Consider the following 57,671-nt stretch of genomic DNA (forward strand, 5'->3'; position numbering starts at 1 on the left):
TATATTCAAAACTATATCTTCATCGCTTTCCCAACCGTAAAATCTTGTCAATGTCTTCGAGATCTATATTCCATATTGCACCAGAAAGAGTTCGTCAATATGAGGCTTTAGTCTCTTTAACTGAACTTTTGTTTTAACAGAAGTTTTGAATACAAAAATCATTTTTCTGAGAATCTACTTAACAATTTTTCCAGGTTTTCCAACGTTGCTGTAAATCCTAGTCTGAATCCATCCAACAATTTTTCCATACGATCAAACGATTCATTATAAATTACAATGGTCACTTTAGTAACTCCGTTTTGTTCACTGAAAGTATAATCCCATTCTGATCCCGGCAATTCCGGATTTTCATCTTTATCGGAAAAAGCATTATGCAATTTAAAATTAGTTTTAGGACTAATGGATGTGTATTCCTGAATGGCCCATCGTTCCTGACCATCCGGACTTACCATGGCATAAAATCTTTTTCCACCAACTTCAAAATTCATATACTTTCTTCGCGACAAACGGTGCAGGCGCCAACCACTGATCAAGAATTTTTTTTGTAAATGCATCCCAAACTAAAGAAAGTTCAGCTGCAAATTCTCTCGTAATAAATACCGTTTTTGCTGTCTTGTCAACGGTAAAATCAAATAACAAATCGTTTTCATTTTTTATTTTTTTTAATGGTTGATAATACTTTGTCGAGTTGAGTAAATTGTATTTCCCAGCTTTTCCTGAATTGTGATATCCAGTTGTCAAACTCCTGCATTTTTTTCGGATTAAAGTGATAATAAATTTCTCTCCCCGAGTGTTCAGGTTTGATCAACTCACATTCTTGTAACACTTTAATATGTGTTTCGAAACTGCTTGCCGGCTCATATCGAATTTTCAGCCATTGCATTTGGCGTTAATGCCTGAATAGCAATTAACGTTAAAATAGCTCTGCGCGTAGGATCGGCTATGGCTTGGAAAAGGTCTTGTTTCATTTCTATCAGTTAAATATGCAACTGTCAGGTTGCAAATATATATGCAACTTTTGAGTTGCGCAAATTTATTTTAACTAATTTTCCCTTGAAAACCGCAATTTCTACCGCCAAAAAACTAAAAATAGCATGTATTTTGTTTAATCCGGTTTACTGACCAAATATATTTGTACATCTCCTGCCCATTTTGTAATTTACTTTCACTAACCCTTAATACCCAACAGTTATGAAAAAAACAAATTACTTTTATTATCGGAGCATTGCTGATTTTCACATCGCAATTGTTTCACAGATCGATGTAAAACAATCGATATGGCTAAAGTCAATCGAGCAAAGGTTGATGGCAAACTTAACGGATCTGAAAGTATGTTAATTTTGATGCCCGGGAAAAGTCAAGCCAGGATTTCTCCAAATCTGACAATTCCAAATTCAGTGAACACTGCAAGCGGTTGCGCATGTTGGATCCCACGTGACTCAAGCTGGCAAGTTGCGCAGTTCGACGGATCAGGTGGTAGTGGGTGGTCCCGGCTTACCTCCCGATTATAGAAATGATGACTGGTCAACAACACAGATCACTGTTCCATTTCCATTTTGCTTTTACGGACAGCAGGTAAATTTTATGTACATCAACAATAACGGAAATGTATCGATCAATAATCCATACGCAACATTACGTGCGAATTCGTTTCCGATCCAACCTATACAATGATTGCACCTTTCTGGGCCGATGATACACGTGGTGCCTACAAGTGGAATTGTATATTATCAACCTTACTCTACGCATTTAATTGTTCAATGGGAAAATGTCGGTTATTTTAATTCACTGATGACCTTGGAAATACTTTTCAATTGATCATTACAGATGGTTTCGATCCATTATTACCTCCCGGATCAAACGTTTCATTTTGTTACCAGGACATGCAATGGACAACAGGTGATGCTTCACAAGGTGCAGGTGGATTTGGCGGAGTACCTGCAACTGTTGGTGTAAATAGTGGAAATGGAACTGACTATATTCAAATTGGTTTGTTTGACCAGGCAGGTTCTCAGTACGATGGACCATTTGCAAACAACGATGGTATAGATGCTCTCGATAATCAATCATTCATTTTTAATGTTTGTCAAAGCGGGAAGTAATGTTCCACCAATTTTGAATTCTTCACAGGCGTGTGATACTTTGACCGTTTGTGAAGGTGATACTTTATTAATTGAAGGTTCATTCTTATCTCCTGAGCAAGGACAAATTACAACAGTCACTACATCAACTACGATGAGTGGTGTTACCGTTACTTCATTGCCCGGAAATACTTCTACATTTACTGTTCAGGTAGTTGGTCAGGCTTCTAACATTGGATTGAATCAACTGATGATCATTGCTACTGATGATGGAACACCGGCACAAGCATCGCAATTGCCAGTTGTAGTTAATGTGACACCGGGGCTGTACCACAAATTGCTACTACAAACGTAAGTTGCAATGGCGGACACAATGGTTCTGTTCACATGAACGTTGGCGGTACAGGTCCTTTTGAAATAATGTGGATGCCGGGAGAACGAACAACTCCTAATCTTACCCATCTTACAGCAGGAACATATAGTGTGAATGTGATCAGTCCAACTGGTTGCTCATCTTACCAATACATAACTATTACAGAACCTCCTGCTTAGCTGGACAACAACATCAACAAATGCAGACTGTTCCGGACAACCGGGAAGTGCTGTTTTGTACTGTGCCGATTGGGAACCGCTCCATATACTTATAGCTGGAATACGACTCCTGTTCAAAATACAAGTTCAATCACCAATCTTACAGCAGGAACTTATGTTGTAACAGTAAGAGATGCTAATAATTGTAACGCCTCCAATTCAGTTGAAATTTCCAAGTACAGTCGGATTTACTACAGCATGAGCACAACAGCGCAACTTGTCAGGCGTCGGATGAGTACTGCAAGTGTACAGATCACAGGTGGAAGCGGAAACTTCTCATATGTATGGGTTCCTTCTGTGAGCACAGGTGCTAATGCTACGGATTAACTGCAGGTGTTTATTCAGTTACAGTAACAGACAATGTTGACGGATGCCAGCAAACACTTTCAGGAACTGTGCAATACAGCAGGAATCGTTGCGAAGTATAGTTTCATCAAGCAATGCAACTTGTCAGAATGGTGAAGATGGAAGTGCTACAGCAAGCGGTTCAGGTGGAACCCTACCGTATTCATACTTATGGATGCCGGGTGGTGCAACAACTGCAAGTGTAAACAACCTTTCACCGGGCACATACACAGTTGAAGTTTTGACTATGTCGGATGTCCTGATTATGAACAATCGTAATAGGTTTTGAATTCGGCTTCACCTGTAGTTGAGTTAGGCGCTGATACAACAATTTGCGCAGGATCTACTCTAACGCTCGATGCAGGTTCAGGGTATCAATATTCTGGTCAGATAACTCAACAAATCAAACACTAACCGTTTCTTACTGACGGAGTTTACTCTGTGTTGATTACAGACGGAAATTCACGCGAAGCATTTGATGCCATTGTTATTACTACAACACCATGTAATCCGAACAGAAATACATCACAGCCAATCCGGAATGTTGGTATATATCCAAATCCTAGTACTGGTATGATCGATATCAATTTCGGAAATGAAACTCCGGGAGTTGTTGAAATAAACATTATTGATGCATTTGGAAAAACGCATTTTGTATCACAGGAAAATCTAAAATCAAATGACACTCGCAAACTTAACCTGAAAGATCTTTCTTCAGGAATTTATTTTGTTAAAATATCATTTGGAAATGAAAGTCAGACGATTCGACTGATAAAAAAGTGTAATAATACTTTTTCTCTGTAAAGAAGAGAATTAAACAAACGGGCTATTGTTGATAAGATCAATTATAGCCCGTTTTATTTTCAATTAAGGGCACGATGTATTAAGTGATTTTTTTTAACATAAGTTCAGTAAAATTTATCGCAAGAACACATTATTATAATCGCCCGATTTTTGCACTTGTGCTGAAACCTTGGTGAACTCGAATGTCTGGTTTAAAATCTATCTCTTTTATTTCGAAAGATTTCATTTATTATAATTGGCTAAATTAAATATTTAGTCAGTCTGTAATAATTATTTTATTTGTTGCAATTATTTTATTGTCTTGTGTTAACTTAAAATATACAAACCACTTGAAAGTTCATTTCTACTAAATACGATATTTCTCCACTGATGTTTTCAATTTGGGCCACAGTTTGGCCGAAACAATTTTCTACGGTTAGTCTTGCATTATATAAATGCTGGTCAGATATCAGAACAGTCCGAACAGAAAACGGATTAGGTGAAAATGTAACATTTAAATTTCTGTTGTAAGAAGTTACATTAATATTCAAGTTACAAGTCGGACCTGACGTTGGATAAACTGCTGTATCATTTAAACTGTAACAAGTAAGTGAGTGTCCACACTCAAGTATAACTGAAATAGGTTCAACCAAGCCATTTGTACTGCCAATCCCTTCAATAAGAAATTGAGCTGTATTGTTTCCGGTCAGTGCATAACGTTTGAGATAGCCATGAGGAGTATTAATACTATCTATACCTGAAACATAAATATCACTTTGAGGGTTGTTATATGTGACAGGTAATGTATCACCTACTGAAAGATCAAAATCAAACAACAGATATTCATTTGCATCATTGAGTTGTCTCAGAAAAATCTGCTGTCCGCTTGATCGAATAAAAAGGCGGGTAATGTCAATGTACCAGAAGGAGCCTGAACAATCCGGAGGTGGCGCTGTCCACCAGTAATAATAGCCTTGCCCTTTCTTATATACTTGCTTGTAAGCATATGAATTAATAAGAGTATCTCCATTTAAGTAATAATTCTTCGACTCTTCCCGTATACAAGGTGCAGGCACTGCGCAGGAACTTAGAATTTGCCATACAGGATTATTTTGAAATATAGATTAGGCTGCGCCTTTGTATAAGTCAAAATGAGAAATAGTATAGTATTTATTAAAGCAAATTTCATCTAAACATTATCTAGGATTAAAACAAGCCTGCGAGCTGTAATTCGAAGATATAACTTTTATGGTTAACTCCAAGCGGTGTGTTGATTTCTCATTTTTACAATAATACCGCTTGTATTTCCCTTTCGATATTCCGGATTATCAGTCATTCCATTGTGACCTTGACCATCAAGTGTGATCAATTTATCTTCGGGCTTAAATTCCTTTTCCAGTTTTAACGATGATCCGTAATATATCACCTCATCCTGATTTCCATGAAATATAACAATTGGCATTTTGCAATCTTTTATAAACTCATTTGTTTTAAATTTATATTTTAAAATAAAGGTTGGAATAATTGGAAATGTATGCGACATCAAGTCTGTTAAGTTATAATAAGGTGCCTGAAGAATCAGTAATTTAGGTTTATTAGTAGATGCTAAATAAGCAGCAAGCCCCGATCCTATTGAATAACCCAAAACTACAATCTTGTCTTCGCTATACTTTTTCTTCATTGCATCGTAAACCAATTGCAGGTCTGCGAAAAGTTGCTTTTGACTATTAATTGAACCATCGCTCTTGCCATACCCTCTATAGTCTAATATGAAAACATCGTAATTCAGATCTGTATAGGTCTTAGCGACACTACCCCAATTACCTAATGAACCTGCATTGCCATGGAGATAAAAAATCAAACCTTTAGAACTATCAGACTTAAATAATAAACCATTAAGCAGGACATTATCATTCGTTTTGATATTAATTTCTTCAAATTCTGATCAAAACTAAACTGATATTCCTTGTTTAATTTTTTGAGGAAAGAAAATCAGCTTTTCCTGAAAGAAAATAAAATTCTACATACAACCAGATATAGAATTAAGAGAACATTAAGTGTTTTAAATAAAATTTTTTCATCGCAAAATTAAAATTCGCTCCAATAATTATTTTGTTTCGTTAACGCCATATTGTATTGCCTCTTTCAGAACTTCAATGTTAATATCCTTAAGCGTTTTGAATTTAATACAATACCCGGTAACACTTGCTCTTGCCAAGATCTTTCCATAAGTCTTAGACAAGTACGACTTATCCTCAAGGCCAAGTATGTAAACAGAGATCCCTGTTGTGTTTGCACTCAAACCAATTTGGTAAAACTTTGGTTTTTCCTCCGGCATATTTCATAGTTTGAAGCCCGTATCCAATATTGGGATTCGATACAATTTTATTCTCACTATTTTTCCCGTCCAGAAACCATAACTTACAAGCCGGCATCAATTTCAGAATGATTTGGGTGTAATTCCTGCATATCGTTTTTCTTCGCTTCGGGTTGACTTGAGATATAGTCCTTGATTTGTTCTTTATATTCATCTGATCACTTAATTAGCAATTTTTCTTGCACTAATTTTTGAAAACATACTTTTCGAAAATGTAAGATAAATGTAATTCAAACTTCCTTTCTTAGAATTAGTAGTACTTACAACTATATCGTAAAAGTATTTTTTACTCCTGCTTGCTGAATGATACTGTGAACTATCAGATATTTTAGCAATGGTACACCAAATTTCAATCAGATGATTCGGTTCGCAAAGCCCATTAACCTTTACCTCAATTCATAAAATATTCATCAGCCTGCTTTGAATATTTTATTGAATGTGAGACCTCAGGAGGTTGACAACCACCAGAACTTGTAACCACTCCTAATAAAGTAAACGCAGAAAAATCAATACCTGAACGTCCACCAATTATCTTTCGAAATTCTTTCTCTGAATTAATTACATAATGCCAATCGCCATAGAGTCTTCCATGTCTAAGTTCAACTTGGTTACATGTAACTTCATTTAACGTATCATTTCCACCTATTGAAAATGAAAATTCGGAAATCGCCAAACAAATTAATTAACAGGAGGAGTGTTTTCATTAAATTTCTTAAGTTAACTGGTTCTCCGCATCACTTTTGTTCCGGATCTTGAACTACTATTTTCGATCCATTTAAAAAAAATAATGTTTAAGTTTGAGCGGGCAAATTACAAAATATTATTTCAAGTTAGAGCTATAATTCGAAAGTTACTTGAATCCATGCCTTTTCTGCAAAGAAAAGTTCATTTCATTTAAAACGAAAATTAAGTAGATAAATCAGAGATTATGGCGTGTGATTTTTTGCATTATTAGATGATATTTCAGCATTGGTAAAAGTAAGCGCAGCCAGTCTGGATGATGTACCTACTCAGGCGCCAAGACCACAGGAAAAGTTTCAAGCATTGTCATTGACGATACAGCGGTTACTCCAAAGTATGTAGTGGGCCTTGATCCATCCCGCGAACTTTCTATCATTTATAAAATTGCCAAAAATCACTGATAAATAAATTACTTATTCTAAGCCCGGCAGCTTTGGTGCTTGGATACTTTGCAGCCTGGGCAATTACTCCTGTTCTAATGTTAGGCGGAGCATATTTATGTTTTGAAGGTAATGAAAAGGTACATTCTATGTTCAGTAGACATGATAATGCAAATGTTAATATTGAAGAGATAAAAGCTATTACACCAGAAGAGCTGGAGAAAGAACGAGTTACCAGTGCTGTTCGTACAGATATTATCTTGTCAGCGGAAATCATGGCAATTGCATATAGCCAGGTTGCGGGCAGCCCTATATTAAACCAGATAGTGGTGATGTTAGCAGTAGCTGTTTTTATTACAATTGCAGTCTATGGACTTGTTGGCTTTATTGTAAAACTGGATGATATAGGAGTACACTTAGCTCAGGAAAAATATCACAACTTTACCCGGAGATTCGGTCGAGGTATTGTAAAATCTATGCCGCATATTTTAAGTGTCTTAAGCGTTGTCGGTACTGCTGCCATGCTTTGGGTAGGTGCAGAGATCATCGCGCATGGCATTCCGTTTACAAATCATTTACTTCACGATCTTGAAACCAAATTATCTGCAATGCCTGTTGTAGCCTGGTTTGCTAAGGCAGTTGCTTGTGCTATTGCCGGATTGATCTTAGGTTTTGTTGTGGAGAAAATTGTTTTGCTTGTGAAGAAAGTTTTTAAAAGCAAAAGTAAAACCGAATATTGAGGACTATCCTTTTCACACTTATGTCCCATGATCAATTGATCTGTATCACTTTTTTTCTGTTATGCGCAGTTTCGTTGCATACGTGATGCTATTCCCAATCATTCCACCACTACCTTTCCTTGCTTAATTTCACCTTCTTTTGACATCACCCGAATAAAATAAACTCCTGATGAGTATTGACTCAAATCAATCTCGGTTGTACAACAACTTATCTGATGTGAATAAATTATTTGCCCAAGTGTATTGAATATCTCCAATGTTTTAATTTCTGCATCACCACTATTAATCGTAAATATTCCTTTATTTGGATTTGGGTAAATGGATAAATACAATTCCCTAATACAAATTTGAGTGCAAAATTTTGTTTCTGAAAATGTTTTCAGGCTTGATACTACTCCTGGATTTGTTGAAATCCCATAGGGAGTTGTTGTATAGGAGGGATTCGACAAATAATAAACACCTTCCTGGCTTATTGGAAACCATGAAGTATCCCTACAATTAGAATTTCCAATAGAATCAGTTTTCACAAAAAGTATATTTATGCTATCAGGTTGTACACCGTTTAAATAAGTATAACCAACAAGAGCATATCCCCCATCTTGTGACTGTATGACTGATGAAGATTTATCATTCCAAATATCACCGTATGTTTTAGCCCATTCAAAATTTCCTACTGAATCAGTTTTTAATAAGAATGCGTCATTTGCACCAAAGCCATAACTGTTTGTGCTTCCTGTAATAGCATACCCCTTGTCTGACGTTTGGATTACATCCTCACCTGCTTCTAAAAATGTATTACCGTAAGTTTTAAACCAAAGGGGATTTCCTGCACTGTCTGTTTTTAACAAAAAAATATCTTGATCAGCACCAATAGCATTTAGGTAAGTATGACCGGTAACAATAAATCCATTATCACTTGTATGCACCATTTTGTTGGCTATCATCGACATATTACCATCATTCGTAGAAAAATCTTTTGCCCAAATAAAATTTCCATATTGGTCTAACTTAATAAGTGAGAAAAATATGACTGTGATGCCGATCGTAATATAATTAATCCACTATCACTACATTGGTAAATTGATTTTATCAAGGTTTGAAAGTAGGCGGGAGAAATTAAATACGACCAGATAATATTTCCAGATGAATCTGTTCTGTAAATTGCAGGACCTGTAAATTGTCTGGCAGTTCCTCCCAAAATAAATCCATTACTTATTTTTTGTATACAATATAACTCATCATATTCAACGGCAGTTCCATAAGTAGTTGTTTGCTTAACATTACCTAAAGAATCAGTTGTTATAAATATTCCATCTGAATGACCTGTTCCAAAACTCCAGGTACTACCAACAAGAGAAAATCCGCCATCCTGATTTGAAATCATATCATAAGGTATATCGCTGTTTACACCAAAGAAATCTTTAACCCATTTGATGCTCCCATCGCTAGCCATGTTCATTAAAAAGATATTTCCCGGCACCAAAACCTTGAGGACACCGGTTATGAAAAAGTCGCCGTTATTATTTTGAATGATTTTAGAAGCATAATCCACATAATGAGTACCATAGTTTTTTTGAAATGTCAACTGCGCAGTCAATTCTTTTGCTACGAATACCAAGAAAAATAGTATTAAGCTGTGCCTTTTCTTCATAGAGTTAAAATTGCCATAATGTATTGCCACTAACCAAAGGTGGAATTTAGGAAAACGATTGATTGTAAAACCTCAATAATTTTTTCAAATTAATTGTCCTAAATACAAGTATATCAATTTTTACTGAATTCCTGAATAATTTGCCCTAATTTTATAATGCGATTCCGAAACCATGGTGCTTAATTTTTCTCCCGCAGATCTCGCAGATTCCGCAGATTCATCGCAGATTTTTGTTGTCTTTGAGTGTGCCTTTGTGAATTGTAAAAATCGGCGGGATCCTTGGGAAATAAACAGCGCTTAAAAATTTCCCACAGATTTTCGCAGATAAAGGCGCAGATAAGGCGCAGATCGGTGATGGGTTTACAAAGACTTTACGCATATGATAAGTATTATTAATTAAAATCAGATTTTGTGATTTGCTTAGCTGATAAAATTATTGGCGCGTTTAATTAAAACTCTTTAATTACTTTCCACAAGATCTGCGTTGGGGTTTCCGGAGACTGCGGAAATTTTTTTTGAAAAATTCCCGACTATATTAGGATGAAAATTGAAAAATGAGGAATCCGGAACTACTACGGCATTACAATGTTTCACTGGTGTTTTAAAATTGATTTCTTGATTTTTATTTATAAAAGATGAAAGGATATTACGTTATCATGTGCGACCTCTTCGAGGTCGGGTTCGTCTGGGCTTTTTCCTTTCTACAAATATGCGACCTCTTCGAGGTCGGCACTTGTGAAGAAGGTTGCCAATTTGATAGTGGTTACTCTTCAAAAATGTTTTTGAAAAAAAAATTAATTTGATTCGTTTAGAAGTAAAATAAAATCTGCGGCTATTCTGCGTTGTCTGTGTCTTCTGCGGGAAATAAATAATGCTTAAAATATTTCCCGCAGATTTTCGCAGAAGACGCAGAAAATCCGCAGAGATTCCTGCGGAATGGAATATCAATACTTCATTCAACAAAATTAATCTGCGGCTATTCTGCGGGATCTGCGGGATCTGCGGGAAATTATTTTTTTTGAAAAATTTCCCGCAGATCTCCGATAGCTATTGGGATGAAAATTGAAAAATGAGGAATCCGGAACTACTACGGCATTACAATGTTTCACTGGTGTTTTAAAATTGATTTCTTGATTTTATTTATAAAAGATGAAAGGATATTACGTTATCATGTGCGACCTCTTCGAGGTCGGGTTCGTCAGGGCTTTTCCCTTTCTACAAATATGCGACCTCTTCGAGGTCGGCACTTGTGAAGAAGGTTGCCAATTTGATAGTGGTTACTCTTCAAAAATGTTTTTGAAAAAAAAATTAATTTGATTCGTTTAGAAGTAAAATAAAATCTGCGGCTATTCTGCATTGTCTGTGTCTTCTGCAGGAAATAAATAATGCTTAAAATATTTCCCGCATTTTCGCAGAAGGCGCAGAAAATCCGCAGAGATTCCTGCGGAATGGAATATCAATACTCCATTCAACAAAATTAATCTGCGATGAATCTGCGGAATCTGCGGGATCTGCGGGAAAAAAAATGGCGCTTAATTTTCTCCCGCAGATCTCGCAGATTCCTGAATTCACGCGGTGTTGTCTTTGAGTGTGCCTTTGTGAATTGTAAAAATCGGCGGGATCCTTGGGAAATAAACACCGGTATTTATTTCCCGCAGAGTTTCGCAGAGTTATCGCAGATAGTTATTGGATGGTTCATTGTAAAAGTATCCGCTTTACTGCCACCATATCTTAAACCCTTAAAACAAATTCCCAAAACTACATCCCCTTCAACTCCACCTTCTCCATACTCTCTACCATGATACTGCAAAAACCAAACTCTTCGTCTACTCTACCTCTTACCAGATAACAACCTCTTCCGCGGAATGGATACTGATCGGTGACTTTCGGGAAATGGGTGGTGTCGAAAAAATATCCGTTGCGGTCGAGGAAAGTGCCGAACATCATCATCTCCCGCTTCACTGTAGTTGTGTACTTGATCGTAACCATATAACCGATGATCTCGAATCTCTTTCCGATAAATTTCGGGAGATCGGATGCGAGCGTATTTACTTTCATCTCTTCTTTCAAAAGTTCAAAAGGTGAACGTAATGCAAAACCCAGCAACTCAATTTCATCAAAGGCATCGTCAAGTGGTTTTTGATCCAGCGCCGGAAGAGTGTAGGTCTTCACTCCGGTCTCAAACAACTCTTGCCGTACTTCTGTTTTGCGCTCACGACCAAGGATCATGTGGATGTCCCACAACAATTGCTTCTTCGTACGACCGGTAAAACGAAACGCTCCGATGCGAATGAGAATTCGTAATTGTTCGATTTCAATCGAAACACGCTTTGTAAAATCTTCCAGACTTTTATAATCACCATGCTCGTTTCGTTCGCTCACAATTTTATTGCCGACAGTTTTTTCCAGTCCTGCGAGATGAATGAAGCCCAGATAAATATCATCGGCCACAATGGATGTAACATACTCACTACTGTTAATACACGGCGGATGAATCGTCGCGCCACACATTCGAGCTTCGTGAACATAAAATTCTGTTTTGTAAAATCCGCCGAAGTTGTTGATCACTCCTACCATGAACTCCTTCGGATAATATGCCTTCAGATACAAACTCTGAAAAACTTTCAACCGCATACGATGCTGAATGTCCTTTCGAAAAAGAATAACCTGCAAAACTTTCGATCTGCCGCCACACTTCTGATATGATTTCCTCCGGATATCCTTTCTTCCTGCAACTCTCGAAATAATTATTCTGAATCTTTGCAAACTCCGTACGCGAACGGAATTTCCCCGACATACCACGACGAAGTACATCAGCTTCAGAAAGCGAAAGTCCTGCGAAATGATGCGCGACCTTGATCACATCTTCCTGGTATACCATGATGCCATACGTTTCCTGCATCAACTCTTCCATCACCGGATGAATGTACACACGCTTCTCAGGATGATGCGTGCGCACTATATATTCGCGCATCATTCCCGACTTCGCAACACCGGGACGAATGATGGAACTTGCAGCAACTAACTGTATGTACGTATCTACTGCCAGTTTTTTCAGCAACATGCGCATAGCAGGTGATTCAACATAAAAACATCCCATGCATCTGCCTGTGCGAATGAGTTCTTTCACACGCTTGTCTTCTTTGAATTCTTTGATGGCGTGAATGTCTATCGTCAACCCATAATTTTTTTTGACAATGTCGACTGTATCTTTTATGTGACCAAGTCCGCGCTGACTGAGAATATCAAGTTTGTATAATCCGAGATCCTCCGCTTCGAGCATACTGAACTGCGTTGTCGGATAACCTTTCGGCGGCATGATGGTAGCTGTGTACCAACTCAACGGTTTTTCGGAGATCACAATTCCACATGCATGCACGGTGAGATGATTGGGCATGTCGTGCATCTGCATGGAGAAATAATTTATCGCTTTCGTGATCTTGTCGGGTGTATCGGGATGCCTTCTGTTCTCGACGATAGCATCGATCTCGCCTTTCGGCAAACCGAATACTTTTCCAAGTTCGCGCACAACAGCATTCGACTGATACGTTGAATACGCACCAAGCAAAGCAACATTTTCTTTTCCATGACGACGGAAAATATAATCGGTCACATCATCGCGATCGGTCCAGGAAAAATCGATATCGAAGTCGGGCGGATTAGCGCGGAATGGATTGATGAATCGTTCGAAGTACAGATCGAGTTCAACAGGATCTACATCGGTGATACGCAGACAATAAGCAACGATGCTATTCGCACCACTGCCTCGTCCGACGTACGCATAATTTTTATGCTGCGCATAACGAACAATGTCCCAGTTCAATAAAAAGTACGCCGCGAAACCAAGTTCAGAGATCATCTTCAGTTCTTTCTCTATTCGTTCGCGGATAAGATCACTTGGAATTCCATAACGATACTCTGCACCTTTGTACGCTTCACGCCGAAGGATCTGCAAGTCAAGCGGCCGGCTTCCGGAAAAAGTCCGTTTGTTTTTACTCTCATGAAAATCGAAAGCGATGGAACATACATCGAGGATGCGTAGTGCATTTTCTATCAGCGCAGGAAAATCTTCAAAGCGTTTCAGTAATTCGACAGGCGTGAACATGATCTCATCCTGTGCGGCAACATCATCGGCAGTGAGTTTAGAAAGTAAAGTGTTGTTTGCAACTGCACGCAAGAATGAATGCAACTGAAATCCGCCGCTGAGTTTATATGTAACAGGACTTAGTGCAACAAGTTTATGTTTCACATATTCCCATTCTGAAAATCTCAAACGATTGAGTTGCGATGCACGAATTCCGACAAAACAATTTGGTTCTTTACGAATGTATTCAGGCTTTACACTCATTGCAGAACTGAAAGGAATTATCCAGATGACATTTTGTAATGAAGGCGGTACAGGCGGAATGTCGGGAACTTCACTTGTACCTCTGCGCAAACAGTTTGTCAGAAATTCATTCAACTCCCGAAAGCCTTCGTTATTTTTTGCCAGTCCGACGTAAAGTTGCTTCGCTCCTATCCTGAAATCAATTCCCACTGCTACTTCAATTTCATGCTGCGGTGCGAGGCGGATGAAATCCATTACCCCGGACGTATTATTTATATCAGTAAGTGCAAGCTTCGTGATCCCGCATCGCTTTGCTTCATGGAAGAGCTGTTCGATACTGAGAGTGCCGAAGTTGAAGCTGAAGTGGGAGTGGGTGTTGAAATACACGGCAATGCAGTGAGGAATGTGTGCAGAATGCTAGGTAGCAATACAATCATTTTAGTTGATTATAATGTAATCATATTCGAAGAGGTATCCAAGAAAAAAAAAGTTCGAATATAGAACCGCTTGATTTTTTAGCGAATAGTTTTTTTGCAGATCTTAAATAATAAGTTGGGAGTAAAAAAATAAAACACTAAGATCACTAAATTTTTAGCACAAGAACACTTAAGTGACTTGTCCTGAAATTTTAGTGGTCTTAGTGTTAAAAAAAATACCATTTCATTTCTTCCGTACTAACAAATTCAAATTGAAAAAAAGGGAGACAGGTTTAAACCTATCTCCCTTCCATGAAAACAATGTTTTTTTTATTCTCCACCAAATGCATAATGCAATCCAACTGTGATCACAGCATTTTTAACATCTGCTTCGTCGCCGGCTGTGTCGTCGATAGAAGTTAATCCCATTGTGTAACGTACCCCTGCTCCAAAACCGCTGTCGAGTTTGAAACCGAGTCCTATGCCGGCACCAATATCTGTTGATTTATACAGATCATCGGTTGCGATGGAAAGACTGCCGGCTTCAACTGAAGAGGACATTAATATCCCAAGTTGAGGCCCGATTTCAGCATAGAATCCTGAAGCATTAAATTGAAGTAAAATGGGAATGTTAATGTAATCCAGTTTAGCAGTAATTTCGGTTCCCAAAACTGTGTATTTTGCACCCTGTCCAGAGTAAAGAACTTCCGGTTGCAAACTTAGCATTTCGGAAAAAGCAAAATTTGCAAACAAGCCGGCATTGACAGAAGTACGCATTTTAGCGTCTTCAACGTCACTTCCTTCAAAAGTTGCGAAATTGGCTCCGGCTTTAACGCCTATTTTTGTTTGTGCTTGTACAGTAAGAACTGTCATTACTGATAAAGCAATCATAAATAATTTTTTCATAATGGTTGTAATTTAATTTTTAGTTCATGGACCATGATCCGATTTAAGAAGATCTTATTAAAAGTCTGTGCCTGTTTTAATCTTCTGAAAAATGTGGCCGGCAGCTAATATTTGAAAGAAAATTCTTAAAAGAAAAATCCTAAATCGTTTCCAAATGAGTAAAAACACAGGAAAATACAACTAAATGAATGTTTCAATTATTGCCATTTAAGATAATTTGCAAAGTCAAATTATATTTTGAATATTGCTTTTGTATAAGTAAAGAGGAATTATTGCTAATTAATTTTATATTATAACAAACCACATCAATTAATATTATAATTATGAAAACAATTCAAAACAAAACAAGCACGAAAAACTTTTTCGGAGTTGCTATTCTTTTTTTTCTCATCACATTTTCTTCTATTGCTGAAGAAATTCTGACGAATCAAAACATTATTTCCCTTACAACTGCAAAAGTTTCTAAAGACATTATCATTCAGAAAGTAAAATCGAATCCAAATCAATTCGACATGAGTTCTACTGCATTGATCTCCTTAAAAACTTCCAGGGTATCAGATATGGTTGTTGAGGAAATGTTGCTTGCCGCAAACAATTTACCATTGGTAACAAATAAAGATGTAATTGACATGCATCAGGGAGGTGTATCCCGTGACATAATTATAAAAAGATACAATTTTCAAAATGCGATTTCAATACAAATACGGATGCAATGATCGAATTGAAAAATGCAAAAGTTCCAGAGACTGTACAGAAAGCAATGTTAACACCGGGCTCATCTGCATCAGTAAAAAGTCAGAATTTGATTTCCGGCGATCTTCCACCGCATCCTGTAGATCTTCCTGCTCCGGCACTTTCAAAATTTTCCGAGAACGGAATTTATTATGAAGAATATAATCCGGCTAGTAACTATACGCAACTTGAACCAACAACTACTAATCAGGCTAAGGGTGGCGGATTCGGTGAAACGATTTTGAATAATAGAACCGGTGGAATCACAGGTAAAAGTGAAAAAGTCGGATTGTCGAATACAAGCGCAAATATGATCATCAAAGATCCACGTCCTGTTTTCTATTTTATATTCAGCGGTGACAGAAAGAATATGAATACTGTTGCTGAAAGCATGTTCGAAGGTGTTGCAAGTCCGAATGATTTCGTTCTGGTTAAAGCGAGAGTTACAAATAAAGGTCGCGAGATTACTGTCGGCCGACACACTCGTTTTAAAAGCGAGTCGGGTTTCACTGAAGGTACTATTCAATTCCGCTTCAAAAAAATCAGTAACGAAATGTATAAAGTTTATTTCGATGCCGATGTTCCTGCCGGTGAGTATGGATTTTATTATAACAAAGGCAGTGAACAAAATTCTTCTTTGAAGATCTATGATTTTTCATTGCAGAATAGTTTGAAAGGAAAATAAATACAGTTTGAGTTTGAAGTGTGTTGTGTGGCATACCTACAAACTACACACTTCAAACTCAAACTGTATTTCATGTCGTCATCCCGTTGAAAGGATTAAACCGCCGGCGTTCGTACTCTGTACCTACTGCGCGCTGAATAGAACTATCGCCGTATCGCTTGCGCATTTTGTCCATGGCCTGGTAGAGTTTGATCATCTCTTCGCTGTCTTCAAAAAGATTGATCTGTTGTCCACCACCAACCAGATGACTGAAGCGAACTCCGATCAGACGAATGAGCATGCGGCGTTGGTAAAGTTTGTCGAATAATTCTTTTGCGCGATCGATGAGTGTCTGATCGTTGGAAGTATACGGTATGCGTGACTGCGTTGTGTGTGTGTCGAAATTGGAATAACGGATCTTTATCGTAACGCATGCGGTGAGTTTGTCTTCGGAACGTAATTGAAAGGCAAGTTTTTCTGTCATAGCAACGATGAGCGACTTCAGATAACTTATATCTATTGTATCCTGATCAAATGTCTCTTCTGTAGAAAGTGACTTGCGTTCATTATATGGTTCAACGGGCGTGGTGTCGATACCGTTTGCTTTCCGCCAGATAGCAATGCCGTTTTCTCCTAACACATTTTCCATCAGTTCCACAGGCATCTTCTGCACGGTCTCAATTTTTTCTACGCCCATGGTGCGCAATAAATTTGCAGTCTTCTCCCCTACCATTGGAATTTTCCGTACAGGCAAAGGCGCAAGAAATGTTTTTTCATTTCCGAAATCTATCTTCTGCTGACCGTTAGGTTTCGCTTCACCTGTTGCTACTTTGGAAACGGTTTTATTTCCCGACATACCAAAAGAAATCGGTAAGCCTGTTTCCTTCGTGATCCTATGCCGTAATTCCGTTGCCCATTTATAACATCCGAAAAAACGATCCATGCCACTTAAGTCTATATAGAATTCGTCGATCGACGATTTTTCGTAAACGGGAACATTCTCTTTTATTATATCTGTAACGACCTCGGACAACTGACTGTACCGTTCGTAATCGCCGCGGACGATAATTGCATCAGGACAAAGGCGGCGGGCAAGTTTCATGGGCATCGCTGAATGTACACCATAGGCGCGAGCTTCGTAACTGCAGGAAGCTACTACGCCACGATCACTCGTACCGCCAATCAAAACCGGTTTCCCTTTTAGTTTGGGATGGTCGAGGCAAGAAACGGAAACGAAAAACGAATCCAGATCCATATGTACTATTGAACGACGCATTTTTTGAGTGTGAGTGCGAGAGAGTGCGGAGAGTGAGTGAGCAGTGAGTGTGAGTGTGAGTGTGAGTGTGAGTGTATGGACAACACACGCTTTGGTAGCTCCGGTGTGGCTCAAGGAATTCGACAACCAAAACCACACCGGCTAAAGCATTTCTGCAAAGCAACCAAGTCATTAAACAAACCAGCAGATAGATTGCGAAACAATCATCTTGCATGATTCCAATATAATCTATATATTTGCAGTGTGCAAGAGGAAATATCTAAAACATGCGGAGTTTGCTCAGGTGCAATCAGATAAAATATTCACTACCGGGACAGAGCCCCGGTAGGCGCTCAGATAAAATATGTCAACCACTATGATATTTAACAACAACATCAAAATTCTGCGACAAAGAAAAAACCGGACACAGGATATTGTCGCAGGTGAATTAAATGTTAGCCGCTCGACGGTGAACAGCTATGAAAACGGCAGTATAAAAAATCCGACGCTGGATGCACTGATGATGTTTTCAAAGTATTATAAAGTGTCAATCGATACAATGGTAAAAGTCGACCTTACCAAACTTTCGGAATTCCAGTTGTCGGAACTCGAAAGAGGTAATGATGTATTCGTTACCGGTTCGCGACTACGTGTATTGGCAACAACTGTCGATAGTCATAATAGAGAAAATATCGAAGTAGTCCCGATCAAAGCGAAGGCCGGATATAAAAACGGTTTTGCTGATCCGGACTTTATCAAAAAACTTCCGACGTTTCAGTTACCAATTCTTTTCAATGACAGGAAATACAGAATGTTCCAGATCAGCGGTGATTCAATGTTGCCGATTCCGGATAAGTCGTATGTAATTGCTGAATATCTGGAAAACTGGTACGACATCAAAGACGATGAAGCTTACGTTCTATTGACACAGGAAGAAGGAATTGTTTTTAAGATCGTTCAAAATCATTTGCGCAAAAAAAGATCGCTGACATTAAAATCGCTGAACACCACTTACAATCCGTACGAGCTTAATGTTAGTGAGATCCGCGAAGTGTGGAAATTCTGCAATTACATGAGTACGGAAATTCCGGATAGTAATTTTGCGAAAGAAGATCTGATCGAGAAGCTTTCTAAATTGGAGATGGAGGTTAAGTCGATTAAGAACGTTATTCAGAATTAATAATTAATAATTTCAGTTTATAAACTGACCGAACGAAATTCAATTCAGAATATTGACTTCATCAAATAATTTATTCTAATTAATTTTTTCAGGAAATCCAATCAAATAAGAAACACTCAGACCAAAACGACTTTTTACATATCCGGAGCGCCATACATAGGAAGTGTAATTAGTTTCATTTGCAAAAACTAGTAATTCACTTGGTCTATATAGCCGGAGAATCGAAACAACACCATCCCACATCGTACAAAGTGGAATCAAAGGAATCAGATAAGTAAAAAGAATACGGGAGAAACGAAAAGGCCTGAAGAAGGGCGTAAAAATAAAAAACAAGATTGGATGAATGAATACTGCTCCAAGAATCATCCAGATGCTTTTGTTGCCGCCGTCAAAAATACAGATTCCGGATCGGGAATCTACTGCATTCTTTAAGACAGATTTTGCAAAGTCAGGATCGAAATGATGAAAACCTGAAAAGATCGTTCGCACACCTTTAAGTTCAGAAGGAACATCTGATGCATCAACGGATTTTTTGGAATATAAAATTCTGCCGCTGCTTTTTCTTTCGAGAAAACGATAGGCTTCAAGATTTGGGAATTTATCTGTAACAACTACTATGATATCGTTCGACTGCTCCCTGAGGTCATTATATACCTGCTCAATTGCACCACCACCACCTGAGCACAGATCGATCAGAGTAGTTGAATTCGTCTTCGACAATACTTCTAAGATGAGCGGCGAGACTGGCTTATAGAAATTTAATGCTGTCAGCAAATACCTCAAATAATCTGTCATCCCGGAACGAATCACATCCGGAAACCATTTCTGGTCTTCAAACTCAAAAAGTAATTTTCTTGCCGACAACTGCAGATCCTATTTAATTTCTTTCAACAATTCAATCTTAGCGGCTTTCATTTTATCCAATTCATCTTTGCTTACTTCCGGAAAAACCGGATTCATCTCACGTAATTTTTCAAGTATGATCTTCCCAATTAAACTTCGGGCAGATTCCTTTTCGTCAGCCGGAATAATATACCATGGCGATTTTTCTGAACTTGTTGAACTCAATGCGCTTTCATAAGCTTTCTGGTATTCATCCCAATGTCCGCGTTCAACAATATCACCTGAAGAATATTTCCAATGTCGTTCTCTGTCATCGATACGATCAATCAATCTCTGGGCTTGTTCCTTTTTTGAGATGTGCAAAAAGAATTTCAATATTCCGGTTCCATTTTGATTCAGATTCTTTTCGAAAGCACTGATCTGCTTGTATCGCTTCTCCCAGAATTTTTCGGTGATATCAGAGACTTTTTGAATACCTGGCAGCCGCTCAGCTAAAACTATTTCAGGGTGAACCTTTGCAATAAGTACATTCTCATAATGCGAACGATTAAAAATTGTGATCTGTCCATGCTCGGGTAACTTTAATACATGCCGCCATAAATAATCGTGTTCAAGTTCATGGGTCGTAGGATGCTTGAAACTATGAACAGCTACTCCCTGCGGATTTATACCGTTCATGATATGCTTGATCGCACCATCTTTTCCGGAAGCATCCATGCCCTGGAAAATGATCAACAATGACTGGCGATCTTCTGCAAATAGTTTGTACTGCAAATCAGAAATTGATTCTATGTCTTTGCTTAATTCTTCTTTTCCATCCTTCTTTTTCTTTTTATCAGAGTCCGTTGAAGTAGAAAATTTTGACAACTTGAGTTTACCTGAAGTTCCGACGCGATATTTTTTTAAATCCATGTTTAATTAATTTACCGGTTTATTTCCCGCTGATTTGCGCAGATAAATCGCAGAATTTAAAGGTACGGATTTTAAAATTGACATTAATGAAAGATCACGACAACATCAATGATGCTTCTCCAGCGAACGCACCGCAAAAAAAACAGAAAAAAGTGTCAGTACCGCTCCCATTAAAAACGGCGCACCGGGGAAGTATACGGGTGCATCAGCTGCCGTGAAATATGAAAATAAATTTGTCATCAATAGCGGTCCGACAATGGAGGTTACGCTTATCAGACTTGTTAATGCTCCCTGCAATTCGCCTTGTTGATTTGCCGGAACTTGTCCTGACATTACACCTTGCAATGCAGGCCCACAAATTCCGCCAAGTGAAAAAGGAATAACGAAAGCAAACATCATCCAGCTTTTTGTTGCAAAGGCAAAACAAACAAAGCCGATAACATAGAGCGTCAATCCAATGTAAATGGATTTCTTCTGTCCAAGTTTGGGAATTACAATCCGGATCAATCCGCCTTGAACAATTGCAATCATCAATCCTACAAAGCCTAATGAATAGCCAACCATTTTTTCATTCCACTTGAATTTTTCCATCGTGTAGAATGTCCAGGTACTTTGTGTAGCATGGCTTGCAATATATATGAAAACCAGACTTACAACTAAACTGAGAATTACCGGATAGTGAGATAATCGTTTCAAGGAACCTACAGGATTTGCGCGCTTCCATTCGAACTTTCTCCGATGCTCTTTATCCAGCGATTCAGGCAAAATAAAATATCCATAGAGTGTATTTAATAATGCAAGACCGGCTGCCGCGAAAAACGGAATACGCGCACCATAATGTCCAAGTAATCCGCCAAGCACCGGACCGATAATAAAACCAAGTCCGAATGCAGCTCCTATCAATCCGAAATTCTGAGAACGTTTCTCCGGTGTACTGATATCGGCAATGTATGCCGTTGCTGTAGTAAAACTTGCACCTGTAACTCCTGAAATCAGTCGGCCGATAAATAGCCAGATTATTGTTGGCGCAAATCCCATTAATAAATAATCAATCCCAAAACCAAATAACGAAATCAAAAGTACCGGACGTCTTCCATACTTATCGCTCAGTGCTCCGATAATTGGCGAAAACAAAAACTGCATTGTTGCATATGCAAACATCAACCACCCTGCATATGTTGAAGCCATACTCAAATCGCCACCAATCATTTCCTCGATCAACTTCGGTAATACAGGAATGATGATGCCGAGACCGATGACGTCGATCAGCATGGTGATGAAGATGAAAGGGAGAGCAGACTTGGGTTGTTTCAATTTATAGTATTTCTATAATGAAGTGGAATGAAGTGGACTGAAGTGGAATGAAGTGAAGTGAAGTGAAGTGGAATGAAGTGGAATGAAGTGGAATGAAGTGGAATGAAGTGAAGTTAAATGAAGTGGAATGAAGTGGAATGAAGTGAAGTTAAATGAAGTGGAATGAAGTGGAATGAAGTGGAATGAAGTGGAATGAAGTGAAGTTAAATGAAGTTAAATGAAGTGGAATGAAGTGGAATGAAGTGGAATGAAGGATAGTGCAGTGGAGTGAAATCAATCATTCTTTCATTCTATACTGTTTACAATCTTCACATTTCACTTCTTTCTACTTATTTTCACTTATTTTTACTTCATTATACTTCTCTTTACTTCATTTCATTTCATTTTATTTCATAGTTGGCATTCCGAATTTCGCCCAGTCCTCACGTGTAGGTCCATAAGGTCCAACTACAGGCAATCCAAGCATTCTCATAAGTACGATCATTTCTGCTCTGTGATGAGCTTCGTGTTTGATGAGAATTGTTAGTGTAGTACCACGTTTCCACATTTCACCATACATGTTGTCTTCCTTTTGCAGATCGTCAACTGTCCATTTCTTTTTTATTTCTTCGGCAAGTGAATTGGCGCCATTTTCATAAGCACTGCAAAGTTCTTTTACATTCTCCCCTGAATAATTTTCCTGGTCTTTGATGTCAACATTTAAACCGACTTTGGCCATCATCTCCTGCATTGTGTGAACAATGTGCCAGGCAAGAAATCCAAGTGTTCTTACATCGGGATGAACGACTTTTGTCAGACTGTCATCAGTAAGGTTTTTGAATAAACTGAGAGTCGACTGACTTTCATATTTCCAGTCGGTTAGGAAATCTTCTAATACTCTATACATAATTTTAAGATTTTAATTGTGTGGTTGTATTCACAAATAAACACAATTAATCCATGCTCAACAAAGAGTTTAGAAAAATGACATGAAATTAACAATGATTAAATCAATGCTTCAGTTTATTCAGGAAATTGATATCTACCGACCCTGTATTTCTGAAAATCATTGTCAGAATAGCCAGTCCGACAGCAACTTCAGCCGCTGCTACTGCCATGATAAAGAAAACGAACACTTGCCCTGCTGAATCACCAAAATATGTTGAGAAAGCAGCTAACAGTAAATTTACCGCATTCAGCATTAGCTCAATGCACATGAAAATGATAATTGCATTTCTTCTGAAAAGCACTCCAAGCACACCAATGCAGAACAACAGTGTACTTAAAATAACATAATGACTAAGGGGTATAGTTTGAAAGATCGTGTTCATTTCCTGATTAATTAATTTCTTTTTTACCTAACATTACTGTTCCCACCATTGCTGTCAATAATAAGATCGATGAGATCTCAAACGGAAGTGCATATTCACGGAACAAAACCAATCCAAGATTTTTTATCAATCCTACTTCTGAATTTTGAACCACTGCAACCGATGTAGATGCCTGACGGAATGCTCCAACCAATACAACCATTAATAATCCACCTGAAACAGTTGCGGCAAACTTCAGCCATCTATTTTTATGTGGCTCAACATTTGAATTCAGATTCAGCATCATGATAACATATAAGAACAAGACCATAATTGCCCCTGCATATACAATTATATGAACAGCAGCGAGAAACTGCGCATTCATCAGAATGTAATGTCCTGCAATAGCAAAGAAAGTAATGATCAGATACAAGACACTATGCACCGGATTTTTAGCAACAACAACCATCAATGCACTGAGTATTGCAAGGAAGGCCAGGAAATAAAATAACGAAAGATTCATTTTTAATGTTCTTAATTTCTTAGCGACTACAATTTATTATGCTGAAGATTCTTGTTCTGTTTAAATTCTTTTACCTCAGGAGTCTGACGATCACTTATATCAATTCTATCGTTCACACCTTCCACTAACTTATCTTTACCGTAGATCATTTCTGCACGGTTGAGAGAAACTGTCACCAATTTATCAGTAAGAAAAATTGCTTCTTTAGGACAGGCCTCTTCACATAATCCACAAAAAATACAACGCAACATATTGATCTCATAGGTAGCTGCATACTTTTCTTCCCTGTATAACTTCTCTTCGCCTTTCTGTCTTTCAGCTGCAACCATTGTAATAGCCTCCGCCGGACACGCCAGAGCACACAAACCACAAGCTGTACACCGTTCCGCACCATTTTCATCGCGCTTTAAAATATGCTGACCACGCCACACAGGTGCAACATCTTTCTTTTGTTCAGGATATGAAATAGTCACTTTCTTCTTAAAGAAATGCTTTAAGGTGATCTTCATTCCATTTAAGATAGCAGGCAAATAGATCTTTTCAGCGAAGGTTAATTCCTGTTTTACTACTTGTTTGCTTTTATTGGTGAGAGGTTGCATTTTTTGTTTGTATTAGGTCAAGGGTCAAAGGTCAAGGGTCAGGCATAACTTTGACCCTTGACCTTTGACCTAATCAACTATCCTAGTTTCCCCGTCCACCACATAATCATCCCTGTTACAAAGATGTTAGCGATTGAAAGAGGTAATAATATTTTCCATCCCAGATTCATAAGTTGATCATAACGGAAACGCGGAAGTGTCCAGCGGATCCACATGAAGAAGAATATGAAGAAGAATATTTTTCCGAATAAGAAGGCAGTTCCGATCATGCTTAACCAATTCGGATCGGTTACAAACCGTTCAATGAAAGGCATATTATAACCACCGAAGTAAAGCGTGCTGATCACTGCTGAAGAAATGAACATATTGATGTATTCAGCAAAAAGATAGAAGCCCAGTTTCATTGAACTGTATTCTGTGTGATATCCGCCAACTAATTCTGTTTCGCATTCAGGCAGATCAAATGGAGCGCGATTGGTTTCTGCAAATGCACAAATGATGAATATCAAACACCCAAGTGGCTGATAAAACGCATTCCATCTTCCACCCCATTGTTGTTCTGCAATTTCACGAACACTGAGTGTACCTGTCATCATTACCAGAGCGATAATTGCCAGACCCATTGCTATCTCATAGCTGATCATTTGGGATGATGCACGTAAGGCACCTAACAATGAGTATTTATTATTTGAAGCCCAGCCTCCGATCATAATTCCATATACTCCAATCGAAACGACACCGAATATGTAGAGAATACCAATGTTTACATCTGTTGCCTGCACAGGATAGAAATTTCCGCCGATAGACAATCCTTTTCCCCAGGGAATAACAGCACTTGTCATACAGGCAGTCAACATTGCCAGACTAGGACCAAGAATGAAAAGGAATTTACTCGAAACATTTGGAATGATCTCTTCTTTCATAAACATTTTCACACCGTCAGCTAATGGCTGCAGTATTCCGAATGGACCCGCGCGGTTTGGACCTAACCGATCCTGCATGAAAGCGGCAACCTTTCGCTCTGCATAAGTTGAATACATGGCCACCAGCAACGAAATCAAAAAGACTGATACGATGATGATGATTTTTATGAGAAGGTATGTTGACATTTTTTCTTTTCGTAATTCGTAATTTGTAATTCGTAATCAGAGATTAGAAAAACTGCCCGGTTCGGGCAACTTTTCACTATTCACGATTAGTTATCGTTATTAGTTATTCGTTTTCCACTGACAAGATTCTGAACAACTTTTACATCATTCAACAACGGTTTGTGAGCAGGCTCCGGAAGTGTATAATGATTTTGTGTGATCACTGAATGTCTGTCGAAGTTTGTTGGGCCATCGATCTGCCAATCGGAAGCTGCCTTTTTTTCGAAACGACAATCGTTACAGATCCAATCCTTCACTTCAGCATATTGATCCTTTCTTCCTGTAACACGATATACTTCCTCGCCTTTCATCCATAGTGTAACTTTTCCGGCGCACTTTGGACAATCGCGATGAGCATCAACTGGATTAGCAAACCACACACGCGATTTGAAACGGAACGTTCGATCTGTCAATGCACCAACGGGACAAACGTCGATCATGTTTCCGGAGAAATCATTATCGACTGCTTTCTGAATATATGTACTGATCTCAGAAACATCACCACGATTCATTACACCGTGTACACGTTTATCTGTGATCTGGTCAGCAACTTTCACACAACGGTAACATAGAATGCAACGCGTCATGTGTAATTTGATCTTTGAACCGATATCAATCTTATCAAATGTTCTCCGAGAAAATTCGTAACGTGTTTTTGCCAGACCATGTTCATAAGCAAGATCCTGCAAATGACATTCACCGGCCTGATCGCAGATCGGACAATCAAGCGGATGGTTGATCAATAAAAACTCAACCACTCCCGCACGTGCTTCCATCAAGTCAGGTGAAGTAATATTCTGCACTTCCATTCCATCCATAACAGTTGTTCTGCAAGAAGCAACAGGTTTTGGCATTGGACGAGGATCTTTTTCAGAACCTTTTGTGACTTTCACAATACAAGTACGGCAGTAACCGCCGCTTGTTTTCAGCGAAGAATAATAGCACATTGCGGGGGGAACAATTTCTCCTCCGATCATGCGAGCAGCGTTAAGTATTGTTGTACCGTCGGGTACCTCAATGCTCTTTCCATCAATTGTTACTTTTGCCATACTTTTTTCAGGTCAGAGGTCAAAGGTCAGAGGTCACACTTTTTGGTCTAATTGGAACTTGCAACTCTTAGATTATCCAATGGAATTCATACCAAATTCAGCGTTTTCTTCTTTTTACTTTCCTTTTCTATCTTATCTTTTAATTTTAATACAATTACACTAATGATCTTATTTATTTGAATTAATTCAGATCTTAAGTTTACAAATGCAGGCTCTTCACTGATCTTATATATTTCATCCAGGATTTCAAACCAATACTCAGTTTCATAACCAGAACGAAGCGCAATTTCATAGAACCTGCAAAATTCTTTGTCGCTACTACTTGCTTTTGCTTCATGCAAATTTGCTCCAATCGATGCTCCGCTTCTTGCTACCTGATCCCTGAGAAAATATTCTACTTTTTTATTCTTCAGATAATGACCAAGTTTCAATACTCTTATTGCAAACTTCCGTGATCGGGGAAGTATTTCTTCTTTTTTTTTATTATTGTCCATACTACAATGTATAGACAATAAATTTTATTTACATTTAATAAAAGCGACAAACTCTCTTATTAATACATCCTGCGTGACCTCTGACCTTTGACCTCTGACCTCAGTTAAACTGCTTGCTCCTTCAACCGATAGTAATGCTTCACATCCACAATCGATTTCGGATTTCGCACATAGTCTTCGAACTCTGCTCTGAAATGTCTGATCGCACTAGCAACGGGCCATGCCGCTGCATCTCCTAACGGACAAATAGTTTTTCCTTCTATTTTAGATTGTATATCCCACACCAGATCGATGTCGCTTAATGTTCCGTGGCCGTTTACGATTTTATGTAATACTTTTTCCATCCAGCCGGTTCCTTCACGACAAGGCGAACATTGTCCGCAGCTTTCGTGGTGATAGAAACGAGTGAAGTTCCAGAGATTTTTTACGATGCTTGTGCTTTCATCCATTACAATGAAGCCACCTGATCCTAACATTGTTCCGGTTGCAAATCCGCCGTCAGCAAGTGATTCGTACGACATTAATCGGGGTTCACCGTTTGCTGTCTTTAAAATTAATTCTGCAGGAAGAATTGGAACAGATGAACCTCCTGCAACTACTGCTTTCAGTTTTTTACCATTCTTAATTCCACCACACCATTCATCGCTGTAAATAAAATCTTCAACGGTAATTCCCATTTCAATTTCATAAACACCGGGCTTGTTGATGTGACCACTTGCTGAAATTAATTTCGTTCCTGTACTTTTTCCTATTCCGACTTTTGCATATTCGTCACCGCCATTATTCACGATGGGAACAACTGCTGCAATTGTTTCAACATTATTAACTACTGTCGGACAACCATACAAACCTGCAATTGCAGGAAATGGAGGTTTGATACGCGGATTTCCACGTTTGCCTTCCAGTGACTCAAGTAAAGCTGTTTCTTCTCCGCAGATATATGCACCTGCTCCAACCTGAACATACAGATCGAGTGAGTATCCGCTTCCTAATATATTCTTTCCAAGCCAACCATTTGCATACGCTTCGTCGATTGCTTGTTCTAAAATTCTTGCTACATAAAAATATTCTCCGCGGATGTAGATGTAAGAAGTATTTGCTCCAAGAGCAAAACTTGATGTGATCATTCCTTCTATAAGAAGATGCGGAATGCGTTCCATCAGATATCTGTCCTTGAAAGTTCCCGGTTCAGACTCATCTGCATTACATACAATATATCTTGCAACACCTTCCGGCTTCGCAAGGAAACTCCATTTCATTCCTGTGGGAAATCCTGCTCCACCTCTTCCACGCAATCCTGATTTTTTCACTTCTTCAACAATGGCTTCCGGAGTCATTGTTTTGATCGCTTTTTCTACGGAAGCATATCCGCCATTCTTACGATAAACATCATAAGTATTGATTCCCGGAATGTGGTCGTTATTTAAAAGTAATTTCTTTCCCATAATTAATTTCCGGCCTCCGCTTTATCTGTATAGGTTTTTCTTTTGCCTTCTGCACGGAATCTCTCAACGAGTGTATCTACTTTTTCAAGACTAAGATTTTCATAATAATCTGCACCCACTTGCATCATCGGCGCTGTGCCGCATGAACCAAGACATTCAACAGACTTCAGTGTAAACATTCCGTCAGATGTAGTTTGTCCGTTTTTTATATTCAATTTTTTTTCGAGATGAGAAATTACATCTTCAGCACCAAGTAACCAGCATGAACTTGTGCGACAAACTTCGATCACACATTTTCCGACAGGCTTCAGATTGAACATGGAATAAAATGAAGCAACTTCATATACTTCCACAGGTTCAATTCCAATTACAGAGGCAACGTAATCCATAGTTTCAGGACTAAGCCATCCATCAAACTCTGCTTGCGCAATATGCAGGATCGGAATCAATGCAGATTTATGTTTTCCTTCAGGATAACGTTGCATCATTCTCTTTGCGAGAGCAAGGGATTCGTCACTGAATTTAATTTCTTTACCGGTATTCATTTTAATGCGGTCAATTTTATTTTCTGATCAGGCGTCTAATTCACCTGCAATAACATTCATGGAACTCATTGTCAAAATTGCATCACTTAAGAAAGCTCCTTTGATCATTTCTCTGTACGCCTGATAATAGATGTAACAAGGACGACGGAAATGCAAACGAAACGGCTGACGACCTCCGTCGCTCATCAGATAAAATCCCAACTCACCATTTCCACCTTCAACACAATGATAAACTTCTCCCTTTCGGAACATCCGTTTCTCCCATTACAATTTTGAAATGGTAGATCAATGCTTCCATATTATTATACACGTCTTCTTTCGGAGGAAGATAGAATGATGGAATATCTGCATGGAAAGATGTCTTGTCCTGGAGTTTTTCAATTTTCTCCATTGCCTGACGAATGATAGACAAACTCTGATACATCTCTTCTTCACGAACCATGAAGCGATCGTATGTATCACCATTTTTCCCGATAGGAATTTCAAATTCAAATTCTTCGTATGAAGAATAAGGATTCATAGCACGAACGTCGTAATCAACTCCTGCTGCACGAAGATTCGGTCCACTGAAACTGTAATTCAATGCACGCTCTGCTGAAATCGGTCCGCAACCAATTGTGCGATCCATAAAAATTCTGTTACGAACTAAAAGTTTTTCGAATTCTTTTAATCCTGCAGGCAGATCGTTCACTAATTTCTTAATTTTTCTCCAGGCAGTTTCATTGAAGTCTCTTTCGAAGCCTCCTATGCGACCGATGTTAGTCGTAAGACGTGCACCACAGATCTCCTCGTAAATTTCATAAATATCTTCACGCCATTGGAACACATAAAGGAAACCTGTCATTGCTCCGGTATCAACACCAATTACACTATTGCAAACAAGATGATCTGAAATGCGTGCAAGTTCCATGATGATCACCCGCATGTATTCTACCCGTTTCGGAAGTTCAGCTTTGATCAGTTTTTCCACTGTCATATGCCAGCCCATATTATTGATCGGAGCAGAACAATAATTCATCCTGTCAGTAAGTGGAGTGATCTGATAAAACGGTTTATGCTCAGCAAGTTTTTCAAACGCACGATGGATATAACCAATCGTAGGTTCTGAATCAACGATGATCTCGCCATCCATCGTTAACACATTCTGGAAAATTCCATGTGTTGCCGGATGTGTTGGTCCAAGGTTAAGCGTTGTATACTGCTTATGATCGTCTGGTATCGTTGGCTTTAATTGCATTCCTAAGTTAATTTTTTGAAATTGGCTTTTTCACGACCAAACATTGTATCATCTTTATCGTAACGTGTACGATCTTCAACCGGATATTCTTTCCGCATCGGATGATAATCCATATCTTCTACATTCAGAATGCGAGTCATCTTTGGATGACCATTGAAACGAATGCCATAAAAATCGAATGCTTCTCTTTCCATCCAGTTCGCAGCTGAAAAGATTGGAATGAGTGTATCAAAATGCAGATCATTCAAAGTCGTATACGCTTTGATACGAATGCGAACATTGAAGACTAAACTATGCAATTGATACATCATTGCAAATGGTTTCGGTTCATCAGGAAGATGAATACCACATGCAGTTGTAAGATAACGAAACTGAAATCTTTCATCATCATACAAAAATTTACATAGAGAAACGAGGATACTTTTGTCGATCGTAAAAACAGTAAAATCGTATTTTTCTTCCCTGCTTAAAATTGCATTACCAAATTTTTCATTGATAGCTTCTGCGATCTGATCTATTGAAGGCTTATTCATATTCGATTATTCTATTCCGTAAGAAGCAAGAAGCTGTTTATACTCAGGAGAATTTCTGCGGCGTAATGATTCATTCTGGATAAGTGTCTGAATACTCATAACGCCTTCAAGAATTTGTTCAGGACGTGGTGGACAACCGGGAACATATACGTCGACAGGAATAATATGATCGATGCCTTGCAATACAGAATACGAATCGAAAATTCCACCGCTCGACGCACATGCACCAACTGAAAGAACCCAACGTGGTTCAGCCATTTGTTCGTACACCTGACGTAAAACAGGTCCCATCTTTTTTGCAATCGTTCCCATGACCATCAGAAGGTCGGCCTGACGCGGAGAAAAACTCAAACGTTCTGAACCGAATCTTGCAAGATCATAAGTTGAAGCCATTGTTGCCATGAATTCAATTCCGCAACAACTGGTTGCAAATGGAAGTGGCCAAATAGAATTTTTTCTCGCCAGTCCTACTACGTGATCCAACTTCGTTGCAAAGAATCCAGGACCTTCAAATCCGGCCGGAGCTTGTACAATATTTACGTTGGATGCTGATTGTATATCTTTCATTTCTTCCTTTCTTAAACTATTCCCACTTCAAAGCGCCTTTTCTGATGATGTAGAAAAATCCTGTTAGTAGTAAACCCATAAATAAAAACATCTCCAACAAACCCAACACACCAAGCTCTTTAAAGTTTACTGCCCAAGGATACATAAAGATCACTTCGACATCAAACAGAACGAATAGAATTGCGACCAGGAAATATTTGATTGAAAATGGAATTCTGGCATTGCCATGTGATTCGATTCCACACTCAAAAGTGTCAAGTTTTATCTTGGATTTCCGCTTTGGTCCCAGCAAATGAGTAGCGATCATTGTTGTAACAACAAAGCCTGCAGCTACCAAAAACTGGATCAGGATGGGAAGAAAGTCGGAAGTATGACTTGAAGGGTTCATTTTTAACGAAATTCAGGGCTTTTTGTCTGAATAACAGGCAAATTTATGGTTTTTATACTTGCCAATTTCGCATTTTACTGCATTTTTTTACGCTATTTATTTACCTTATATATATGTATCGAAAATACTAAAACAAGCTTTACTCAAACATTCGCATTTGACCATTCTCATATCACTTTTTAGCCAAAAAAAGCCGTTTTAGTCACGAGGTAATTTTAAAATGATATCGTTTCTTAAATAAATGCAAAAAATTTAAATTAAACGTTTGTTTAATTTAAACAATCGTTTAATTTTGCGCCCGAAATTTAAAATATGACAAAGAAAGAACACATACTTGCAATTTCTGAAGAGTTGTTTGCTGAATTCGGGTACGATGCCACATCGATCCGGATGATAGCCAAAAAAGCTGATATCAATATTGCAATGGTCTCTTACTATTTCGGTTCAAAAGAAATGTTGTTTACGGAAATGGTTGAACAAAGAGCATTGATCTTCAGGACAAAATTACAAGACATCCAGAAAGATATTGAAGATCCAATCGCCAGAATTGACAGTATGATCGAAAGCTATATTGATAAGGTGATGGACAATTACAGATTTCACAAAATTCTTCATCGGCAAATCTCATTACAGAATACAGATGAAATGAGTAATCAGATTCAATCGATACTTATGAAAAATATTACTGAAGTAAGAAACATCATAGAAGATGGAATCAGAAAAAAAGTTTTCCGTCAGGTCGATGTTGAATTACTGATCATAACTTTTTTCGGAACAGTAGCTCAGTTTTCCAATTCATCATGTCTTACTACACGCTTGTTTGATCTCGACAATAACAAACATATCAGTGAATATCCTGAAATGAAAGCGCGAATGAAAAAATATCTCACAGATCTTTTTAAAAAATATTTAATGATCTCAAATGAATAAAATTCCAGAACATATGATCAAAAAAATCAGGTCACTTTTCTTTGTACTTATTGCAGGACTCCCTCTTTCCGGGTTTGCTCAACAAAAATCAGAATTGCTTTCCGTCAATGAATTGATAAAAACAGGACTGGACAGCAGTAAATCACTGAAGATCTCACAGGCTAAATTACAAATGGCTCAGGCAAAATATGATCAGGCTATGGATGCAACATTGCCAACTGTAAAGCTGAATGCAAATTATACCAGACTGAGTGACATTGAAGCTCCTAAGTTTTTATTTCCGGGAGCAAGTGAACCGGTTTCGTTATTTCCTGTTTATCTGAATAATTACTCTGTCGGCATCAGCGCATCTGAAACAATTTTTTCAGGATTCAGACTGAAGTATGCAAAAGAATCTACCAATCTTTTAAATGATGCTGCGAAATTTGAATTCGTTAAAGACAGAGAAGATATTATTTTCAATCTGCTCAATGCATATTTTAATCTGAACAAATTAGAATCTTCAGAAAAAGTAATTCAGGAAAACTTAAAGCAAACCGCAGAACGTATCCGTGAGACTGAACTTGCAGAGAAAAACGGGCTTGTTACTCAGAATGATTTGTTACGCTGGAAATTACAACAGTCGAATCTTGAATTGACTTTACTGGACATCCAGAACAACCTTGAGGTAGCAAACTATAATCTCAATCTTCAGTTAGGACAAAATCCGGAAACGAAAATTGAAGTTGATTCGAACGCCATCACTACTTTTCACACTGTATTATCGCTTCAGGAATACATGGACATTGCAGCAAAAAACAGAAATGATCTTACTGCTGCTCAGATCCGTTCCAATGCTTCATTTAACAATTTGCAGATCGCTAAAAACAGTTATCTGCCAAGGATAACAATTCAAGGTGAAGCCCTGGATGCAAGACCTAATAGCAGATACATTCCACCGGTAGATAAATTCAATTCAACGTGGGCAGCAGGAATTACATTTAACTGGGACCTCATCAGTATCTACTCCAACAAGCACAATGTAGACGAATATCAATCTCTTTATGTTCAGTCAAAAGAAAGAGTGAATATTCTATCTGATGCAATTAAAGTCGACGTCAATCAAAATTATCTTAATTACAATGAAGCCATCAAAAGACTTCAGGTAATGGAAAGATCAGTTGTTCAATCGGAAGAGAATTTAAGACTCACTGATTCGAGATATAAAAACAGTCTTGTTATTCTTAGTGAATTACTGGAAGCAAACAATCTTGTTATCCAATCTAAAATAAATCTTGCCATTGCAAGAGCTGATCTGCAAGTAGCATATTATCGTCTTATAAAATCAGCAGGAAACCTACAAAAAGAATTTTAAAAATTATGGAAAATACAGCACCCAAAAAGAAAAATAAAGTCCTACCAATTATCCTTGTGTTGGTAGTTTGCACTGTTGGAATTTATGCATTCAATAAAATCTCCTATGCACGTCATCATGAAGATACAGACGATGCACAACTTGATAACGATATCAATCCTGTCCTGGCAAGAGTAGCAGGGTATGTTGATCAGATCCGTTTTGAAGATAATCAAATGGTAAATAAAGGCGACACTCTTGTTTTACTTGACGACCGCGATCTGGAGATAAAAGTTGAACAAGCTGCGGCCGCACTTGAAAATGCGAAGGCTTCCGTTTCTGTTGCAGAAGCAAATGTAAGTTCAGCAATTGCGAATTTTGAAACAGCAAAATCTACGGTTGAATCATCAAGAATAAGAGTATGGAAAAGTTCTCAGGATTTCACAAGATTTCAGAATCTGTTAAACGATAAAGCTGTCACTCAACAACAATATGATGCAGCAAAAGCCGAAAAGGAAACTGCAGATGCGCAACAATCAATTTCACAACGTCAGCAAAACGCTGCATCGGCAATGGTTGACGCTGCAAAGAAACAGATCACTGTTGCGAATGCGAACGTAAGTCAGAAGCAAGCTGATCTTGACTACGCTAAACTTCAGTTATCGTATGCAACGATCATCGCTCCTGCTACAGGAATTGCATCAAAGAAAAATATTCAGCAAGGACAGTTTGTTAATGCCGGCTCATCACTTTTTGCAATTGTTGCAGACAATAATGTATATGTATTGGCAAATTTCAAAGAAACCCAACTGGAAAAAATGCAAAAAGGAAATCCTGTTGAAGTGATCGTAGATGCATTTCCTGATACTAAACTGGAAGGAACTGTCTATAATTTTTCAGCTGCAACAGGAGCAAAATTTTCATTGTTACCACCTGATAATGCTACCGGAAATTTTGTAAAAGTCATTCAGCGGATACCGGTCAAGATCGCATTGAAAGGACTGGAAACTCTGAAAGATAAACTTCGTCCGGGAATGTCGGTGAAAGTTTCGGTGAAGATTGATTGAGTTTTATGTTGTGGAAAGAATGCAGTGAAATCCGTTTAAGGAGTTTAAGGGGCTTGAATTGTTCCACACATCATAAATAATTAAAACGCTACAATCAATAATTTTAAATTAAAGAAAGAAAAACAAAATGCCCGAACAAGGCTTTAATAAATGGATCATCACCTTCACGGTGATCATGGCATCACTGCTGGAGTTGATCGACACAACGGTAGTGAATGTTTCCATGCCACAGATCATGGGAAACCTCGGCGCAACCCTGGAAGATGTTGGCTGGGTCGTTACAGCATATGCTGTTGCCAATGTAATTATTCTTCCAATGTCAGGTTGGCTATCTGCAAAATTCGGCAGGAAAAATTATTTCATATTCTCAATTATTCTTTTCACTGTTGCTTCTTTCTTTTGCGGGAATGCAGACAACATCTGGGAGTTGGTTATTTTCCGATTCATACAAGGAATTGGTGGTGGTGCTTTGCTGGGAACATCACAGGCAATTCTCGTTGAAACATGGCCGAAAGAACAATTGGGAATGGCAACAGCGATGTTTGGTTTAGGAGTTGTTGTCGGCCCTACATTAGGTCCCACACTCGGAGGATATATCACAGATCATTTCTCCTGGCCGTGGATCTTTTACGTAAATATTCCACTTGGAGTGATCGCTGTATTATTGAGTTTGTCTTACATAAAAGAATCAAAGGTCATACAAAAGATCGGTTCAGTCGACTGGCTCGGGATCATTTTACTCATCATAGGAATAGGTTCATTACAGATTGTTTTAGAAAAAGGTGAAACAGAAGACTGGTTTGAAACGCCATACATTTCAGTATTAAGTATCCTGTCAATTTTAGGAATTATTCTATTCATCTGGCGTGAATTGACAACAGAACATCCAATCGTAGATCTCCGCATTCTTAAGAACAGAGAACTCTCGATCGGAATGTTTACCACATTCATACTTGGCTTCGGTTTGTTCGGTTCTGTATTTGTATTTCCGATCTTCTGTCAGAATATCCTTGGATTTACTGCACAGCAGACAGGCGAACTTCTTATCCCGGGAGGACTGGCTACGATCTTTATGATGCCAATGGTTGGAAAACTATTACAGAAAAAATTTCCACCTCAGATCATGGCCACATTTGGGTTTCTTTTTTTCTTCGCATTCACAGTGCTATTGTCAAGATCAAGTTTATCGTCAGGTGAAAGTGATTTTTATCTGCCGCTGATCATTCGTGGAATCGGATTGAGTTTCTTATTTGTTCCATTAACGACTCTTGCATTAGGTTCATTGAAACCTGAGAACATTGCTCAGGGAACAGGATTGAACAATATGATGCGACAACTTGGCGGTTCATTCGGAGTGGCTATTGTAACAACTTTCATCCACCTTCGTCAGGCACATCATCGTTCAGATCTGATCGTAAATGTCAATCCTTACAATCCGGCATTTACTGAAAGATTTCAGACTTATTACAATGGTTTCATAGCAAAAGGCTTTGATGCAGCACATGCACAAAGTCTGGCTTACAAAGCAATTGACGGAACAATTCTTAAACAAACATACCTTATGACATATATGGATGGCTTTTGGTTCATTGGAGTATTCTTTCTTGCGTGTATTCCCCTACTCTACTTACAAAGATTCAACAGGAATTCAAAAGTATCTGCTGCAGATGCGCATTAAAAAATAATAAAGCCGACTCAAATGAGCCGGCTTTTTTTGAACCTACTACTAACTTAATCCACAAAAAAATATTTACATCCGGAGTTTTGAGATCTCTCCACTTCCAATGATCTTAGAAGAAATTTTTCCAGGTTCTTCAACATAATAAACATTTCCACTTCCGGTAATTGTAACATTCAGATCATTTTTAACATCAACAGTACTCGTTCCACTTCCACTGATTGCAACGGCGCTTCTGAAACTATTCAACTCACGGGCATCAATATTTCCACTGCCGCTGATTCGGATATCTGTTTCGGAAGAACTTCCTTTCAGATCAAGATTTCCCGAACCCGATAAATTTGCTTTTAGCGATTTGCTATCAACCATTACTCTGATATCACCGGAACCTGATAATTTCAAATTCATAAATTCACATTGAAACTGGCTTCGTGTTACAATATTTCCGGAACCGGTTAATTCTACCAGACATAGATCTTTCACCGTTAAATATATTGTAACCGGTTTTGTAAACCTGATGTTGTCATCAGCATCTACAACAAGCGAATTGTTTTTGATCACTGTTGTGATTTTCCCGATCAGATTATCTTCTGCTTCGATACGTACTTCCTGCTTATCGCCTTGAGTAACATAAATATTTGCAGAACTTTTTAATTCAATCCCACTGAATGTTTCCAGTTCACGGGTTTCAGTTACTGTCTGTCCTGAACCTTCTATCCGGCAACCATAAGAAGTTGTATTGAGAAGCAGAGTTGTTGCGATAACTAAGATATTTGTTTTCATTTTAATTGAATTTAATTATGTGTTTTGTTAATGTGTGATTGAATATTATAAACCTACTAATGTTATTCCGACATTTACCGGATAAAGTACCGGGCCTTTTTTATCCTTAAATAATGTTGAAGCATAATAATCAGCAAAAACATTTAATCGTCCGTAACCCATTGCTACTCTGAAACCATAACGGAACGGGTTCAGGTTGAAGTCACCGAAGTCTTTTAACTTTTTTGTCTCTCCATCAATTTCAACTTTATTTTTGTGTGAGAACCAATAAGGAGACCAACCGTTCCACCTACACCCATATGGAATGCATTTTTATATTTTCTGCTTGTGAAAAACTCAAACATGATTGGTGCTGTAAGATAGCTTGCTACCAGTTTGCTTTTCTGATGGCTCACACCTGCTGTTGTATCGTGATATGCATTAGTGAAATTTCCATTTGATAATTTTATATCATCATCGAAACGGTAGTTATTCCAGGTAACACCTAAACCGGTGAAGAACCAAACATTGCTATGTCCGAGTTGAACATTCTTCTGAAGGAAATTCAGGGAGAAACTAACAGACTTATTTAATTTTAATTCAAAATTTTCTTTTCCATCAGCAAGATTGAAATCCCCTTTGTTATCAAGATATGAATTCACACCCAACTCAATTCCTGCCCAGATTGGTTTAGTTTTTCTCGTTTTAGATTTTGTCGAATCCGCTTTGCCTATCACCCATAATTGCGATTTACCCAGAGAAATTCTTGTTGTATCGCTGTTTGAATCATCCACCGAGTTTGAACTTTTAACGTGACCAATTCCGGAAACATCTTCATTCAATTTGGCCGGAAGAGTTTTGTAGGTAATCGTTCCACTTCCACTTATTGTAGAATTAAGTTCATCAGATGCATCAACACTGATCTTTCCAATTCCGGAAATAGAAGCATCTGCTCTACGGAGTTTAAGGCCGTCTGCATCTATCTTTCCTGAGCCCGGAACACTGAATTCTGCCACATCGCCTTTACCTGTAAGTTCGATCTTTCCTGCGCCAGGAACAGTTGCTTTGATATTGGTTACGTCAAGATCCATTTTGATCTTTCCTGCACCATCTATTTTTAAAGAGATATTGCTTCCCGTTATAGTCGACTCACTGTACACATCACCTTTTCCATCCAGTTCAACTTCTTCAAGAGATGGTACAGTAATAAAATAAGTATTGCCTGTTGAATTGTCGATGTAAAGTGTCTGATTCTTTACATTCACTTCGTCTGAGTTTACTATTGATCCGACAACTTTTACGGTTTGCACAGGATCAATGCGAACATAGACTGTGGCAATACTGGATAATTTAATTTTCGAGAACGGCTCAACCTGGAGGTTTGCAGTCTTTTGAGCGAATGATGTGGCAGCTATCAGTATAAGTGCCAACATTAATTTGATCGATTTCATATGGTATTTATTTTTTTGTTTTTCGTTGTATAATAATGGGACGCGCAGGGGTGGAAGGAGGTTACAGGCTTTTATAAATAAATTAAAAATAAAAATTGGGGGACTGGTTAATATAAAACACTAAGATCACTAAAAATCGTCACAAGAACACTTAATTGAAACTATCATTAAGTGTTCTTGTGATAAATTTTTAGTGACCTTAGTGTTTAGTTTTTAATCATCATCGTTTTGAAATACGAGCTAAGAAAACAAACTATCTCCTTCTGGTATGCGAAACCGAAAACTTCTCGCCAACATTTACTGCATATGTCGTAGCATCATCAATATAATTCTCTTTTTTAACAACGCCAATTTCTTTCGTATCGGAAAAACGTTTCAATTTGTCGGCAGCGACATTAAGAATTGATTCGGACTTTTTAGATTCCACTTTTACATTGTGAGCAAGACCTAACTCCGCTAATTCAGCTTGAGAAAAAATTTCGGAAAGATCTGTGACTTGTCCAACTTTCACTTCGGATTTTTCAGGTTGCGATACATTACTTGCAATTGGTTGTCGCTCAATTTCACCAATTACGTTTTCATTTTTTGACTGAACCGCAAGATTACTCTCAGGCAAATCCGATTGCTGGATGTTATTCTGAGAAGGACTTTCGTTTTTATTAATTTTTCCTTCCTGAGCGAGATTTGAAGATGGTGCAACATTTCTTTCTTTCAAGGGAAGGACTTTTCTTTGTTTCTCAACTTTGTCAACCGGATTATTTGCCATTGGTGCCGGAGCGATCGTTTTATTTTCTACCGGAGATTCAACGGGAAGAGTTTCCTTATTGTTTTTGTCAACCATCATTTTCTCCGCTTGCTGAGGACGGAAAATAAAATATGCAATTGCAATCAAAATGACAGATGCGGCTATCGAAAGATTTCTGTAGAATGAAGATGAGAATGAAATAACTTTTGCAGTTTTCTTTAAAGAAGACTTATCCGCAAACAATATTGTATAGTCAGGAAGCAATCTTGTTTTCTTTATGATCTCCAGCTCCTGAGCCATTGCAGGATTTGATTTCAGGTTTTGCTCTACATTTTTTCTTTCAACCGGATTCAGATCATTTTCAAAATAGGCGATCAGAAGTTCTGATTCTTTAGAGTCAGTTTTTTTCAAACTGTTCTTATCAGCAAAAACCATTGTTTCCGGTTCAAGTGTAGCATGTGATAAAAGTTCAAACTCCTCTTTCAAATCAGGATGTTGATCAAGAAAAGCACGCAACTCTTCCGTCTGAATTTTATTCAGCTTACCATCATAAAAATCGATGATATAGAGTTCGTAATTATTTCTTGTGATCATTTTCAAATTACTCTTTCGGGAGAACCGATATATTGTTTTAAGAACAAACGCGCGCGATAAATATAAACTTTCACTTGCGACTCATTCAGGTCAGTGATCTTTCCTATTTCTTCATAGCTGTAACCCTCATAATCGCGCAATGTTATTACAGCTTTCTGAATTTCCGGAAGCAGATTCAAAGCATTATTCAAAACTTTTTTGATGTCTGAATACTGTTCTGAGTGAAAAAGACTTTCTTCATTTACTTCTGTATAATCCGACACATGTTTTTTCTTTCTGATCCTGTCGATCATAGTATGATAACCGGTAGTAAACAAATAACTCTTCGCTTTACTTCCTTCCACCTTTTCATGATTCCGCCACATTTTTTCAAATGCATCCTGCACTACATCCCGGGCCTCTTCCTCATCCCGCATATTTTTCAGGATAAAGCGGAATAGTCCATCGGCATGTGTATCTACACATTGATTGTATTCAGCGGGTGTCATTCGTTGTGGTAAATGGTAGTCGTGTTCAGTTATGGGACGGTGTCATCATTCCAAAGTTACAGCAAAATGAAAATATATGGCTTCAAAAAATCAAGTTATCTAATACTTTGATTTTCAAAGCTTATTGCGTTCATTTCACAACCATAAAGCTAAACGTTAATACTTCTTTTTCGGAAATTAGTCTGCCATAATACTTACCGGAAGGAGTTGAATTCGGTAGACTTATTTCATTTGTTGCGTCATCTCCTGAAATATTTGCACTTGAAATTCTTTGTCCCTGCGAATTAAAGATCTCAATTAAAGAGGAATTGAAATTATCAGGAATAGAAAATCTAAATTTATCTTTTACAGGATTTGGATAAATTACTAACTTACTACTTCCCTCTTCGCTTACTCCAACGCTAGTGCACATGTCTAATGCACCTAATGATGATATGCTATTTGAAAAACTCATAAAAGACAAACTGTTAATAGTTGAGTAGGGCAAAATAGCAAATGTGTCTGAAAAAGTTGAATAATTGGGGCTGTTAAAATTTACTGAATCCTGAATTGTATTGCAAAACCCTTCTCCTAATGAATCAACTTTAATGAGAAATGGCGAATCTCCTCCTGATACAAAACCACCTTTACCAAATAAAGTTAATGATCGATCATTTGATTCAAATGCATAATATATATGCGCAAAAGGACCTACTGGACTGGAAGCATAACTCTTCGCAAACTTTGGAATCCCCATTGAATCAGTATTCAAAAGAAAACCATAACCAAGATCAGACCCACCTACAATCAATAAATCGTGATTTGCTCTTTCAATTACATATTGAGATACAGGCGAAAGGTTTCGCTCATAAATACGATACCAAAGTAATGAACCACCATTATCAATTTTGGCCATATAAAAGCTTGTACTTCTTTGCAGGTCATGACCTTGGATTAAATAATTGCCATCAGCTAATACTGTAATATTCATTGGCCAAATGTTGGTATCATTAATTGTTCTAAACCATGAAATCATACCAACTGAGTCAACCTTAATTATACATGTTTTATCATTATTCACTCCCACTCCTATAAATCCGTTGTCTGATGTAGGTCTGGCATTTCTAAGGGTAAAATCACATTCTATTTTTCTCCCCACAAAAAACTACCTGCAGAATCTAGTCTTAGAACAATATACCCTTGAGTACTTGTTACAGAATCTGAATAATATTTTAAAGAAAGATAATTTCCATCAGACATTTCCATTCCATTTAATATACTTTCTCCATTTGCAAATTTAACCCACAACACTTCGCCTCTCAAATTTGTTTTTGCTATATAAGCTCTTCGTATATTTAAAGAATCATCAGTAGTCCCGCTAATCAGAAAGCACGAATCTCGAGTTTTTGATATGCCAAAAACAAACAATGTCTCAAAACCATAACCTTTATAAGATTGCGGAATAACATCCCCGAATTTATTCAATCGAAGAAACTCTGCACCAATAGAAACAATTGTGTAATTTGAGTCAGGACTTACTTCAAAAGATTGAGAATTGCTCACCCCACCTCCTATTATTCGTTTTGCAAATAAGGCTTGTGAAAATGACGAATTGAATTTCATCATAAAAAATAACGAAAGGAAAAGTAATCTTTTGTTCATTGTTCTAAGCTCTCTAATATCGGATAGAAATGTAAATAATTTAATAATACTGCAAACGGTTTTTATGTGAACAAATGTACTAATGATGTAAAAGTGCTAAATATACATGTACAAATTCCAATCTGAAGTCCAAACATTTCCGTTACCTTTGCCCCATGACGCAAGAAGAGCAAATTTCAGTATTCGATATGTTTAAAATCGGAATTGGTCCGTCCAGTTCGCATACATTGGGGCCCTGGCGGGCTGCACACCGGTTTTTGAAATCGATCGATGATCAGAAGTTATGGAATGGAATTGACAGGGTTGTAATTAAGTTGTATGGTTCGCTTGCCAAGACCGGTCGTGGACATGGTACTGATATCGCAGTTCAACTTGGGTTGTCGGGATACGATCCGGTTACGTTTGATGTAAATGCAATTACGCCAACTATAAATTCAATTGCACAAAAGAAAAAGTTAACGCTTGACGCAAAAAAAGAAATCAGCTTTTCTCCTGAATTCGATATTGTTTTTCTTTTTTCGGAATCTTTACCGCAGCATTCAAATGCATTAACTTTTTCAGCTTATGGCGATGACGAACTTTTAATTGAAGAAACATATTATTCAGTTGGCGGCGGATTCGTTGTGAAAGATGGTGAAGATCATTCAAAGTCTGCGAATAAAGTGAATCTGAAATTCCCGATCGACAAAGCATCTGAATTGCTTTTGTATTGCGATGAAAATAATATGTCTGTTTCAGATGTCGTCATGGAAAATGAAAAATGCTGGCAGAGTGAAACGGAAGTGCGAGCAGGTATTTTGAATATCTGGCGTGTCATGACTGAATGTATTTATCGTGGTTGTCATGCAAGAGGTGAATTGCCAGGTGGATTAAATGTAGCCCGACGCGCAGCTAAACTGAACGATAAGTTTCTTAACGGAAGACAGCATGCCAGTTTCGGTGAATGGGTTACTCTGCTGAAATCAGGTGGAAATAATTTTAAATATACACTCGACTGGCTCACTTGTTTTGCTCTTGCTGTGAATGAAGAGAATGCTTCTTTCGGAAGAGTGGTAACGGCTCCTACTAATGGAGCTGCCGGAGTGATTCCTGCTGTGCTTCTATACTATGTAGTCTTCAACGATAATATCGGTGATGATGAGATCATTCGTTTCCTCATGACTGCTTCTGAGATCGGAAGTATTTTCAAAAAAGGCGCGACTATATCTGCTGCTATGGGCGGGTGTCAGGCTGAGATCGGTGTATCATCTGCAATGGCAGCAGGAGCTCTCACTGAATGTTTAGGCGGAAGCCCTCGTCAGGTTTTAATGGCTTCTGAAATTGCAATGGAACATCACTTAGGTTTAACATGCGATCCGATCAAAGGACTTGTACAGATTCCTTGCATAGAAAGAAATTCAATGGGTGCTATCAAAGCCATCACTGCTGCACAACTTGCACTGAACAGCGATCCTGAAAAAGCAAAAGTATCATTAGATGATGTTGTGAGAACAATGTGGAATACAGCACTCGATATGAATACAAAATTCAAAGAAACTGCGGAAGGCGGGCTGGCGACTAATGTGCCGTTGGGGTTGAGTGAATGTTGAAAGTGAAAAGTGAAAAGTGAAAAGTGAAAAGTGAAAAGTGAAAAGTGAAAAGTGAAATGAAAATAAAATTAAAATTTTTTGTAATTGTTCTCTTTTGTTCAAATTCTTTTGGACAAAATGCATTAAATTCTGATTCTCTGGTTAATTCAAGTGGAGCTCAGAATGTGCGATTTGCAGATAGTTTAAGTCAGGTACGTGAGTTAGCCAAATCAGATATTGCAAATCAAAAAATGTTTCTATTATTGAGTAGTGGAATTTCACCTATTGTTTATTCCACAGATCTTCGTTTTGAAAACGATTTTAAAATAAAATATTTAGAATCCGGTTGTACAGGACCAAAGGAAGAATTTGCTATTGAATACAACAATACAATTTTCAATTATCTCACTGATAAACATGGCACAAAATGGAAGAAAGATGTGCGGAAAGATGTTTCAGGTTTAAAAAACTACAAATTCCGGAAAAATAAATAGACTTTTTAACTTCCAAGATTCTTCAGATCACGTTCAATGTTTCTGTCAGGAATTGTCCACATAACAGAAACAAGTACAAAAAGAATTCCTGAAATATACGGACTTAAAAATGCTGCTGCTATTGCTGTCAGATAAGCATATAAAGAAAACATTCCTTTAGTTGTTTGCTTTCGCAAAGATTCTGTTAAGTTGGGGTTATGAGTCTCGCTTGCAGTAATTCCTTTCAACAAAATGTAATATGCAACACCATTCATCAATTGAAGAAATGCGTAGATGATCACAGAAAGCGTACTGAAATGATTTTCTCCCATATAAGCAGTACCAAAGGGAGTAAGAGAAAGCCAGAATAATAAGTGCGTGTTCGACCAGATTATTCTGCTGTTTACATTTTTAACGGTATGCAATAAATGATGATGGTTTCCCCAATATATTGCTACGTTCACAAAACTTAATACATAACTGATAAAGATTGGTATCAAGCTGATAAAATCAGAAAGTGATTCGCCATGGGGAACTTTAAGTTCAAGTACCATGATGGTAATGATAATGGCTATGACGCCATCGGAAAATGCTTCGAGTCTGGTTTTGGTCATGTGGTATGATTGAATTGTAAAAATAAAAATTTACTTGAAAGTAGCAGATTAAATTTTAACACTAAGATCACTAAGTTATTAGCACAAGAGCACAAGTGGAGGTGATTTGTTTCAGGTTTGTTGCCAACCTGAAAACCTGAAACAATTCACCTAAAAAGTACAGTGCTTTTTTCTTAAATAAAACCTGGAAAATAAAATATCAAGCAAACAAATTCGTCTGCAAAAATGTTACAATAATTCAAATCAACATACAAATGAAAAAAGTAGGAATAATAGGATCAGGAGCTGTAGCCAAGGCTCTTGCAAAAGGATTTCACGGAATTGGTTATGAAGTAAAAATGGGAACCCGGGACGCGAGTAAATTGGCGAATGTTCCTAACGTCTCCGTCGGTAGTTTTGAAGAAACAGCAAATTTTGCAGACATCATTGTTCTTGCTGTAAAAGGTCAGGTTGCTTCTTCAATCATGAAACAAATTCGGACAGATGGGAAAATTGTCATTGATACTACCAACCCGATCTCTGACAAACTTCCTGTTAATGGTGTCATTCAGTATTTTACTGAACAGAATAATTCTTTAGGTGCAATTTTGCAAAACGAAAACCCGAATGCTCACATTGTAAAAGCATTTAATTCTGTTGGAAGTGCTTTCATGGTTAATCCGGATTTCGGAGGTGTGAAACCTACAATGTTCATAGCAGGCAACAGTGATGGTGCAAAAGAAAAAGTGAAAGAAATATTAACGGCTTTCAATTGGGAAATTGAAGACATGGGAAAAATAGAAGCATCCGGTCCGATTGAGGCGCTTTGTCAGTTGTGGTGTATACCGGGATTTCTGCATAATCAGTGGTCGCAGGCGTTTCATTTTCTTAAAAAATAATGGATTAAACAGTAAGCTCTTATGCTTAAAAAATAAAACACTAAGTTCACTAAAATTCGTCACAAGATCACATAATTGAAATTTCACTTGTGCCCTTGTGCTAAAAACTTAGTGGTCTTAGTGTTTTATTTTATTCACAACCATTTATAAATTAATTTCTCACCACACTTTTACTCAATTGCCTTCCATTTGATTTTCTAATTTTTACAACATAAACACCTTTCGTTTCAGGCAAAAATAATTCATTACCTGAAAGTAAATAATCAACTTTTTGCCCGATTGAATTGTAAACTTCTATTTCAGCAATACTGCCCTTATACAGCAGATTAACTTTTCCGTCCACAGTTGGGTTTGGGCTTATTTGAAAATCATTCTCAATAGAATTCTCATCAACAGAATTTGGAAGACAATAAGTAAGATATTGATTCATACGTAAGGTAATTGGAAGTGAACCACCCGCATCCATCACATCAAAGGAAACTTTAATCCACCCGATATTAGTTCCGTCATTGTAAGCAAAATATTTATCGTTAATTGTCCAGGGTCCATTACAAACAAGACATCCATAGTTGCCTAAAATAAATAAAGAATCAACCTGCCACGAAAACGAACCGGAACAATCAACCACCGTTCCTGAGTCATAATAATTCACCACTTTTCCTAAACCAGAGTTTGGTCCGGCACAAATGCTATATGCAGAATTTAATACATGAAGTGAAACCACATTCGCCTGATCAACTGCCGTAAGTCCTCTGAATAAACTTACTGACAGATCCGGTACATTATCACAGTTCAAATCCAATGTACCCGAAGTATCATCATCAACAATAACAACTGAAAAATTAAATCCGGGATCAACAATATAACCTCCCGCAGGAATTGCACCTGCTATCACTTGTCCCCTCGCCGAGTTGGTTACGATCAACAATAAGAAAAGACCGAATGTCACTATTACTTTAAGTAGAGTTTTCATGATACTTTAGTTTTTAATAAATGAATATCCTTATTTATTTTAATTAAGACTTGTAAAGTTATTACGTTAGAAAAGAAAATAGTTGCCTCACACAGAAAAACAAAAAAGGGCCTGTAAAAAAAATAATTTACAGGCCCTTCTAATAATTTTATTTCAGATCAATCCAGTTTTAATACGGCTAGAAACGCCTGCTGCGGAATCTCAACGTTTCCTACCTGACGCATTCGTTTCTTGCCTTCTTTTTGTTTCTCAAGAAGTTTACGTTTTCGGGAGATATCACCACCATAACATTTTGCTGTTACATCTTTACGAAGTGCTTTTACAGTTTCGCGTGCAATGATCTTTGCACCGATACTTGCCTGAATAATTATTTCAAACTGCTGACGCGTGATCAACTCCTTCAATTTCTCACACATCTTTTTTCCAAAATCAAATGAGTGTGTACGATGTACAAGTGCTGACAACGCATCTACCGGTTCGCCATTCAAACGAATGTCGAGTTTTACAAGATCACTCTGATGATAACCAATAGGATGATAATCGAATGATGCATATCCTTTACTGAGCGATTTTAGTTTATCATAGAAATCAAAAACGATCTCTGCCAAAGGCATATTGAAAGTTAATTCAACTCTGTCTGTTGTAAGATATGACTGACCCATGATCACTCCGCGTTTTCCGATACAAAGTGTCATGATAGAACCTACAAACTCTGCTTTAGTAATGATCTGTGCTTTGATATATGGTTCTTCGATACGATCCAGATAATTCGGGTCAGGCATTTCTGACGGATTGTGAATGTCCTGAATAGACCCATCTGTCATATATGCTTTGTAGGATACGTTTGGAACAGTAGTGATCACAGTCATGTTGAACTCGCGCTCAAGTCTTTCCTGGATGATCTCCATGTGCAACATTCCAAGGAATCCGCAACGGAATCCAAAACCTAAGGCTACTGACGACTCCGGTTGAAATACTAATGATGCATCATTCAACTGAAGTTTTTCAATTGACTTACGTAACTCTTCGTATTCATCTGTATCGACCGGATAAATCCCTGCGAATACCATTGGCTTCACATCTTCGAATCCTTTGATGGCTTCCTGACAAGGATGATCTTTAGTTGTAAGCGTATCTCCTACTTTTACTTCACTTGCTTCTTTGATTCCGGAGATAATAAATCCAACATCGCCTGACTTTACAACATCGCGATTTTCTTTCTCAAGTTTTAAAATCCCTATCTCATCGGCATTGTATTCTTTTCCTGTTGCAAAAAATTTTACGCGTTCACCTTTTCGGATCTCGCCATCAAATATTCTGAAGTATGCAATGATACCGCGGAAAGAATTGAATACTGAATCGAAGATTAACGCTTTTAGTGGTGCTTCAGGATTTCCTTTTGGTGCAGGAACTCTTTTAACAATTGCTTCAAGAATATCAAAGATCCCTAAACCTGTTTTGGCAGATGCGGGAATGATTGAATCTCTGTCGCAACCTACAAGATCTACTATTTGATCTTTTACAACTTCAGGGTCTGCAGAAGGAAGATCTATTTTATTCAGGACAGGAATAATTTCCAGTCCTTGTTCGAGTGCTAAATATAAATTTGAAATTGTTTGTGCCTGGATACCCTGAGCAGCATCGACAATTAAAAGTGCTCCTTCGCATGCTGCGATTGAACGGGAAACTTCGTATGAAAAATCGACGTGACCGGGTGTGTCGATAAGGTTCAAAGTGTATTGTTCGCCTTCGAAAGTATATTGCATCTGAATTGCGTGACTCTTGATCGTGATGCCGCGTTCGCGTTCAAGGTCCATGTCATCGAGCACCTGAGCTTTTTCATCGCGTTTGCTGACTGTACCGGTGTACTCCAGTAAACGATCGGCGAGGGTACTTTTGCCATGGTCGATATGGGCAATAATGCAGAAATTTCGAATATTTTTCACTTTGGGTAATTTTCTTAGAAGGATTGCGAAGGTAATGAAAATGTGACGAAAATCTGCGGTTTTTCTGCGTATTCTGCGCAATTCTGCGGGAAATAAAAGACGCTTAAATTTCCCGCAGAATTGCGCAGAATACGCAGAAAATTGGGTAAGAAAGTCAATTTCGAGGCTATAGTCCGTTTACTTTTCTAAAAATATGCTCCTTAATTACATCCACATTGAAATTAACTAAAATACCTAGTTTTAACTTAGCAAGCTTAAGGTAAGTTAAAAGTTGTTTGTGATGTACTGGTGCTAAAGCTTCAATTGATTTAACTTCAATAACGACTGTATTCTCTACTAAAATATCCATTCTAAAACCTAACCCTAAACTGGTTTCATCATAAATAACTGGAAGTCCAACTTCCACCTTAACATTCAAGTTCAACTTTCGAATTTCGTATGTCAAAGCGGCAACATATACAGATTCTAATAATCCTGGCCCTAATTCATAATGCACTTTCATTATTGCTCCACGAATAATGTATGAGATTTCATTTTCATTCATCAGACAAAAATACGGATGAAAGAAATTGAAAATACTAGTGAATTTATGTTTCACTAATTAAAAAAACATCACAGAAGCATTAAAATACTTTACTCGCGATTTTGCAGGTGGTTTCGGCGTTGCCCATGGTGTAGTAATGTAAGCATGGCACGCCGGCATTTTTTAGTTCGATGGATTGGTTGGTACACCATTCTATTCCGAGCTCTTTTACTTCTTTGTCATTCTTGCATTTGTCGATTGCATCGGCAAGATCTTCGGGTAAGTCGACATGAAAAATTTTAGGGAGAACGGTAGTTTGTTTTTTTGTTGTTACAGGCTTTAATCCGGGGATGATGGGAACATTGATTCCATTCTCCTTGCACTTCTCTACAAACTCAAAATATTTAGTGTTGTCGAAAAACATTTGTGTTACGATGAATGATGCACCCGCATCAACTTTTGCTTTCAGGAAACGAAGATCCGTTTTCAGATTCGGTGCTTCGAAATGTTTCTCGGGATAACCTGCTACTCCAAAACAAAAATCAGAGGCTGTTACTTCCTGCAATTCTTCATCAAGATAAACACCGCTATTCATATTTGCCACTTGTTGCACAAGATCAAGCGCAAATTTATGTCCGCCTAAATGCGGCTCGAATGCCGCTTCACTTTTTATTGCATCGCCTCTAAGCAAAAGCAAATTATCAATTCCCAGATAACTTAACTCGATCAGAGCATTCTCTGTTTCCTCTTTCGAAAATCCTCCGCAGATGATATGCGGCACAGGATCAACCTTGTAATAATTTAAGATCGCTGCACAAATACTTACTGTTCCCGGACGTTTTCTGATCGAAAATTTTTCCAGTAAACCATTCTCACGTTTTTTATATACATATTCTTCCCGATGATACGTCACATCCACAAACGCAGGCTTAAACTCCATGATCGGATCCAGAATATCATAAATACTTCTGATACTCTTCCCCTTCAATGGCGGAAGAATTTCTACTGAGAAAAGTGTTTTGTTTTTGTTAGTGGAAAGGTGTTCGGTGATTTTCATTCTTTTTGGTGAGTGGTAAGTGGTTATTAGTTATTAGTTAAAGACAAAAATTTCCCAACGTATTTCCCAATAATATCAAATTCAATATTCACATCATCGCCGGGTTTCAGGGAATGAAAATTTGTGTTCTCCCATGTGTAGGGAATGATCGCTACGGAGAAATCATTCTTTCCGGAATCAACAACGGTCAGACTGACACCATTGATACATACAGAACCTTTTTCAACTGTAATATGTGCCGGTGAAGGAACGTAAGAAAAATAGATTCTCCAACTGCCGTTCTCTGAAATGATCTTTTCAACCTTGGCTGTTGTGTCGACATGGCCTTGAACAATGTGTCCATCAAGCCGGCCATTCATTTGCATACATCGCTCCAGATTTACTTTGTCGCCAACTTTTAAAACGCCAAGGTTAGTGCGGATCAGTGTTTCGTGAATGGCAACAACATCGTATTTATCCTCATTGATATTTACAACAGTCAGACAAACTCCATTATGCGCAAGACTTTGATCGATCTTTAATTCTGATGTGAAATTACACTCTAATGTGAATCGCAGGTTTGTGCCTTCTTTCTGAATTGCACATACTTTTGCCATACTTTCAACAATACCGGTAAACATATCAGCTCAATTATTTCGTATCAACTGGATGGTGCCATGTAACTCCTGAACATCCTCGCCAAATATACGATAGAAATAGACTTTGCAAGTATAAAAATATACACCGCTTACACAGTCTGCTTTTGATTCCATATCCTTGCCGTCCCACAAAACATCTTTGTCCTTCGTTTCATAAACAATTTTACCCCAACGATTGTAGATCTTCATATCGATCTCTTTCACATTTTTATACGGTGGACATGTTGTAGACTGTAATTGTTCGTCGGTAGTGCTATCACATGGATGGTAAATATCATTCATGCCATCACCATTAGGAGTGAAAACGGATGGTAAAACATACTCCCGACAAGTATCAATGCAAACAGCAATTGCATTCAGAGTTTCATTACCTACTGAATCGACTCCTGTCACTTTGTAACAACCTGAAATGATCTCCAGATCGTAATGCAGATAGGATGTAACATTTGGATCCAGAATGGAATCTATTCGTTCGAAGTTCAATGAATCGACCGGTGAATAATAAATATAATATTTCAAGACATCATCAGAACAAACAAGGTTCGGATTCACCCAGGTAAGCATGTTCGCATTGTTTATGCAATCAGAAATAATTTCCAGATCAGTTGCACAAGGATGAACATTATCAACAGGCACAGAACATAATTGCTGTGATTTATTATACAATGGTGAAGGAATCCCGTCACGCGAATAGGATCCGGAAGAACGGATGTAATAACAATACTGCGTTCCATTCGCAAGACCTGTATCTGAAAATTGTTGTACACTAACTGTTGCAATTGAATCATATAAAAGTGTTGTATTATTCAATCGGAAAACATCATATGAAGTATTTGTCCAAGGAACAAATTCCTCCCATGTCAGATTCAGGCGATTGTCGGTCGGACTGATGCTTAAGAAAATTGTAGAAGCATTTGTCGAACTACCTTTCAATGTCGGTACTCCGGAATTGTTGTAATACAGATCAACTTTATAAGACCAAGGTCCTGCAACCCGTATTGATGTTTGCATCAACAATTGTTGTATCGTTGAGATCATTCAACACAGCAAATTGAGTGAAATTATTTCCAAAGAAATCAGGTGAATGAAAAACTCTGTATTCGTAAGGGCCCGGGAACTGAAATGTGTCCAGTTCAGTTGGCTTACTCCAGTCAACATAGACTGTACCTGTCAATGCATCTGTTGAAGTCACATCTGCATGAGTAAGAACAGGAAGATCTTTTTTCAGTGTTGCACAAGTCTGTGGTGAAGCACAACTCTCTGAACCGTCAGCAAAGAATGCTGTGATGATATAACAATACTCTACCCCAATTGCTAATCCTTGTCCGTTATTGCTATCGGAAAAATTAACTGAGTCAATTGAGTTGAGAGTTTCCAGAAGTTGATATCCGGTATATGATGGCGCTCCATTATCGCAAGGACACTCTATCGTTCCCGGATAACTATTTGTCCGACGATAAATATGATATCCTATTGCTTCACTGCATGGTGACATGCTCCATGAAAGATCAATTGCATTTCCATTCGCAATAGCAGTAACGGTAGCAGGTCCGGGAGCAATTACTCTGATGGTTGTAGTTTTCAATGCAACAAGAGCAATACTGTCTACAGGTTGTACATCGCGTGCTTTGAATTGAACAGTGTATGGACTTGCACGAACATGATGACATTTTGCAGCCCATTCAAAGCGGCCGACTACTGTATCGTTATTTGGAACAGTAATTCTGAAAAAGATTGCAGGATCGCCACCAACTAATGCACTATCGAATACAGCACCGAATGCTGAGATCTCAACAAGATTACGATCAGGATCTATTGCTGTCATATCGAAACGCAATGTATCGCCTGCAAGAACACATGTATCAGAAACTACTTCTATGAATGGCGGATTGTTTGTGCATTCTCCAATCAGGATCTGCATGTCACGTCGAACATAACCAGCAAATTGGCCCTTCTTGTATTGATTGATGTGGAAAGCCACGTTGTATTCACCGGGTGTTACAGGAGAATCCCATACAAGATCGCCGGTGATAGGGTTAAGTGCAAATGAGTTTGATGCATTTGGAAATGAATATCCGGGTACAGGTGTATTCAATGCTACATTACACTGCACTAATTCGTAAGCCAGACTATCGCCATCAGGATCGAAAGCTCCGGGATTATGAATAAAAATTCTGTTCACACAACCTTTATCAATTGGTGGGTATGTCAGAACCGGTGAACTATTATTTCCAAGATATGGATTGATAATTAAAAGACTTTGAACTTCAAAAGGAACATCTACTGAGTTTGGAATATTTACAACACCTTCATTTCTGTTTGGATCAATAAAATAGATTAAGAATCGACCATTTCCAGAATAAGTATGTTCTTTTACATAAACATTCTTATTAATGTCTTCATTCGGAATCTGAATCTGCTGGCTTCTGATAAATACTGTAGGATTGAGATTATCACCAAGGTAGACTGAATCCAACCTTGGTCTATCAACATTCACCGAGGATCTTTTTGTGTAGGTAATAATAGTAATCCGGTATTTGTAATCATTAGGTGCCGCACCAATCCACTCATAAGTTATTTCACCAGCCCTGTTATGAGTCGCAAAACATTTTCTCCAAATGAGATGAGAAAAAATAAAAAAAGATAGAAACGAATTTGTTTCATCCTCATAGGTTAGATTTTAATTTACTTAATAATTTATGACCTGCTGCTCCATAACTTCCGGTAGCGGACGGTGTTCGTATTGTTGCGTTCTCAATTTAGGAATAAATCCGGCTTCGCGAATGGCTTCCTGAATTCCATTTGATGTAAAGCGATGCGGAGCTCCTGCTGCTGAAACAACATTTTCTTCGATCATGATCGATCCGAAATCATTTGCTCCTGCGTGCAGACAGATCTGCGCTACTTCTTTACCTACGGTTAACCAGCTTGCCTGGATGTTTTGAATATTGGGAAGCATTATCCGACTGATAGCAATTGTACGAATATAATCTTCACCTGTCACAGTATTATGAACTCCTTTAATGCGATTCAACAGAGTTCCTTCATCCTGAAACGGCCATGGAATGAAAGCGATGAAACCTTTCGCATCTTTCGGTTTTTCGCTCTGAACTTGTCTGAGCCATACCAGATGTTCAAACCGTTCTGCCACTGTTTCTATATGTCCGAACATCATTGTAGCTGATGTTGTAATATGCAACTGATGGGCCGCGCGCATTACATCTAACCATTCTCTCCCTGAACATTTTCCTTTTGAGATCAAACGACGAACACGGTCATTCAAAATTTCCGCACCAGCTCCCGGAAGAGAATCCAGTCCGGCTTCATGTAAGGTACGTAGTACTTCAGTATGAGTTGTCCCGGCAAGTTTTGTGATGTGTGCAATCTCAGGAGGCCCGAGTGCATGTAACTTCAATGTCGGAAAAAGTTTTTTCAATTCACGGAATAATCCAGCATAATAGTCGATTCCTAATTCCGGATGATGACCGCCCTGTAGAAGTAATTGCTCACCTCCATAACGGAAGGTCTCTTCAATTTTACCCTTATATTGCTCAATTGTAGTTATATACGATTCAGCATGACCGGGAATACGATAGAAATTACAGAATTTACAATTGGCTATACAGACATTTGTTGTATTTAAATTTCTGTCAATGATCCATGTAACATAATTATCAGGATGCAACGTTTTACGCATGCTGAAAGCAACATCCATTAACTCGGCAGTCGGTACATTTTCATAGAGAAACTGACCTTCTTCGGCCGTCAGGAAATCGAATTGAAGTGCTCTTTTTAAGAGTTGATCTGAAACCATAATTCCTGCGGAAGTCTTTTCGTTAAAGAGTATTATTTCTTTATTGGTTAGTTGAAAAATATTTTACCTAATTTCCGCACTTCAAAAATACAACATTATATGCAGACCACAATCGTATTAACACCTTCATACAAAACTGCAGATTCCATCATTTTACTATTGGATGACAAAGGAAGTGTCCCTTCCGGTCTTTTTTCTACCACTGAATCTGAATTTATTAAAAATGAGCTGAAAGCCGACAAAAAGAGCATTGTAATCAATCAATACAAGCGATTGATCTGCATCTATCAGCCTGATTATTCAAAAGATACCAATATTTTACTTGAATTGTGCCGCCGGATAGGTGATACTTTTCTGGCATCTCTGAACCGTCATAAGCAACGCCGTGTTGTGATTGCAGACCAGGGAGAAAATCCGAATCTGGCTATGGCTGTCGCTGAAGGAATTGCGCTTGGCAATTACCAGTTTCTGAAATATCGACAGGGAAAAAAGAGGGAATTAAACTCTTTGCGGGAGATTGCAATTAAGAGCAAAGGACTACAAGGTACACAGCTTAAGAATTTACAAAATATGGTCGATGGCGTTTTGCGCGCACGGACTCTTGTCAACGAACCACAAAATTTCATGACCGCTACACAACTTTCAAAAGAGTTTGTTGCAATGGGAAGAGAAGCAGGTTTTAAAGTAACTGTTTTCAATAAAGCGAAAATAAAATCACTGAAAATGGGTGGACTACTTTCTGTAAATAAAGGCAGTCAGCAACCACCGACTTTTACAGTAATGGAATACAAACCAAAAAATGCTAAGAATAAAAAACCAATTGTCTTCATTGGAAAAGGTGTAGTTTATGATACAGGCGGATACAGCTTAAAGCCTACACCGAATTCAATGGATTATATGAAAAGCGATATGGCCGGTGGTGCTGCAGTGGGTTCTGCAATGTATGCCATTGCTAAATCAAAGTTACCTGTTCATGTGATCGCTTTAGTTCCCGCAACCGATAACCGCGTTGCTGAAGATGCTTATACTCCAGGGGATGTAATTACAATGATGAGTGGACATACAGTTGAAGTTCTGAATACTGATGCTGAAGGCCGTTTGATTCTTGCTGATGCATTGCATTATGCAAAAAAATTCAAACCGGAATTAGTTCTAGACTTTGCAACTCTAACAGGTGCAGCTGCTGCGGCAGTAGGACCGTATGGAATTGTTTGCATGGGAACAGCAACTGATGAACAAAGAATAAAATTAAACAGAAGTGCAAATCGTGTATACGAACGTCTGGCTGAATTCCCATTCTGGGACGAGTATGATGATCTGATCAAATCAGACATTGCAGACATGAAAAATATCGGTGGCCCAATTGGTGGCGCCATCACTGCCGGAAAATTCTTACAACGTTATACGGATTACCCTTGGATGCATTTTGATATTGCAGGTCCGTCTTATCTGCATTCTCCTTCGAGTTATAGAGGGAAAGGTGGAACGGGAGTTGGAGTTAGATTCCTTGTTGATTTTGTAAGTTCTCGTTGATTTTTGGTGAGCGCAGAAAGGGTAAGTGGTAAGTGGTGAGTAGCACTGCTTACTTGATTGCAAAATGACAACTCTGATTTGACGGTAGAAAGTATAAATGAGTAACTAGTGCGACTTACTACTTACCAATTACTACTCACCACTATCTGTCACTCGTCTGCTTCGAAAACGCCAGCGGATTCGCATTGATCTCATCGTATTCTTCGCGTTTGGCGAGTACATCGATTGCAGTATAGATAGCTTCGCGGAATGATTCTTCATTGGCCTCACCTTTTCCTGCGATATCATATGCTGTTCCGTGATCGGGAGATGTCCGGACAACCGGTAAACCTGCTGTGAAATTTACACCACTTGAAAAGTTGAGTGCTTTGAAAGGTACTAGTCCCTGGTCGTGATACATAGCAAGTACTGCATCGAATTTACGATGAGTGCCTGAACCGAAAAATCCATCTGCCGAATAAGGACCGTACACATATAATTTATCGTCAAAACACTTTTTAACTGCAGGAATAATAATTTCTGTTTCTTCTTTTCCGATCAAGCCTGCATCGCCTGCATGTGGATTCAATCCAAGAACTGCGATCTTCGGTTTACGAATTCCGAAATCACGTTTGAGGGAGTCGTTCATCAAACGGATCTTCTTAATAATCTTTTCTATAGATAAAGTAGCTGCAACATCTTTCACAGGAATATGTCCGGAAACGACAGCGACTTTTAAATTCTCACTGACTAAAAACATCAAGTGATCAGGAGCATTAAATTCTTCTGCTAAATATTCTGTATGTCCGTTAAAACGGAATTGATCAGATTGAATATTGCTTTTGTTGATTGGCGCAGTTACAAGGACATCAATTTTATTTGCCTTGAGGTCTGCGATTGCATGCTGCAAGGAGAGTAATGCATATTTTCC

The 57,671-nt window shown here is 38.1% G+C and carries 54 protein-coding genes and 7 pseudogenes (1 of these 61 running past the window's edge); 19 read left to right on the top strand and 42 right to left on the bottom strand.

Going from position 1 to position 57,671, the window contains the following annotated elements; genetic code table 11:
* Window positions 1-158: 158 nt before the first annotated feature.
* Window positions 159-657 (bottom strand): annotated as a pseudogene (locus tag IPL24_12905) (SRPBCC domain-containing protein).
* Window positions 658-1,191: 534 nt separating this feature from the next.
* Here IPL24_12905 and IPL24_12910 point away from each other — a divergent pair.
* The 8 genes from IPL24_12910 (at window position 1,192) to IPL24_12945 (ending at window position 3,821) form a co-directional block, all read left to right on the top strand.
* Window positions 1,192-1,338 (top strand): hypothetical protein, encoded by a 147-nt coding sequence (locus tag IPL24_12910; protein ID MBK8364519.1) that lies wholly within the window; start codon window positions 1,192-1,194, stop codon window positions 1,336-1,338.
* 96 nt (window positions 1,339-1,434) lie between these two features.
* Complete coding sequence (locus IPL24_12915; protein ID MBK8364520.1) at window positions 1,435-1,674, top strand: hypothetical protein; 240 nt, start codon at window positions 1,435-1,437, stop codon at window positions 1,672-1,674.
* A gap of 140 nt (window positions 1,675-1,814) precedes the next feature.
* Window positions 1,815-2,102: a hypothetical protein gene (locus IPL24_12920; GenBank protein MBK8364521.1), complete on the top strand. Its 288-nt coding sequence runs from the start codon at window positions 1,815-1,817 to the stop codon at window positions 2,100-2,102.
* Window positions 2,080-2,436 carry a hypothetical protein gene (locus tag IPL24_12925; protein ID MBK8364522.1) on the top strand — a complete coding sequence of 119 codons (357 nt, stop codon included), beginning with the start codon at window positions 2,080-2,082 and terminating at the stop codon, window positions 2,434-2,436. Before IPL24_12920 ends, IPL24_12925 begins: the two co-directional genes overlap by 23 nt.
* A gap of 32 nt (window positions 2,437-2,468) precedes the next feature.
* Window positions 2,469-2,633 (top strand): hypothetical protein, encoded by a 165-nt coding sequence (locus tag IPL24_12930; protein MBK8364523.1) that lies wholly within the window; start codon window positions 2,469-2,471, stop codon window positions 2,631-2,633.
* 69 nt (window positions 2,634-2,702) lie between these two features.
* The gene (locus IPL24_12935; GenBank protein ID MBK8364524.1) at window positions 2,703-2,999 is read left to right on the top strand and encodes a hypothetical protein; all 297 of its coding nucleotides are present in this window, start codon (window positions 2,703-2,705) and stop codon (window positions 2,997-2,999) included.
* A gap of 43 nt (window positions 3,000-3,042) precedes the next feature.
* Window positions 3,043-3,306 (top strand): SprB repeat-containing protein, encoded by a 264-nt coding sequence (locus IPL24_12940; protein MBK8364525.1) that lies wholly within the window; start codon window positions 3,043-3,045, stop codon window positions 3,304-3,306.
* 152 nt (window positions 3,307-3,458) lie between these two features.
* Window positions 3,459-3,821 (top strand): T9SS type A sorting domain-containing protein, encoded by a 363-nt coding sequence (locus IPL24_12945; protein ID MBK8364526.1) that lies wholly within the window; start codon window positions 3,459-3,461, stop codon window positions 3,819-3,821.
* Between the two features lie 311 nt (window positions 3,822-4,132).
* On the opposite strand, the gene IPL24_12950 is transcribed toward IPL24_12945, so the two are convergent.
* The 4 genes and pseudogenes from IPL24_12950 to IPL24_12965 all read right to left on the bottom strand — a co-directional run bounded on the left by IPL24_12950 (window position 4,133) and on the right by IPL24_12965 (window position 6,850).
* A complete protein-coding gene (locus tag IPL24_12950; protein MBK8364527.1) occupies window positions 4,133-4,876 on the bottom strand; it encodes a hypothetical protein in 744 nt (247 codons plus the stop codon).
* 176 nt (window positions 4,877-5,052) lie between these two features.
* Window positions 5,053-5,796, bottom strand: a pseudogene (locus tag IPL24_12955) (alpha/beta fold hydrolase).
* Window positions 5,797-5,907: 111 nt separating this feature from the next.
* A pseudogene (locus tag IPL24_12960) lies at window positions 5,908-6,314 on the bottom strand (DUF1801 domain-containing protein).
* 254 nt (window positions 6,315-6,568) lie between these two features.
* Window positions 6,569-6,850, bottom strand: coding sequence for a hypothetical protein (locus tag IPL24_12965; protein MBK8364528.1), 282 nt, complete (start codon window positions 6,848-6,850; stop codon window positions 6,569-6,571).
* Window positions 6,851-7,137: 287 nt separating this feature from the next.
* Here IPL24_12965 and IPL24_12970 point away from each other — a divergent pair.
* Window positions 7,138-8,038 (top strand): annotated as a pseudogene (locus IPL24_12970) (DUF808 domain-containing protein).
* 98 nt (window positions 8,039-8,136) lie between these two features.
* On the opposite strand, the gene IPL24_12975 reads toward IPL24_12970, so the two are convergent.
* The 4 genes and pseudogenes from IPL24_12975 to IPL24_12990 form a co-directional block, all read right to left on the bottom strand.
* Window positions 8,137-8,967, bottom strand: a complete 831-nt coding sequence (locus IPL24_12975; protein MBK8364529.1) for a T9SS type A sorting domain-containing protein — start codon at window positions 8,965-8,967, stop codon at window positions 8,137-8,139.
* Between the two features lie 74 nt (window positions 8,968-9,041).
* The gene (locus IPL24_12980; protein ID MBK8364530.1) at window positions 9,042-9,689 is read right to left on the bottom strand and encodes a hypothetical protein; all 648 of its coding nucleotides are present in this window, start codon (window positions 9,687-9,689) and stop codon (window positions 9,042-9,044) included.
* A gap of 1,758 nt (window positions 9,690-11,447) precedes the next feature.
* Window positions 11,448-14,403: pseudogene (locus tag IPL24_12985) on the bottom strand (DNA polymerase III subunit alpha).
* A 359-nt stretch (window positions 14,404-14,762) separates the two neighbouring features.
* The gene (locus IPL24_12990; protein ID MBK8364531.1) at window positions 14,763-15,338 is read right to left on the bottom strand and encodes a PorT family protein; all 576 of its coding nucleotides are present in this window, start codon (window positions 15,336-15,338) and stop codon (window positions 14,763-14,765) included.
* Between the two features lie 374 nt (window positions 15,339-15,712).
* On the opposite strand from IPL24_12990, the pseudogene IPL24_12995 reads away from it, so the two are divergent.
* Window positions 15,713-16,755, top strand: a pseudogene (locus IPL24_12995) (hypothetical protein).
* 70 nt (window positions 16,756-16,825) lie between these two features.
* On the opposite strand, the gene dinB reads toward IPL24_12995, so the two are convergent.
* Window positions 16,826-18,010 carry a DNA polymerase IV gene (gene dinB, locus IPL24_13000; protein ID MBK8364532.1) on the bottom strand — a complete coding sequence of 395 codons (1,185 nt, stop codon included), beginning with the start codon at window positions 18,008-18,010 and terminating at the stop codon, window positions 16,826-16,828.
* Between the two features lie 355 nt (window positions 18,011-18,365).
* Between dinB and IPL24_13005 the strand changes: the two genes are divergently transcribed.
* The gene (locus IPL24_13005; GenBank protein ID MBK8364533.1) at window positions 18,366-19,169 is read left to right on the top strand and encodes a LexA family transcriptional regulator; all 804 of its coding nucleotides are present in this window, start codon (window positions 18,366-18,368) and stop codon (window positions 19,167-19,169) included.
* A gap of 75 nt (window positions 19,170-19,244) precedes the next feature.
* Here the strand turns inward: IPL24_13005 and IPL24_13010 are convergent, their stop codons facing one another.
* The 16 genes and pseudogenes from IPL24_13010 to IPL24_13085 all read right to left on the bottom strand — a co-directional run bounded on the left by IPL24_13010 (window position 19,245) and on the right by IPL24_13085 (window position 32,055).
* Window positions 19,245-20,033 carry a class I SAM-dependent methyltransferase gene (locus IPL24_13010; protein ID MBK8364534.1) on the bottom strand — a complete coding sequence of 263 codons (789 nt, stop codon included), beginning with the start codon at window positions 20,031-20,033 and terminating at the stop codon, window positions 19,245-19,247.
* 9 nt (window positions 20,034-20,042) lie between these two features.
* Window positions 20,043-20,924: a polyphosphate kinase 2 family protein gene (locus IPL24_13015; protein ID MBK8364535.1), complete on the bottom strand. Its 882-nt coding sequence runs from the start codon at window positions 20,922-20,924 to the stop codon at window positions 20,043-20,045.
* 105 nt (window positions 20,925-21,029) lie between these two features.
* A complete protein-coding gene (locus tag IPL24_13020) occupies window positions 21,030-22,238 on the bottom strand; it encodes a TCR/Tet family MFS transporter (protein ID MBK8364536.1) in 1,209 nt (402 codons plus the stop codon).
* 385 nt (window positions 22,239-22,623) lie between these two features.
* Complete coding sequence (locus tag IPL24_13025) at window positions 22,624-23,124, bottom strand: DinB family protein (protein MBK8364537.1); 501 nt, start codon at window positions 23,122-23,124, stop codon at window positions 22,624-22,626.
* Between the two features lie 103 nt (window positions 23,125-23,227).
* Window positions 23,228-23,548, bottom strand: a complete 321-nt coding sequence (gene nuoK / locus IPL24_13030) for an NADH-quinone oxidoreductase subunit NuoK (protein MBK8364538.1) — start codon at window positions 23,546-23,548, stop codon at window positions 23,228-23,230.
* 7 nt (window positions 23,549-23,555) lie between these two features.
* Window positions 23,556-24,050, bottom strand: coding sequence for an NADH-quinone oxidoreductase subunit J (locus IPL24_13035; protein MBK8364539.1), 495 nt, complete (start codon window positions 24,048-24,050; stop codon window positions 23,556-23,558).
* 26 nt (window positions 24,051-24,076) lie between these two features.
* Complete coding sequence (nuoI, locus tag IPL24_13040; protein ID MBK8364540.1) at window positions 24,077-24,649, bottom strand: NADH-quinone oxidoreductase subunit NuoI; 573 nt, start codon at window positions 24,647-24,649, stop codon at window positions 24,077-24,079.
* Window positions 24,650-24,726: 77 nt separating this feature from the next.
* Window positions 24,727-25,758: an NADH-quinone oxidoreductase subunit NuoH gene (gene nuoH / locus IPL24_13045; GenBank protein ID MBK8364541.1), complete on the bottom strand. Its 1,032-nt coding sequence runs from the start codon at window positions 25,756-25,758 to the stop codon at window positions 24,727-24,729.
* Window positions 25,759-25,844: 86 nt separating this feature from the next.
* Window positions 25,845-26,846, bottom strand: coding sequence for a (2Fe-2S)-binding protein (locus IPL24_13050; GenBank protein ID MBK8364542.1), 1,002 nt, complete (start codon window positions 26,844-26,846; stop codon window positions 25,845-25,847).
* Between the two features lie 86 nt (window positions 26,847-26,932).
* Window positions 26,933-27,340, bottom strand: a complete 408-nt coding sequence (locus IPL24_13055) for a four helix bundle protein (protein MBK8364543.1) — start codon at window positions 27,338-27,340, stop codon at window positions 26,933-26,935.
* Window positions 27,341-27,444: 104 nt separating this feature from the next.
* The gene (nuoF, locus tag IPL24_13060) at window positions 27,445-28,785 is read right to left on the bottom strand and encodes an NADH-quinone oxidoreductase subunit NuoF (protein MBK8364544.1); all 1,341 of its coding nucleotides are present in this window, start codon (window positions 28,783-28,785) and stop codon (window positions 27,445-27,447) included.
* A 2-nt stretch (window positions 28,786-28,787) separates the two neighbouring features.
* Window positions 28,788-29,330, bottom strand: coding sequence for an NADH-quinone oxidoreductase subunit NuoE (gene nuoE, locus IPL24_13065; GenBank protein MBK8364545.1), 543 nt, complete (start codon window positions 29,328-29,330; stop codon window positions 28,788-28,790).
* Window positions 29,331-29,357: 27 nt separating this feature from the next.
* A pseudogene (locus IPL24_13070) lies at window positions 29,358-30,567 on the bottom strand (NADH-quinone oxidoreductase subunit D).
* A gap of 2 nt (window positions 30,568-30,569) precedes the next feature.
* Window positions 30,570-31,100 carry an NADH-quinone oxidoreductase subunit C gene (locus IPL24_13075; protein MBK8364546.1) on the bottom strand — a complete coding sequence of 177 codons (531 nt, stop codon included), beginning with the start codon at window positions 31,098-31,100 and terminating at the stop codon, window positions 30,570-30,572.
* Window positions 31,101-31,106: 6 nt separating this feature from the next.
* Window positions 31,107-31,667 (bottom strand): NADH-quinone oxidoreductase subunit B, encoded by a 561-nt coding sequence (locus IPL24_13080; GenBank protein ID MBK8364547.1) that lies wholly within the window; start codon window positions 31,665-31,667, stop codon window positions 31,107-31,109.
* Window positions 31,668-31,683: 16 nt separating this feature from the next.
* Window positions 31,684-32,055 carry an NADH-quinone oxidoreductase subunit A gene (locus IPL24_13085; GenBank protein MBK8364548.1) on the bottom strand — a complete coding sequence of 124 codons (372 nt, stop codon included), beginning with the start codon at window positions 32,053-32,055 and terminating at the stop codon, window positions 31,684-31,686.
* A gap of 312 nt (window positions 32,056-32,367) precedes the next feature.
* Between IPL24_13085 and IPL24_13090 the strand changes: the two genes are divergently transcribed.
* The 4 genes from IPL24_13090 to IPL24_13105 all read left to right on the top strand — a co-directional run bounded on the left by IPL24_13090 (window position 32,368) and on the right by IPL24_13105 (window position 37,063).
* Window positions 32,368-32,985, top strand: a complete 618-nt coding sequence (locus tag IPL24_13090; GenBank protein MBK8364549.1) for a TetR/AcrR family transcriptional regulator — start codon at window positions 32,368-32,370, stop codon at window positions 32,983-32,985.
* A complete protein-coding gene (locus IPL24_13095) occupies window positions 32,978-34,339 on the top strand; it encodes a TolC family protein (GenBank protein ID MBK8364550.1) in 1,362 nt (453 codons plus the stop codon). The genes IPL24_13090 and IPL24_13095 overlap by 8 nt, the downstream gene beginning before the upstream one ends.
* A 5-nt stretch (window positions 34,340-34,344) precedes the next feature.
* Window positions 34,345-35,385 carry an HlyD family secretion protein gene (locus tag IPL24_13100; GenBank protein MBK8364551.1) on the top strand — a complete coding sequence of 347 codons (1,041 nt, stop codon included), beginning with the start codon at window positions 34,345-34,347 and terminating at the stop codon, window positions 35,383-35,385.
* A 127-nt stretch (window positions 35,386-35,512) separates the two neighbouring features.
* Window positions 35,513-37,063 (top strand): DHA2 family efflux MFS transporter permease subunit, encoded by a 1,551-nt coding sequence (locus tag IPL24_13105; protein MBK8364552.1) that lies wholly within the window; start codon window positions 35,513-35,515, stop codon window positions 37,061-37,063.
* A gap of 72 nt (window positions 37,064-37,135) precedes the next feature.
* Here the strand turns inward: IPL24_13105 and IPL24_13110 are convergent, their stop codons facing one another.
* From IPL24_13110 to IPL24_13135, 6 genes are all read right to left on the bottom strand, one after another.
* Window positions 37,136-37,846 (bottom strand): DUF2807 domain-containing protein, encoded by a 711-nt coding sequence (locus tag IPL24_13110; protein MBK8364553.1) that lies wholly within the window; start codon window positions 37,844-37,846, stop codon window positions 37,136-37,138.
* 215 nt (window positions 37,847-38,061) lie between these two features.
* On the bottom strand, window positions 38,062-39,276 hold the full coding sequence (locus IPL24_13115) for a DUF2807 domain-containing protein (protein ID MBK8364554.1): 1,215 nt from the start codon (window positions 39,274-39,276) through the stop codon (window positions 38,062-38,064).
* Window positions 39,277-39,529: 253 nt separating this feature from the next.
* Entirely contained in the window at window positions 39,530-40,615 is a 1,086-nt protein-coding gene (locus IPL24_13120; protein ID MBK8364555.1) for a hypothetical protein, read from the bottom strand.
* 2 nt (window positions 40,616-40,617) lie between these two features.
* Window positions 40,618-41,103, bottom strand: a complete 486-nt coding sequence (locus IPL24_13125; GenBank protein MBK8364556.1) for an RNA polymerase sigma factor — start codon at window positions 41,101-41,103, stop codon at window positions 40,618-40,620.
* Window positions 41,104-41,233: 130 nt separating this feature from the next.
* Window positions 41,234-42,073, bottom strand: a complete 840-nt coding sequence (locus tag IPL24_13130; protein ID MBK8364557.1) for a T9SS type A sorting domain-containing protein — start codon at window positions 42,071-42,073, stop codon at window positions 41,234-41,236.
* A gap of 152 nt (window positions 42,074-42,225) precedes the next feature.
* Entirely contained in the window at window positions 42,226-42,744 is a 519-nt protein-coding gene (locus IPL24_13135) for a hypothetical protein (protein ID MBK8364558.1), read from the bottom strand.
* Between the two features lie 155 nt (window positions 42,745-42,899).
* On the opposite strand from IPL24_13135, the gene IPL24_13140 reads away from it, so the two are divergent.
* Both IPL24_13140 and IPL24_13145 read left to right on the top strand, forming a co-directional pair.
* The gene (locus IPL24_13140; protein ID MBK8364559.1) at window positions 42,900-44,333 is read left to right on the top strand and encodes an L-serine ammonia-lyase; all 1,434 of its coding nucleotides are present in this window, start codon (window positions 42,900-42,902) and stop codon (window positions 44,331-44,333) included.
* Window positions 44,334-44,389: 56 nt separating this feature from the next.
* Complete coding sequence (locus tag IPL24_13145; protein ID MBK8364560.1) at window positions 44,390-44,806, top strand: hypothetical protein; 417 nt, start codon at window positions 44,390-44,392, stop codon at window positions 44,804-44,806.
* Window positions 44,807-44,811: 5 nt separating this feature from the next.
* Here IPL24_13145 and IPL24_13150 read toward each other — a convergent pair whose 3' ends face one another.
* Complete coding sequence (locus IPL24_13150) at window positions 44,812-45,399, bottom strand: DUF1211 domain-containing protein (GenBank protein MBK8364561.1); 588 nt, start codon at window positions 45,397-45,399, stop codon at window positions 44,812-44,814.
* 191 nt (window positions 45,400-45,590) lie between these two features.
* On the opposite strand from IPL24_13150, the gene IPL24_13155 reads away from it, so the two are divergent.
* The gene (locus IPL24_13155) at window positions 45,591-46,277 is read left to right on the top strand and encodes an NAD(P)-binding domain-containing protein (GenBank protein MBK8364562.1); all 687 of its coding nucleotides are present in this window, start codon (window positions 45,591-45,593) and stop codon (window positions 46,275-46,277) included.
* A 151-nt stretch (window positions 46,278-46,428) separates the two neighbouring features.
* Here the strand turns inward: IPL24_13155 and IPL24_13160 are convergent, their stop codons facing one another.
* The 8 genes from IPL24_13160 to mqnC form a co-directional block, all read right to left on the bottom strand.
* Complete coding sequence (locus tag IPL24_13160) at window positions 46,429-47,250, bottom strand: T9SS type A sorting domain-containing protein (protein MBK8364563.1); 822 nt, start codon at window positions 47,248-47,250, stop codon at window positions 46,429-46,431.
* Window positions 47,251-47,408: 158 nt separating this feature from the next.
* Window positions 47,409-49,196, bottom strand: a complete 1,788-nt coding sequence (gene lepA / locus IPL24_13165) for an elongation factor 4 (protein ID MBK8364564.1) — start codon at window positions 49,194-49,196, stop codon at window positions 47,409-47,411.
* Window positions 49,197-49,362: 166 nt separating this feature from the next.
* The gene (locus tag IPL24_13170; GenBank protein MBK8364565.1) at window positions 49,363-49,740 is read right to left on the bottom strand and encodes a GxxExxY protein; all 378 of its coding nucleotides are present in this window, start codon (window positions 49,738-49,740) and stop codon (window positions 49,363-49,365) included.
* Window positions 49,741-49,819: 79 nt separating this feature from the next.
* Window positions 49,820-50,776 carry a methylenetetrahydrofolate reductase [NAD(P)H] gene (gene metF / locus IPL24_13175; GenBank protein ID MBK8364566.1) on the bottom strand — a complete coding sequence of 319 codons (957 nt, stop codon included), beginning with the start codon at window positions 50,774-50,776 and terminating at the stop codon, window positions 49,820-49,822.
* 26 nt (window positions 50,777-50,802) lie between these two features.
* A complete protein-coding gene (locus IPL24_13180; GenBank protein MBK8364567.1) occupies window positions 50,803-51,396 on the bottom strand; it encodes a riboflavin synthase in 594 nt (197 codons plus the stop codon).
* A gap of 6 nt (window positions 51,397-51,402) precedes the next feature.
* Window positions 51,403-52,425 carry a gliding motility-associated C-terminal domain-containing protein gene (locus IPL24_13185; GenBank protein MBK8364568.1) on the bottom strand — a complete coding sequence of 341 codons (1,023 nt, stop codon included), beginning with the start codon at window positions 52,423-52,425 and terminating at the stop codon, window positions 51,403-51,405.
* The gene (locus IPL24_13190) at window positions 52,385-53,911 is read right to left on the bottom strand and encodes a hypothetical protein (GenBank protein MBK8364569.1); all 1,527 of its coding nucleotides are present in this window, start codon (window positions 53,909-53,911) and stop codon (window positions 52,385-52,387) included. Before IPL24_13190 ends, IPL24_13185 begins: the two co-directional genes overlap by 41 nt.
* A gap of 192 nt (window positions 53,912-54,103) precedes the next feature.
* Window positions 54,104-55,228 (bottom strand): dehypoxanthine futalosine cyclase, encoded by a 1,125-nt coding sequence (gene mqnC, locus IPL24_13195; protein MBK8364570.1) that lies wholly within the window; start codon window positions 55,226-55,228, stop codon window positions 54,104-54,106.
* Window positions 55,229-55,327: 99 nt separating this feature from the next.
* On the opposite strand from mqnC, the gene IPL24_13200 reads away from it, so the two are divergent.
* Window positions 55,328-56,761, top strand: coding sequence for a leucyl aminopeptidase (locus IPL24_13200; protein MBK8364571.1), 1,434 nt, complete (start codon window positions 55,328-55,330; stop codon window positions 56,759-56,761).
* 142 nt (window positions 56,762-56,903) lie between these two features.
* On the opposite strand, the gene pdxA is transcribed toward IPL24_13200, so the two are convergent.
* Window positions 56,904-57,671, bottom strand: the 3' portion of a protein-coding gene (pdxA, locus tag IPL24_13205; GenBank protein MBK8364572.1) for a 4-hydroxythreonine-4-phosphate dehydrogenase PdxA. The gene runs 300 nt beyond the window's last position; the window shows 768 of its 1,068 coding nt (coding positions 301-1,068); its start codon lies beyond the right edge, outside the window; the stop codon is at window positions 56,904-56,906.

It is taken from the genome of Bacteroidota bacterium, from assembly GCA_016711505.1.
Taxonomy (GTDB): Bacteria; Bacteroidota; Bacteroidia; order AKYH767-A; family 2013-40CM-41-45; genus JADKIH01.

Bases quoted from the DNA above. Each gene is read 5' to 3' on its own strand.
- IPL24_13140 (MBK8364559.1), top strand. From the start codon at position 42,900: ATGACGCAAGAAGAGCAAATTTCAGTATTCGATATGTTTAAAATCGGA.
- metF (MBK8364566.1), bottom strand. From the start codon at position 50,776: ATGAAAATCACCGAACACCTTTCCACTAACAAAAACAAAACACTTTTC.
- mqnC (MBK8364570.1), bottom strand. From the start codon at position 55,228: ATGGTTTCAGATCAACTCTTAAAAAGAGCACTTCAATTCGATTTCCTG.
- IPL24_12940 (MBK8364525.1), top strand. From the start codon at position 3,043: ATGCCAGCAAACACTTTCAGGAACTGTGCAATACAGCAGGAATCGTTG.
- IPL24_13180 (MBK8364567.1), bottom strand. From the start codon at position 51,396: ATGTTTACCGGTATTGTTGAAAGTATGGCAAAAGTATGTGCAATTCAG.
- IPL24_13185 (MBK8364568.1), bottom strand. From the start codon at position 52,425: ATGCAAACATCAATACGGGTTGCAGGACCTTGGTCTTATAAAGTTGAT.
- IPL24_13130 (MBK8364557.1), bottom strand. From the start codon at position 42,073: ATGAATATTACAGTATTAGCTGATGGCAATTATTTAATCCAAGGTCAT.
- nuoI (MBK8364540.1), bottom strand. From the start codon at position 24,649: ATGCAACCTCTCACCAATAAAAGCAAACAAGTAGTAAAACAGGAATTA.
- IPL24_13035 (MBK8364539.1), bottom strand. From the start codon at position 24,050: ATGAATCTTTCGTTATTTTATTTCCTGGCCTTCCTTGCAATACTCAGT.
- IPL24_12925 (MBK8364522.1), top strand. From the start codon at position 2,080: ATGTTTGTCAAAGCGGGAAGTAATGTTCCACCAATTTTGAATTCTTCA.
- IPL24_12990 (MBK8364531.1), bottom strand. From the start codon at position 15,338: ATGAAAAAATTATTTATGATTGCTTTATCAGTAATGACAGTTCTTACT.
- IPL24_13075 (MBK8364546.1), bottom strand. From the start codon at position 31,100: ATGAATAAGCCTTCAATAGATCAGATCGCAGAAGCTATCAATGAAAAA.
- nuoE (MBK8364545.1), bottom strand. From the start codon at position 29,330: ATGAATACCGGTAAAGAAATTAAATTCAGTGACGAATCCCTTGCTCTC.
- dinB (MBK8364532.1), bottom strand. From the start codon at position 18,010: ATGCGTCGTTCAATAGTACATATGGATCTGGATTCGTTTTTCGTTTCC.
- IPL24_13135 (MBK8364558.1), bottom strand. From the start codon at position 42,744: ATGAACAAAAGATTACTTTTCCTTTCGTTATTTTTTATGATGAAATTC.
- IPL24_13120 (MBK8364555.1), bottom strand. From the start codon at position 40,615: ATGATCACAAGAAATAATTACGAACTCTATATCATCGATTTTTATGAT.
- IPL24_13025 (MBK8364537.1), bottom strand. From the start codon at position 23,124: ATGTATAGAGTATTAGAAGATTTCCTAACCGACTGGAAATATGAAAGT.
- IPL24_13055 (MBK8364543.1), bottom strand. From the start codon at position 27,340: ATGGACAATAATAAAAAAAAAGAAGAAATACTTCCCCGATCACGGAAG.
- nuoK (MBK8364538.1), bottom strand. From the start codon at position 23,548: ATGAACACGATCTTTCAAACTATACCCCTTAGTCATTATGTTATTTTA.
- IPL24_13200 (MBK8364571.1), top strand. From the start codon at position 55,328: ATGCAGACCACAATCGTATTAACACCTTCATACAAAACTGCAGATTCC.
- IPL24_12975 (MBK8364529.1), bottom strand. From the start codon at position 8,967: ATGGTGCATACAAGTGATAATGGATTTATTGTTACCGGTCATACTTAC.
- IPL24_12980 (MBK8364530.1), bottom strand. From the start codon at position 9,689: ATGAAGAAAAGGCACAGCTTAATACTATTTTTCTTGGTATTCGTAGCA.
- IPL24_13080 (MBK8364547.1), bottom strand. From the start codon at position 31,667: ATGAAAGATATACAATCAGCATCCAACGTAAATATTGTACAAGCTCCG.
- IPL24_13150 (MBK8364561.1), bottom strand. From the start codon at position 45,399: ATGACCAAAACCAGACTCGAAGCATTTTCCGATGGCGTCATAGCCATT.
- IPL24_13015 (MBK8364535.1), bottom strand. From the start codon at position 20,924: ATGGATTTAAAAAAATATCGCGTCGGAACTTCAGGTAAACTCAAGTTG.
- IPL24_13095 (MBK8364550.1), top strand. From the start codon at position 32,978: ATGAATAAAATTCCAGAACATATGATCAAAAAAATCAGGTCACTTTTC.
- IPL24_13105 (MBK8364552.1), top strand. From the start codon at position 35,513: ATGCCCGAACAAGGCTTTAATAAATGGATCATCACCTTCACGGTGATC.
- IPL24_13125 (MBK8364556.1), bottom strand. From the start codon at position 41,103: ATGACACCCGCTGAATACAATCAATGTGTAGATACACATGCCGATGGA.
- IPL24_13100 (MBK8364551.1), top strand. From the start codon at position 34,345: ATGGAAAATACAGCACCCAAAAAGAAAAATAAAGTCCTACCAATTATC.
- IPL24_12910 (MBK8364519.1), top strand. From the start codon at position 1,192: ATGAAAAAAACAAATTACTTTTATTATCGGAGCATTGCTGATTTTCAC.
- IPL24_13170 (MBK8364565.1), bottom strand. From the start codon at position 49,740: ATGAATGAAAATGAAATCTCATACATTATTCGTGGAGCAATAATGAAA.
- IPL24_13115 (MBK8364554.1), bottom strand. From the start codon at position 39,276: ATGAAATCGATCAAATTAATGTTGGCACTTATACTGATAGCTGCCACA.
- IPL24_12930 (MBK8364523.1), top strand. From the start codon at position 2,469: ATGAACGTTGGCGGTACAGGTCCTTTTGAAATAATGTGGATGCCGGGA.
- IPL24_13085 (MBK8364548.1), bottom strand. From the start codon at position 32,055: ATGAACCCTTCAAGTCATACTTCCGACTTTCTTCCCATCCTGATCCAG.
- IPL24_13160 (MBK8364563.1), bottom strand. From the start codon at position 47,250: ATGAAAACTCTACTTAAAGTAATAGTGACATTCGGTCTTTTCTTATTG.
- IPL24_13145 (MBK8364560.1), top strand. From the start codon at position 44,390: ATGAAAATAAAATTAAAATTTTTTGTAATTGTTCTCTTTTGTTCAAAT.
- IPL24_13110 (MBK8364553.1), bottom strand. From the start codon at position 37,846: ATGAAAACAAATATCTTAGTTATCGCAACAACTCTGCTTCTCAATACA.
- IPL24_13090 (MBK8364549.1), top strand. From the start codon at position 32,368: ATGACAAAGAAAGAACACATACTTGCAATTTCTGAAGAGTTGTTTGCT.
- nuoF (MBK8364544.1), bottom strand. From the start codon at position 28,785: ATGGGAAAGAAATTACTTTTAAATAACGACCACATTCCGGGAATCAAT.
- IPL24_13005 (MBK8364533.1), top strand. From the start codon at position 18,366: ATGATATTTAACAACAACATCAAAATTCTGCGACAAAGAAAAAACCGG.
- IPL24_13050 (MBK8364542.1), bottom strand. From the start codon at position 26,846: ATGGCAAAAGTAACAATTGATGGAAAGAGCATTGAGGTACCCGACGGT.
- nuoH (MBK8364541.1), bottom strand. From the start codon at position 25,758: ATGTCAACATACCTTCTCATAAAAATCATCATCATCGTATCAGTCTTT.